Below are 55,872 nucleotides of genomic sequence, written 5' to 3'. Positions count from 1 at the left end.
AGCGTTCCGGGGCGAGTGCGTCCAGGGTAATCAGCCCCCAAGGCTGTTCATCAACGAACAGCGGACAGCCCATGCAGTCGTGTACTTCAAGGTGCTGGTGCAGACCTTCGACCAGGCCGTCATAAGGGTCGGGCAGGTCGCTGTCGCTGGCAAAGCGTGTGGGTTCGTGACGGCTTAGCAACACCTGAAAACGCGGGTGCTCGCTGATTTTGAAGCGCCGCCCCAGGGTGTCGGTACTCAAGCCGTCGACCGCCAATGGCACGAGCCATTCGCCCTCACGTTTCAGCAAGGCCGCAGCGTCGCATGGCAACAGGGTTCGCATGGCCTCCAGCAGGCGTCGATAGCGTTCGCGCTCCGGCAACTCGCGGGACAGGTCGCTAACCAGTGGCAGCAGGGCGGTGAGCAGGGGCTTTGCGGTCATAATGACTCCTGTTGGTCGAAATGACTATAAAACAGATGGGGTCATAATGACTCTATATTTTTAAGTTATTGATTTTATTGGATTTTAAACTTGGCACGGTTCCTGAATTACTCATGGCAGTTTTTACAGAAGCCATAGGCTCAGGAGTCCCCTCATGCTCAATGCCCAAGACCGTGCAATCATCAAAGCAACCGTGCCGCTGCTGGAAAGCGGTGGTGAAGCGCTGACCACGCACTTCTACAAGCTTATGCTCAGCGAGTACCCCGAGGTGCGTCCGCTGTTCAACCAGGCTCACCAAGCCAGCGGTGATCAGCCACGTGCTTTGGCCAATGGCGTACTGATGTATGCGCGGCACATCGACCAGCTCGAGCAACTGGGTGGCCTGGTCGGGCAGATTATCAATAAGCATGTGGCCTTGCAGATCCTGCCAGAGCACTACCCGATCGTCGGTAGCTGCCTGCTGCGCGCCATTGAAGAAGTGTTGGGCAGTGAAATTGCCACCCCTGAAGTCATTGCCGCCTGGGGTGCGGCCTATCAACAACTGGCCGACATCCTGATCGGCGCCGAAGCCCAGGTTTATGACCAGAAAGCCGAAGCCGTCGGTGGCTGGCGTGGTGCGCGGGTGTTCAAGCTGGCTGCGCGGGTGGAGGAGAGCAGCGAGATCGTTTCCTTCTACTTCGCGCCTGAAGATGGCGGTGCGATTCTGGCGGCAGAGCCTGGTCAGTACATCGGCCTGCAGCTGTTCATCGACGGCGAAGAGCATCGTCGCAACTACTCGCTGTCGGCATTGAGCAAGGGCGGCCAATACCGCATCAGTGTCAAGCGTGAGGAGGGCGGTAAAGTCTCCAACTACCTGCACGAGCAACTGCAGGTGGGCGATACCCTGAACCTGTTCCCGCCGTCGGGCGAGTTCACCTTGGCTGCCAGCGACAAGCCGCTGGTGCTGATCAGTGGTGGCGTAGGCATCACGCCGACGCTGGCGATGGTGGAGGCAGCGCTGTCCACGGGCCGCTTGATCCACTTTATCCACTGCGCCCGTAACGGTGCAGTGCATGCCTTCCGTGGCTGGATCGATGACCTGGCGGCGACGCATCCGCAGTTCAAGCGCTTCTACTGCTACGCCGAAGACGATGGCGCCAGCCCGGCTGCCGATGCCGTGGGGCTATTGACCCTCGACCAGTTGGATCAGTGGCTGCCGGCTGAGCGTGACCTGGATGCCTACTTCCTCGGGCCCAAGGGCTTCATGGCGACCGTCAAGCGTCACCTGAAAGGCTTGGGTGTGCCGGAGCAGCAGAGCCGTTATGAGTTCTTCGGGCCGGCGGCAGCGCTGGAATAACCCGCCACAGTCCCCAACAAGGTCGGCTCCTGCCTGGAGCCGGCCTTGTTGGCGGTTCGATACGCTGCGCCGCAGCGGAAAAAGCTCGATGTGTAAAAACCTTTAAAGGTTAATCTTGCATTAATCAGCTTATCCTTCACTGCCTGATGTCTATCACGCATGCCTCCTTTCCGATACGGTCCGTTGCCCCGAGGTAACGGTCGGCGATCGGCCGAGCCGCGATGGCCGGAGCGGGGCGCGAATTTTGCACATTCAAAGGCCAGAGCCAGCGTGTAGACTTTCGTGTGGCGGTGTGCCGCCAGCGGAGTCATTTATCTATTAAAGGGAACGGCAATGAATGAACACGTACAGCGCCTGAATCGAGAGCGGCGCTTTCTGGTTCTGCTGGGGATAATCTGCCTGGCGTTGATCGGAGGCGCACTGTATATGCAGATCGTCCTCGGTGAGGCACCGTGCCCGCTGTGTATCCTGCAGCGCTACGCGTTGCTGCTGATTGCCCTGTTTGCCTTCATCGGTGCGGCCATGCCCGGTAAGCGCAGCCTGACGGTCTTCGAGATACTGGTAGTACTGAGCGCCATAGGCGGCATCGCCGCAGCGGGCAACCATGTCTATATTCTGGCCAACCCGGCCGTCAGTTGTGGTATCGACACCCTGCAACCGATCGTCGACGGGTTGCCGCTGGCTTCGGTTCTGCCGCTGGTGTTTCAGGTCGATGGCTTTTGCTCCACGCCCTACCCGCCGGTGCTGGGTTTGTCGCTGGCGCAATGGGCGTTGCTGGCCTTTTCACTGACGGCTGTTCTGGTGCCGCTGGGCATCTATCGCAACCGCCGCCAGCCTTAGACAAAAGTCACGCCTCGGGCAAGCGTGCTGCGACATCCGGTACGCCTTGAATGTCGCAGCAGCATTGATCTGGATCAAGTCGCAGCCCTTGTAGTACGGGCCTTTCAGGCGTACCGGCAGGGGTGCGACAAACTGTCGCAAAATTGATTTTGAACGATTTATTGTTGCAGTTTCTGTAAAGGACTGTTGCGTAATAAGTCATAGTCAATGCCAAGTTACATATCTACAATCGCCCCCAATTTCCGTTCGGCACCGCTTGCGAGTCGCAGGATTAAAGGAGCTAAGGCTCTTTTCGCTGACTCTGTCGAGCATCGCCAGCGGCGATGCCGGGCTGACCCCCCTCCGTGATTTCCCGCACCAAATGGACTTGGTCTGAAGACAGGCCCGTTGCCTACGAAGTCAAAATAATAACCGTCGTTATATAAGGTTTTGCTGAGTCGCCACAGTGCTCCTCCATGCATGACCCTATTCGATCCCGTAAATGCTAACGCTTGGCAGGACGAAGTGTTGGCGACCAAAACACAAATTGCATTGAAGCAAGCTGCTCTAGAGGTCGTGAAATGAGTAAAAAGCGTTACCCCAGACTGTTTGGCATTCTGCCCTTTTTAGGCATGCTTTTTCTCAGTGGGTGCAATTGGACCCTGCTCGACCCTAAGGGTCAGGTCGGCATTGAGCAAAAGAACCTTATCCTGATCGCTACCGGCCTGATGCTGTTGGTGGTGATTCCGGTCATCCTGATGACCATCGCATTCGCCTGGAAGTACCGTGCTTCCAACAAGGCGGCCAACTACACGCCTGACTGGTCGCACTCGACCAAGATCGAAGTGGCGGTCTGGACCATCCCGGTACTGATCATCATTGCGCTGGGCTATGTCACCTACAAGACCACCCACTCGCTGGATCCGTATCGCCCTCTGGACTCCGAGGTCAAGCCGGTACAGATCGACGTGGTCGCGCTGGACTGGAAATGGCTGTTCATCTACCCGGAACAAGGCATTGCAACGGTCAACAAGATCGTCTTCCCGGCCAACACCCCGGTTAACTTCCGCGTGACCTCCGATGCGGTCATGAACTCGTTCTTCATCCCGGGCCTGGGCGGTCAGATCTACGCCATGGCCGGTATGACCACCAAGCTGCACCTGATCGCCAACGAGAAGGGTGAGTTCGACGGTATCTCCGCCAACTACAGCGGTGCGGGTTTCACCGGTATGAAGTTCAAGGCAATTGCCACCTCTCAGGCTGATTTCGACGCCTGGGTAAACGAAGTCAAGCAGTCGCCTAAGCAGCTGGAAGCAGCTGAGTACGAGGCTCTGGCCAAACCAAGCGAAAACAATCCGGTTGCGCTGTACGGCGCTGCACCGGCTGACTTCTTCCAGACCATCGTCGACAAGTACGAAGGCATGAAACGTGGCAAGCCTGTGCACCACGAGAAGGAAGCCAGCAAGGAAGTAGCCGCTGTGCAAGAGGTGGACACGAGTATGCATTCAGCTGCTGGGGCAGAGGAGTAAGAGATGTTCGGTAAACTAAGTCTGGATGCGATACCGTATCACGAGCCGATAGTCATGGTGACCATTGCCATGATCGCGCTCGGCGGTATCGCGCTGATCGGTGCTATCACCTATTTCCGCAAGTGGACCTACCTGTGGACTGAGTGGCTGACTTCGGTCGACCACAAGAAAATCGGGGTGATGTACATCATCGTCGCGATGGTCATGCTGCTGCGCGGCTTTGCCGACGCCATCATGATGCGTACCCAGTTGGCCATGGCCACTGGTGGCGGCGAGGGCTACCTGCCGCCCGAACACTATGACCAGATCTTCACCGCTCACGGTGTGATCATGATCATTTTCATGGCCATGCCATTCTTCACCGGCTTGATGAACATCGTTCTGCCGCTGCAGATCGGTGCGCGTGACGTGGCCTTCCCGTTCCTGAACTCCCTGAGCTTCTGGCTGCTGGTGTCCGGCGTTGCGCTGGTCAACATCTCCCTGGGCGTTGGTGAATTCGCCAAGACCGGCTGGGTTGCCTATCCGCCGCTGGCCGGGATTCAGTACAGCCCTGGCGTCGGTGTGGACTACTACATCTGGGCGCTACAGATATCCGGATTGGGGACAACGCTAACGGGCGTCAACTTCCTCGCCACCGTGCTGAAAATGCGCGCGCCTGGCATGAAGCTGATGGACATGCCGATCTTCACCTGGACCTGCACCTGGGCCAACATCCTGATCGTCGCATCGTTCCCGATCCTGACCGCTACACTCGCACTGCTGACTGTTGACCGTTATCTGGACTTCCACATTTTCACCAACGAGCTTGGTGGGAACCCGATGATGTACGTCAACCTGTTCTGGGCGTGGGGTCACCCTGAGGTGTACATCCTGATCCTGCCGGCGTTCGGCGTGTTCTCGGAAGTCATTTCGACCTTCACCGGCAAGCGTCTGTTCGGCCACAAGTCGATGATCTACGCCAGCGGCGCGATCTCGGTACTGGGCTTCGGCGTTTGGCTGCACCACTTCTTCACCATGGGTTCGGGCGCTAGCGTCAACACCTTCTTCGGTCTGGCGACGATGCTGATTTCGATCCCGACCGGTGTGAAACTGTTCAACTGGCTGTTTACCATCTACCAGGGCCGTCTGCGCTTCACCGCGCCAGTATGCTGGACCCTGGGCTTCATGATCACCTTCTCCATCGGTGGTATGACGGGCGTTCTGCTGGCGGTTCCAGGTGCTGACTTCGTTCTGCACAACAGCCTGTTCGTGATTGCTCACTTCCACAACGTGATCATCGGTGGCGCGGTATTCGGCTACATCGCCGGTTTCGCCTTCTGGTTCCCGAAAGCCTTCGGTTTCACCCTGAACGAGAAGTGGGGCAAAGCGGCCTTCTGGTTCTGGATCTCCGGCTTCTACGTGGCCTTCATGCCACTGTACGCGCTGGGCTTCATGGGTATGACCCGTCGTCTGAACAGCTCGACCAACCCTGCCTGGGAACCGTACCTGTACGTTGCCGTGGTCGGTGCGGTGCTGATCCTGTTCGGTATCGCCTGTCAGCTGATCCAGCTGTACGTTTCGATCCGTGATCGCAAGCAGAACATGGACGTCACCGGTGACCCGTGGAACGGCCACACCCTGGAATGGTCGACTTCGTCGCCACCACCGTTCTACAACTTCGCCACCCTGCCAGTTAATGCCGGCCTGGATGCATTCACCGAAGCCAAGCGTGATGGCTCTGCGTACAAGGCACCTGCCAAGTACAGCGCGATCCACATGCCGAACAACACCGCCACTGGCGTGTGGATGGGTGCACTGATCACTGTGTTCGGTTTCGCCATGATCTGGCACATCTGGTGGCTGGTTGTCGCCAGCCTGGTTGGCACCATTGCTGTCTTCGTTGCTCACGCTGCACGTGACGACCAGGGCTACATGGTTCCTGCAGAGGAAGTCGCCCGCATCGAGGGTGAGCGTTTGAAGGCCTTGGGCCTGGCAACCGGCTCCCCAGTGCATGGCGCACGTGTCGAATCGTTTGAACGGGTTTAATCAATGTCCAGTCATGTATTGAATGCTGATGCTGCTCATGGTCACGACCATGGGCACGAAGAACACCACGACTCGGGCCCGATGACCGTATTCGGTTTCTGGCTCTACCTGATGACCGACTGCATCCTGTTTGCGTCGATCTTCGCGGCCTTCGGGGTACTGTCGAATAACTTCGCCGGTGGCCCGTCGGGTCATGACATCTTTGAACTGAACTACGTACTGGGTGAAACAGCGCTGCTGCTGTTCTCCAGTATCACCTTCGGTTTCGCGATGCTGGCGATGTACAAGGGCAACAAGAATGGTGTGCTGGCCTGGTTGGCCATCACCTTCCTGTTGGGCCTTGGCTTCATCGTGATGGAAGTCAACGAGTTCCACCTGCTGATCTCTGAGGGCTTCGGTCCTCAGCGCAGTGGCTTCCTGTCGGGCTTCTTTGCACTGGTGGGTACTCACGGTCTGCACGTGACCGGCGGCCTGATCTGGATGGCTGTAATGATGTACCAGATCAACAAGAAGGGTATCACCGCGACCAACAAGACCCGCATGAGCTGCCTGAGCCTGTTCTGGCACTTCCTGGACGTGGTCTGGATCTGCGTGTTCACCGTTGTCTACCTGCTGGGGGTTCTGTAAATGGCTAACGCTCACCATAGTCACGACGCCAGCCACGGCAGCTACAAGTCGTACGCGATCGGTTTCATCCTGTCGGTCATCCTGACGGTCATTCCATTTGGTCTGGTGATGTACCCAAGCCTGCCAAAAGACATGACCATCCTGATCGTGGTGGCCTTCGCAGTGATCCAGGTAGTAGTCCATCTGTTCTACTTCCTGCATCTGGACAGCTCGCGTGAGCAGCGCTGGAACGTCAGTGCCTTCCTGTTCACAGGGCTGGTTATCGTGCTGCTGGTCGGTCTGTCCCTGTGGATCATGTTCAGCATCCACACCAGCATGATGGCGAAGTGAGGTAGACGGCATGTCCTTTAAGCACTTTATCCAAATCACCAAACCGGGGATCATTTTCGGTAACGTGCTTTCTGTGGCAGGCGGTTTCTTCCTTGCCGCGCAAGGGCATGTCGACTTCGCACTGTTCCTGGCGACGGTTATTGGTACTTCGTTGGTGGTGGCGTCCGGTTGCGTGTTCAACAACTGCATCGACCGTGACATCGACCTGAAGATGGAACGTACCAAGAACCGCGCCATGGTTCAGGGCCTGATCTCGCTGAAACTGGCGCTGGTCTACGCCACCCTGCTCGGGGTGGCCGGCTTTGGCCTGCTGTACGTCAAGGCCAACCCGCTGGCGGCGCTGTTTGCCCTGATCGGCTTCATCATCTACGTCGGCTTCTACAGCCTGTACCTGAAGCGTAAATCGGTGCACGGCACCCTGGTTGGCAGCCTGTCCGGTGCCATGCCTCCGGTGATCGGTTACTGCGCCGTGAGCAACAGCTTCGACCTGGCTGCGCTGACCCTGCTGGTGATGTTCAGCCTGTGGCAGATGCCGCATTCCTATGCGATTGCGATCTTCCGCTTCAACGACTACCTCGCAGCGTCGATTCCGGTATTGCCGGTAAAGCGCGGCATTGGGGTCGCCAAGAAGCACATCCTGCTGTACATCATCGCGTTCTTGCTTGCCACCCTGATGCTCACCATCGGCGGTTACGCCGGCATGAGCTACATGGCGGTAGCAGCGGCCATGGGCATGTACTGGTTGTACATGGCCTGGACCGGCTACAAGGCAGTAGATGATCGCCTCTGGGCACGCAAGCTGTTCGTGTTCTCGATCTTCACCATTACCGCCCTGAGCGTGATGATGTCGCTGGACACCAAAGTGCCGACCGAGTTGTTGCTGACTTACGCGCACTGACAGTCGCCTGCTTCATGAAAAGCCCCGGCTCAATGCCGGGGTTTTTTTTGGGCGCGTTTCCGTATGCCTGCGTTTTTTCGCTGCGTTTAGTCTGCTGCCATCTTCAATCAGATCGAGTTGGCAGCATGAGCATTTTGACAGTGTATTTTTGTGGTACCGGTTCCCATCGCTTTGACGACCTTCACCCCAATTTCTGGGATGGTGAGTTGGTGTCGACGCTGGCCTCTAACACGCAGGGCCGGGAGTTTGCTGATTGGATCATCATTGATGGCCCAGGAAGCGGCAACCTGCAGGCGGATGAAATGTTTGTCGAAAACAAGGCGTACGGCATGACCGGCACCTTGTTTGGCAGAGGTTGGGATGAAAACGTAGGTCATGCACTGCAGATCATCAAAGGCCGCTGCGATTGGCAGCGTCAGGATTTGACCGAGCAGGAGTACAACCAGCTGAAAGCCGCCGGTGTTCCGATCAAGGACCTTGAGGCTAGTGGTTCCTGGTTCTGGCGTCGCTATAGCTATGGTAAGCGTGACGTTACACCACAGCAGTTGCAGGAACAGATCATCAAGACCTTCCGCAAGAACGGCGTCATCCCTACCCAAGTGAACATGGTTGGCTGGAGCCGTGGTGGCATCAGTTGCCATATGCTGGCCAACGCCATGGCCAACGACGCAGCGCTCAAGCACATACCGGTGAATATCTTTGCAATCGACCCGGTACCTGGCTTGCTCAATTTCCAGGATAACCGGGTAAAACTGGCAGCGAACGTGAAGGAGTATGTAGCGTTCTACGCACGCGACGAGCGCTCCAAAGGCTTTGCTTGTGTCATTCCGCAGACCGCCAGCAGCACCCGTACATGCGTGTACCCGATGCCGGGCCGACACGCTACCCTGGTGGGCAATGCCGCTGCCGACGGTGCCTCGGGGGACAAGGCGTTGGCCGAGCCGGGGTTGATCGTGCGGCATTTCGCGGAAACCTGCCTGACCCGTTGGGGCACCTCGTTGAGCAAGCGTCTGCAGTTGAATGAAGGGCAGTTGAAGGTGCATCACAAGGTCTTGAACGACCACGACCCGCGCTATCAGGCCATGCGCAAGCACTCTTATACCCTCATCACCGAATCGGATAAAAACGAGCGAGCGGTGAGCCTGGGCAGTAACGGTGTGCCGTTTTCTTCGATTCAGGGTAGCCACCTGAGCCCCAAATCCGGCTTGGCCACGCCGCTGGAGTGGCATGACGGGGCGTACAAAGACATTTGTTAAGCCACACAATTTTCTTCGGTAGCTCTGGACAGCGGTGACCTTGGCGCTCTATTGTTTGCCTCGGCCACCGCAGTGGCCAACGTCGCTCGGACGGTTCCGGGCGCTTACGTCTTCGAGGAAGCCATGGCTGACCAAGGTTCGCCGCGCCGCTTTGCGCGCATTGATCGTCTCCCCCCTTACGTCTTCAACATCACCGCCGAACTCAAGATGGCTGCACGCCGTCGTGGCGAGGACATCATCGACCTGAGCATGGGCAACCCCGATGGGGCTACGCCACCGCACATCGTCGAGAAACTGGTGCAGGTTGCCCAGCGTGAAGACACCCACGGCTATTCGACATCCCGCGGCATTCCACGCCTGCGCCGCGCCATCTCGCGTTGGTACAAAGAACGCTACGAGGTCGACATCGACCCTGAGAGCGAAGCCATCGTGACCATTGGTTCCAAGGAAGGTCTGGCGCACTTGATGCTTGCCACCCTCGACCATGGCGACACGGTGTTGGTGCCCAACCCCAGTTACCCGATTCATATCTACGGTGCCGTGATCGCAGGCGCCCAGGTGCGTTCCGTGCCGTTGGTGCCGGGCGTGGACTTCTTCAATGAGCTGGAGCGGGCGATTCGCGAGTCGATCCCCAAGCCGAAGATGATGATTCTCGGCTTCCCGTCCAACCCGACCGCGCAGTGCGTAGAGCTGGACTTCTTCGAGCGCGTGGTGGCACTGGCCAAACAGTACGACGTGCTGGTGGTTCACGACCTGGCCTACGCCGACATCGTCTACGACGGCTGGAAAGCCCCGTCGATCATGCAGGTGCCGGGTGCCAAGGACATTGCAGTGGAGTTCTTCACCTTGTCCAAAAGCTACAACATGGCGGGCTGGCGGATTGGCTTCATGGTCGGTAACCCGGAGCTGGTCAATGCCCTGGCGCGGATCAAGAGCTACCACGACTATGGCACCTTCACACCGCTGCAGGTCGCGGCGATTGCCGCTCTGGAAGGCGATCAGCAGTGTGTGCGCGACATCGCCGAGCAATACCGGCAGCGGCGCAACGTGCTGGTCAAAGGCCTGCACGAGATTGGCTGGATGGTTGAAAACCCCAAGGCCTCGATGTACGTCTGGGCAAAAATCCCCGAGCCGTATGCGCACCTGGGGTCGCTGGAGTTCGCCAAGAAAATGCTGGCCGAGGCCAAGGTCTGCGTATCGCCAGGCATCGGGTTTGGTGATTACGGCGACGATCACGTGCGTTTCGCCCTGATCGAGAACCAGGACCGTATCCGTCAGGCACTGCGTGGTATTCGCCAGATGTTCCGCGCAGACGGCCTGGAACTGCCGAAAGCGACCAAGCCAGCCCGCGATTAAGATCGCAGGCAAGCCTGCACCCACAACGGTTGGGGCAGGCTTGCCTGTGATACTCAAGCCCTCTGCAGGCGCATCTGCACCAACGCCACCCGCTCACCGCGCTGATTGCTGCGCTCTTCGATCCCGTAGGGCACAAAGCCCAACTGTGGGTACAACAACAGGCCGGCGGTGTTCTGGTTGAAGCAGGACAATTCCACGTCCTTGGCCTGGTAATGCTCCCGTGCCATCGCGATCATTTGTTCGATCAGGTAACGGGCTACACCCTGGCCCCGGGCTGCCGGGTCGACAATCACATTTCCAATCGAACAGCGCCCGCCTCGTTCCCATTCATAGAAGTTGGCGAAGCCGACAACCCGCCCATTCAACTCGACCACCGTTGAGTTGGCGCGCTGATCAATGGAGGCTTGCAACTGTGCCTCGGTCAACGGAAACGAGGCTTTCGGGAACATGAAGTAGAGCTCTTCCGGGCCTTGTGGGAAGGAGCAGAGCAGTGCGAGATCAGCAGCGACAACAGGGCGGTGAGTCAACGACATCAAAGGCCTCCTTGGCCGGGCAATAGCAGTTTGTCGGGAACGCGAATTTAATGTTGGCGCCCACTGTTCAAATACTGGGCGAAGCATAGAATATTGCTCGGGTTTCTCCCTATAACGATATTCCTCCCCCCTGTTCCCCATCATGTCCGAAAACAATCCTTGTTTGAATTGCGGTGCCTGCTGCGCGTATTTCCGTGTGTCTTTTTTCTGGGGTGAATGCAGCTCGGCTGGCGGGCTGGTGCCCGACGAGTTGGTCGAGCAGATCAGCCCTAGCCGTGTTGCCATGCTGGGCACAGGGTGTAAGCCCAGCCGTTGCATCGGCCTTGAGGGTGAAGTGGGCAAGGCGGTCAGTTGCTCGCTGTATGAACAACGCTCAACGCCTTGCCGTGAGTTTGATGCGGCCTGGGTCAATGGCCAGCCCAATCCGTCCTGCGATAAGGCGCGGGCGGCCCATGGGTTGCCACCGCTGGAAGCCAACGAGCCGAGCTGGCCAGACGATGACGGCGCCTCTGCCGCCTGAGCCGTCTGGCTTTGTGCGTAACAGCTCGAAAATACAAGCGTCGAGCGGCGTGATCGCTTAGGGTGGCGCACTTTTGAAACGGTCAAATGGATATGACAGTGCGCCCAAGTTACCTCTCGATCAGCTTGATGCTGTTCCTTTGCAGCCTGTTTTTCGATGCCCTTGAGCTGAATACGGGCAGCGCGTTTTCGGCGATGCATTTGCTGATTGCCGGCTGGTGGGGCGTTATTTTCGAGCTCTATGGCTGGTTCGCCAACCCGTTGCTCGCTCTGGCCTTGTTGTGTCGACGGCGCTGGCCGAGGTTGGCGTTAGTCATAGCCCTGGCGGCCTGGGGGCTGGCGCTTTCCTGCCTGTGGATAAGCCGGGTGCCGGACAACCATAGCTATGATTTTGCCCGTGTGGCCGGGTTTGGTTGGGGCTACTACCTCTGGCTCGCCGCGTTTACAGTGTTTGCCGCAGGGCAGGGCTGGCATTGTTGGCAGCGACGAAAAGGTGTCGAAATACCCCGTTGGCGCCTGCTCGACTGGCTGCTTCTGATCGCACTGAGTGCCACAGTGTTCTGGGCCAGTGGCAACCTTGGGCCGCTGCATCAGGTAAAGGTCGAGCGCCAGACGGTATCTGCCGAGGACAGCATGGCGCCTCAACGGCTGGCTGAGGTGCCCCACTGAACCACCACTCTACCGACCACGATCAGGCACGGCTGTGTAGTCAGGCGTATCGCGCCATCAGCCGTTGCGCCTGCAAATAGGCCACCCAAGGGGGCAATGCTTCCCATTGTCTTGGCGCTGTCCGGCCTGCATGCTGCGTCTTTCTGTCGATCTGCTGACGTTCCCAAGGACCTAGAACATGAAAAAAACGACCCTTTGCGCCGCGCTATTGCTGTGTACAACGACGCAAGCGGTGCTGGCGAAAGACGGCTACTCGGCGGCGTACAGCCAGTGCATGGATGCCTCCGGCGGTGTCACCTCCACCATGAATGAATGCAGCGGCGCCGAGATCAAGCGCCAGGACGCTCGCTTGAACCAAGGCTATAAAACCGCCATGGCCGGCCTGGAACCTGCCCAGCAAGGCAAATTGCGTGATGCTCAGCGTGCATGGATCAAATACCGTGATGCCAACTGCGGTATGTACTACACCCTTACCGGCGGCACCATGGACATACTCAATGGTGCAGCGTGTACCCTGCGCATGACCAAGGAGCGGGCAGATGAGTTGGCCACGTTGCTTGGGCCATAATGGTGCTTGACCCTGGCAGATGAGCGGTGTTGCATGCATCAACTGATCTGCAAACAGTCATATATGTTCCGGGGTATAGTTGCAGGCCTTGGAACATACTCCGGCAACGCAGTAGTTATGCCTGTTTGAAACAGCACATACCATCTTTGATGAATCGTTTAATGGCTTTTATCAGGGTGAAGTTCACGGTGTGCCGTGCCCGTGCAGCGTGGCCCATGCAGCGCTTGAACGGCTGCTTGGCGTTGCTACTTATTGACTTTGATAAGGGGCAAAAGGATGATGGCAATATGATGGTGTTTTTGAGTTTGTTAGAATTCTGTACGCCACGGTTATCCCCATGGGTAGCGGCCGGGTCAAGTGTTTAGTTGCTCTATGGAAAGAAGGTCAGCCATGTCCCTGTTGTCGAGCGAACCCTTGCCCCCGACGTTGGAACATAAGGCGCTGCTGAGCATCCTTGATGACTCGTTGGCGATTGCCGAGTTTTCACCCGACGGCACCCTGCTGTCTGCCAACGGCCTCTACCTGAAACTCTTCGGCTATTCACCTGCGCAACTCTGCGGCCTTCACCATCGAATGCTATACGCCAGCAGCCTGAGCGATGTCTCGGCGTGTGATCGGCTATGGGGCAGCCTCAGGAACGGGCAGGCCATCAGCGGCCAGTACCCGTACACGAGTGCTGATGGTCGCCAGCTGTGGTTGGCCGCAACCTATAAAGCGGTCTTCGCGGCTGATGGGCGAGTGGCCAAAGTGGTCCAGTTCGCGGCCGATGTCACTGCCCGTGTCGAGCAGGAGCACCTTGAACACGAGCGTACACGGCTGATCTCGCTGTTTGCCGAGCATTCGCACAATGCGCTGGTGCTGGCGGATCACAAGGGCTGTGTGCTGTTTGCGAATGACGCGGTGCACAGGCTGTTTGGCTACACGCCGCAGGAGTTGCTCGGCAAGCCGCTCATGCAACTGTTCAACAGCCTGCAGGCCCAGATCACGCCCTTGAGCGAGGTGCTTGAACACCTGGACACCGGGAACTCCTACAGCAGTGAAGAACTGCTTTACAGCAAGCATAAACAGCCCCTGCTGTGCGCCTTGCGGGTCAACCCTATTGTTGATGGGCAGGGTGCGTTCAGTCACGTCGTCTGCGTGGTCAACGACCTCACCGATGCCAAGATCCATGAAGTGCTGCAGCGCAAGGCGCTGGAGTCGATGGCGGGTGAGGCACCGCTGGCCGAAGTGATGACGCTGATCTGCAACGAAGTCGAGCGCATTGCGCCCGAGGTGGTTGCCTCGATTCTGCGTGTCGATGAACACTGCATGCTGCGCCCGCTGGCCAGCCCAAGCCTGCCGCAGAGTTTCGCACGCGCGCTGGACGGTGTGGTGATTGGCCCCGATGTCGGCTCCTGTGGCACGGCTGCCTTTATCGGTTCGCCGGTACACGTGCGTGATATTGAAAACGACCCGCTCTGGGCTCCCTATAAACACCTGCCACTGCCTCTGGGATTGCGCGCCTGCTGGTCGACACCGATCAAAACCAGCGCAGGCCAGGTGATTGGTACCTTCGCCTTCTATTATCGGGAAGTGCGCGACCCCAGTGAGTTTCACAAGCGGCTGGTGCAGATCTGTACCCACCTGTGCGCCTTGGCCCTGGAGCGTGATAGCGCGCGCCTGAAGATCCGTCAGTTGGCGTTCTACGACAGCCTCACCGGGTTGCCCAACCGAAATCTGCTGCTGGCCAATGCTGACCAGGCGATTGCCAGCGCCGAGCGCAACCATCAGTCGCTGGCTGTCCTGTTCATCGACCTTGACCGCTTCAAGCAGGTCAATGACTCCTTCGGTCATCCGGCGGGCGATGACCTGCTGTGCCTGATCGCCGAGCGCTTGCGCAGCGATGCCTACAACAGCGAGATCATCGGGCGCTGGTCGGGCGATGAGTTCGTCATCGTCCTCAACCCCTGTACCGCCGCCCAGGCTGTCGATACCGTAGAGCGCCTGCAGGCATTGATTTCCATGCCCTGTGACATCGGTGGTATTACCCTGATGCCGTCCGCCAGCATTGGCATCAGCCAGTACCCGGATGACGGTCAGGATATGGAAACCCTGCTGCATTGTGCCGACCTTGCCATGTACCAGGCGAAAACCCACGGGCGTGGTCGCTTCAGTTTCTTCAGCAACGACATGAACCAGCTTGCTCAAGAACGCCTCACCCTCGAAATCGCGCTGCGCAATGCCTTGCAGGGGCAGCGCCTGCAACTGCACTACCAGCCATTGGTGAACCTGAAGACGGGCGCCCTGTTGGGGGTTGAGGCGCTGGCACGCTGGCATGACCCGGTCTTTGGCCATGTGTCGCCGACCCGCTTTATTCCACTGGCTGAAGAGTCCGGCTTGATTGGCGCGCTAAGCGATTGGGCGCTCACGCAAAGCTGTCGGCAACTGGCTCAATGGCGCCGCGAGGGCTTGGTGGTGCCGGGGGTATCGGTGAACCTGTCAGCGACCAACTTCCATAACCGCGACCTGCCACGGCAGATCATCGACACGCTCAAGCAATACGCACTACAGCCCCATGACCTGACCCTGGAAATTACCGAAAGCGTCATGCTCGATCCCAACCCGAGCATCATGCTCAACCTGCACGAATTGCATGCGCTGGGCATTGAGTTGGCGATGGACGATTTCGGCACCGGTTATTCCAGCTTGAGCTACTTGCGGCGCATTCCGTTGAGCACCCTCAAACTGGACAAGAGCTTCGTCCATGACATGGAGCACGACACGGCCGCACAGGCCCTGACCCGCGCAGTGATTCGCATTGGCGAGAGTCTGAACCTCACCGTGGTAGCCGAAGGTGTGGAGAACGAAGCGCAACGTGCGCTGCTTCAGATTCAAGGTTGCGAAGTGGGGCAGGGCTACCTGTTCACCCGCCCGTTGCCTCCCGAACAGTTGGCGGAATGGTTGGGGAGCAGCGCCGGGGGCCTGTGATGCGACCTGTTGTGCTCAGAAGCGGTAGCCGACGTTGATCATCATCGCCGCCGTGCCGAGCAGTACCACTTCCGCGCCCACCGGGCCCAAATGCGCACCAACTGAAGGGACGATTGCCGGGGCGATCCCCAGGTGGTTCAGCGGGATCTTGTCCTGATAGTCATCCTTGTAGCCGTAGATCAACCCACCGGTGAGCTTGGCGTACACTGGCCAGGTGTCGTTTTCCCAGGTTTTTCCCACGTAGCCGTAATACGAGCGTTGATAGAATGAGTTACGAAATGTCGTGATTCCCCAGAGGGTCGAATCCGCATAATTGCGTTCCAGGCCGATCAGCTCCTGGTTGTTGTTGTGTTCGGGGTCGTAGCTCCAGTGTTTGGTATAGGCACTGGTCTGCAGGTACCAGAAGTCTTTCTTTTCTGCCGCCATGCTGGTGCCGCACACGGCCAGCATCAGCAGCGGTACACCCAGCCGTCTGGCATAACGAGAGGCGGGTTTCAGGCGGCGAGGGCAAGGCAAGGCCGGCCTGAGGAGGGAGGCGGTAGCTGGAATCATCGCGGTTCCTTGCGCGTGAAGCCTGTCTGGGACAAGGCAGCGCGGTTGTTGATCGCCGAGCAGAGAGCGTCGCATTTCACTCTAGCGCGACCGCTTGATTACGCCACTTCAGTGCGTTTGGCGATCACTTGTGCCGTAGCAGTTCACAGCGCCGTTTTTCCAGGTTGAGGTTCTGTTTTGCCAGTTCTTCGGCCAGCTCCGCCAAGCGTCTTTCACCGTAAGCGATGACGGCCTCTTTCGAGGGGTACAAGTCCTCGATGTGGTAGTTGCGACCGGCTTCGGTGCAATCGTACGCACTGCCAATGTAGCCCCTGGCGACCAACTCTATCTCCAGGGGCTGAAAGCTGCGTGTCAGCAGCCAGGCTTTATAAGGGTAGGTTCTCTCGTTCATACCTGTGTTCTGGGTGTCAGGCCAGCAGGTCTTCGTAAAATGCCCCATAAGGCTTTTCGGGGTGGGCAATCTGGATTTCAAGGATCCACAGGCCGGCATTCGGGCAGCGCTCGAAATCCCCCAGGTCGCCTCCCCGGTAGATCGCATGCGGGAAATCGCTGACACGGTGGCCCTTGATGTTCAGGTTCAAGCGCCAGCCCATGGCCTCGGCTTGCTCCTCGGCGTAGCGATAGAGTTCCTGCCCCGCGACGCGCTCATTGGCCCAACGCTGTTGCACCGTGTCGAACAGCGTTTTGGCGGCAGCGGCGCAGGCCACCATTTGCGCATCCGTACCGGTGGTGAAGGTTGCCCCGGCGTCGCCCTCGTGCCCGTGCCATACCGCACCCATGTCGATGAAGAAAATATCGTCTTCACCCAGCACCGGGTCACCCTCGGAGCGCTCCTTGAACATCTTCAGGGTGTTGCTGCCAAAACGCACCAACAGCGGATGCCAGATGCGTTGCATCTCCAACTCGGCGAGCACCTGTTTGCCCAGTGCAATAGCCTCGGACTCGCGCATGCCGGGACGGATCAATGCCGACAGCGTGTCGATCGCACGCCAGGTCATGGCTTGCGCGTACTTCATGGCCTCGATGTCGTAGACCTCGCCCACGGCTTCCTTGGCTTGTGCGTTCATGCAGGGCTTCCTTTCCTGATAAGGGTGTTTCGCTATATTAATATCTATATAGCGCTGGGTGCGACGGCTTTTTTGGCCAGGTGCTCGAAGTGTCTATCTGCCTGATGCAAGTCAAGCGCAAGTGGGCACGTTGGCCTAGAGTGAAACAACGACCTCCACCCGTTAAGGTGTTTGAACATGAGCAGATCACTCCCCGTTGTTGGTTTGGCGTTGTTACTGGTCAGTTGTGGTGTCGGCGCGCAAACGCCGCCTGACGCAGACCAGCAGTGGCAGCAGCACATGACCGAAATGCGCACAATGCACGAACGCTGGATGGCCAGCAAAACCCCTGAAGAGCGTCAGGCAATGATGAAGGCTCACCAGCAGGCCATGGGTAACGGCATGTACGAAATGGGCGGCTGCATGGGCGGTGGCAAAATGATGGGGGGGATGAACCAGGGTTCGATGATGAACCAAGGCCCCATGATGAACCTCGACTCCGTGGAAAAAGTCGACAAGGCCATTGCACACATGGAGCAGATGATCGAGCAACTGCGCAAGCATCGGGAAATGCTTTCCAAGCCGTGAGCCTAGACCGTCGGCCAGTGTTCACATACCCTGACGCCGACGTTTACCGAGCCACCTGTTTCCTATGATTGCCCACCTCGCGATATTCCTTTGTACCCTGACGGCCATGGAAGGTGTCGGCTACCTGGCGCACAAGTACGTCATGCATGGCTGGGGCTGGTTTTTGCACCGGTCCCATCATGAAAAACACCTGGGCGCCCTGGAAACCAACGACGTTTACCTGCTGGCCCTCGCACTGGTGGCCGTCGGCCTGATCGCAGAGGGCAACGCCGGCCATGACCCGCTGCAGTGGATCGGTGCCGGCGTAGCAGCGTTTGGTGTGATCTATATCGTCATCCATGACGGCATCGTGCACCGCCACTGGCCGGTGCGACCCAGGCCGCGCCATCCATACCTGAAGCGGCTGTACCGCGCCCACCTGATGCACCACGCGATAAAAGGCCGGAAAAACAGCGTGTCGTTTGGGTTTCTCTATGCCCCGCCAGTGCGGCGGCTGAAACAGCAACTGCGCGAGCGACACCTGAATGGCAAAGCGTTGACCTGAGACCAGGTTTCGTTTGCTGGATACGTTACTGTCGGCCATGCAAAGTGGCGGGCCGAAAATGCGACCCACTACGAACAGCGTTATTCACGGGAGAAAACCTGAAGGGTTGCTCAGGGAGAGCAGCGTATCGACCTTATGGCGTATTACAGAGTTCAGACATGATAAAACAACAAGAATCAAAGAGCAGGGATGCCATCCTCAAGCGGCTGGCCCGCGTCGAGGGGCAGGTTCGCGGCATCCAGGCAATGATCACGCGCGGTGATGAGTGTGAAGCGGTTGCCCAGCAGTTTAGTGCGGCACGCAAGGCCCTCGACAAGGCCTATCAGGAAATGTTGGTGTGCCTGGTGGAAGACGCGATCCTCAGCCCTGAACAGAGCAATCAGGAAAAACTCGCCCAGGTTCGCGCCATCTTTACCAAGTACACCTAAGCCACGGCTTGAACACGGGCTTGCCAGAGGATGGCATAGCCCAGCCCCATCAGCAGCCATCCCAGCAGGGGATGGAAGACACTGCGCCACAGCCGGCTTTGCGGGTCAAAACCCACCCCATGAATGAAGCCGCTGGAGATACCCAGCATGCTCAGCATGATCAGCCGGTGACTGTAGTGGCCATCGGCGTCCAGCATCACCGCCGGGTGGATCAGGAAAATCAACGTCAACGGTGTCGCCAGCAGCAGCGACACAGCGCGGCTGTAACCGCGCTGTAGCCAAGGACGGGGCTTACTGGTCACCCGTCACCTCTTCATCAAGGTTCTGGTGGGTTTCCAGCCACAGGGCGTTGATGATGCCGAAGCTGCAGGCCAACAGTACGCCGAGTATCCAGGTGAAGTACCACATGATGTTCTCCTTGCCGCGTTGGGCGGCGGGTGTGCTGTTCGGCGCAAGGCAGACCTGCGCCGAACAGGCTCGGATCAATACAGCCCGTGAGGGTTGGCTTCGATGGTCTTGTTGGTCAGGCGTCCCCACATGCGGGTGTAGCACCACAGTGTGTAACCCAGGATCAGCGGCACGAAAATGCACGCCACGATGAACATGATGCCCAGGGTCTTCTGGCTGGAGACCGCGTCCCATACCGTCAGGCTGGAGGCGGCATCGAGGCTCGATGGAAACACGAACGGGAACAGCGCAAAGCCGGCGGTGCAGATGGTGCCGACAATCGTCAGGCTACTGCCGAGGAAGGCCACGCCCGCGCGGTTCAGTTGGGCACCGAGCAGGGCCAGCAACGCGCCGGCAAAGCCCAGCACCGGGGCGATGATCGTCAGCGGGTAGTGGCTGTAGTTGGCCAGCCAGCCGGCGTTACCCACCGCCACCTGTTTGCTCAGCGGGTTGATCGCACCACCGGTGTTGAGCCCATCGGCCAGGGTCAACCCAGGAATCGAGGCTACCAGCCAGGCGCCCGCACCGGCAAAGGCCGTCAGGTACACCAGGGCGCACAAGCGGGTGGCCACGCGGGACCGTGCATGCAGATCGGCATCGGTACGCAGCATCAGCCAAGCCCCGCCGTGCATACTCAGCATGCTCAAACTGACCACGCCAGCGAGCAGGGCGAACGGGTGCAGCAAACCGAAGAACGAGCCTTCGTAGCTGGAGCGCATCAACTCGTCGAGGCGGAACGGCAGGCCCAGAAACAGGTTGCCGAAGGCCACGCCAAACAGCAGGGCCGGTACGGCGCCACCGGTGAACAGGGCCCAGTCCCAGGCGTTGCGCCACTTCTGGTTTTCCAGCTTGCTGCGGTAGTCAAAGCCTACCGGCCGGCAGAACAGGGCAAACAGCACCAGCAGCATGGCCCAGTACAGCCCGGAAAACGCCACCGCATAGACCATCGGCCAGGCGGCGAACAGTGCGCCGCCGGCGGTGATAAACCACACCTGGTTGCCATCCCAGTGCGGCGCGATGGTGTTGATCGCCACCCGCCGCTCATTGTCGGTTTTACCGACGAAGGGCATCAGTGCCATGGCGCCCATGTCGAAGCCGTCGGTCAGGGCGAAGCCGATCAGCAGCACGCCAACCAGCACCCACCAGATCAGCTTGAGGCTTTCATAGTCGAACATGGTTGTCTCCTCAGGCGGCGGCCGGCTGCTGTTGTTCGAAGTGGTAACGCCCGGTGTGCAGGCTGGACGGGCCGAGGCGGGCGAACTTGATCATCAGGTACATCTCCACCACCAGCAGCAGGCTGTAGAAGGCGATCAGCGCGGTCAGCGAACCCCACACGTCGCCGGCCGACAGGCTGGAAGCGGACAGGTGGGTGGGCAGCACCTCGCCGATGGACCAGGGCTGGCGGCCATGCTCGGCCACGTACCAGCCGGTCTGCGCGGCGATCCATGGCAGCGGCAGGCTGAGCAGCGCCCACTTCAGCAGCCAGGGCTTGCGCTCCTCGTTCTTGTGCGCCGAGGCCCAGAAGGCGCAGGCGAACAGCGCCAGCATGAGGAAGCCGCAGGCGACCATGATGCGGAAGGTCCAGAACAGGCTGAACACGTTGGGGATGGTGTCCAGCGCGGCTTGCTTGATCTGCGCCTCGCTGGCGTCCACCACCTTGGCGGTGTACTTCTTCAGCAGCAGGCCGTAGCCAAGGTCCTGCTTGACCGCCTCGAACGCGGCAATGGTCGCGGCGCTCTTGTCGCCGCCACGCAGCTGCTCCAGCAGCGCGTAGGCCTGCATGCCGTAGCGGATGCGCAGCTCATGCTCGGCCACCAGCTGCTTGATGCCCTTGACCTCGGTATCCAGCGAACGGGTGGCGATCAAGCCCAGCGCGTAGGGAATCTTCACCGCGTAGTCGGTACGCATTTCCTCCTGGTTGGGCAGGCCGAACAGGGTGAAACCGGCCGGCGCGGGGTGGGTTTCCCACTCGGCCTCGATGGCCGCCAGCTTGGTCTTCTGTACGTCGCCGATCTCGTAGCCGGACTCGTCGCCCAGCACGATGACCGAGAGGATCGAGGCCAGGCCGAAGGCAGAGGCGATGGCGAAGGAGCGGCGGGCGAAGCCCAGGTCACGCTTCTTCAGCAGGTAGTAGCTGGAAATCGCCAGGACGAAGATCGCCCCGGTGACATAGCCGGCCGCCACGGTGTGGACGAACTTGACCTGCGCCACCGGGTTGAACAGCAGGGCGCCGAAGTCGGTCAGCTCCATGCGCATGGTTTCGTAGTTGAACTCCGCGCCGACCGGATTCTGCATCCAGCCGTTGGCGATCAGAATCCACAGCGCCGACATGTTCGAGCCAATCGCTACCAGCCAGGTCACGGCCAAATGCTGCACCTTGGACAGGCGGTCCCAGCCAAAGAAGAACAGGCCGATGAAGGTCGATTCGAGGAAGAACGCCATCAGCCCCTCGATGGCCAGCGGCGCACCAAAGATGTCCCCCACATAGTGGCTGTAGTAAGCCCAGTTGGTGCCGAACTGGAATTCCATCGTCAGCCCGGTGGTTACCCCCAGAGCAAAGTTGATCCCGAACAGCTTGCCCCAGAACTTGACCATGTCCTTGTACACCTGCTTGCCGGTCATGACATAGACCGACTCCATGATGGCTAGCAGAAACGCCAGCCCCAGGGTCAAGGGCACAAACAAAAAGTGGTACATCGCGGTGACTGCAAATTGCAGGCGCGACAGATCGACTACGGATTCCGAGATCATCTCGGTTTCTCCTCGGTGAGTTGCGAAGGGGGTGGCGTGCCGAATAGGTGGGCGTCGAAGCGCGCACTGCCGTTGACCGGCACCGTTGGTTCACTGAACCAGATGGCTTTTATGCTGAAGAGGATGACCAGCTTGACCACGAGGATGATGCCAATTTCCCGCACCAGCGGGATTCGCCATGGGGACTTGGGGGCATCGTTGGGCACGCTGTGACTCCGAGGTCGATCAGGCGGGCATTGCGACGACGTTCGAGGGGTAAACCTGGCGCCATCCAGCAATGTCTGCTGAGGAGTTTGGCGAGTGTTCCGGGGCTCAGAACACTCATGGCGCAATGCTACGTTATACCCGCGGGGGTATGTAAGGCGCGACCATTGACGCAAGTCAAGGCCACGCCAAGTAGTGCCCAAACAGGGCAAAAAAACACGGATTGCTCGGCCACTACTGCGCGCGTAAGCCTGCCAGCGGTTTGCGCCCGCCATGGATCAGCAGATGAACCACCAGGCCCGCGACCAGCCCCCAGAACGCCCCACCGACACCCAGCAAGGTGACATTGGCTGCGGTGGCCAAAAAGGTAATGAGGGCGGTCTCGCGGGTTCGGGCATCCACCATGGCATTGGCCAGGCTGCCGCCAATTGCGCCCAGCAAGGCCAAGCCCGCCAGGGTGGTGACGAAGGTGCGCGGCAACACCATGAACAGCGTTGCCAGGGTGACGCCGAAAATACCGACCATCACATACAGCGCGCCACACACCAGCCCGGCGATGTAGCGCTTGGACGGGTCCTCGTGGGCATCCTTGCCCGTGCAGATGGCTGCGGTAATCGCCGCCACATTGAACGCGTGCGCGCCGAACGGGGCCATCAGCAACGAACCCAGGCCGGTGACGGTGAGGATCGGGTTGGCGCTGGTCTTGAAACCGTCATTGCGCAACACCAGCATGCCCGGCATGTACTGCCCGGTCAGGGTGATGACAAACAGCGGCAGCGCCACACCCAGCAGCGAACCCAGCGAGAACTGCGGCACTTCAAACACCGGTGCGGCCAGGCTCAACTGCAGTTGCTGCACGTCGATTCTGTCCTGGGCCAAGAGCAGGGCCAGGCCGATCAGCAGAATGCCGACCACGGCAAAGCGCGAGGTGAAGCGGCGCAGCACCGCATAGGCCAGCACCAGCACAATCACCAACAGCGGGTCGGCGCTGGCGCCGCCAAACGCATTCACGCCAAACTGCAGCAGAATGCCCGCGAGCAGGCCTGCGGCAATACCGCTCGGAATCCAGCGCACCAGTCGCTCAAACGCACCGGACAGGCCCAGCACGATAAAGCCGATTGCCGACAGCATGTAGGCACCGATTACCTCGCCATACGGCGTGAACGGCATCACCGTCGCCAGAAAGGCCACACCCGGCGTAGACCAGGCGGTAATGATCGGCTCACGGTAGCGGTAGCTCAGCCAGGCGCCGGTCACGCCGACGCCGATACTCACCGACCACACCCAGGACGCCGTTTGCGCCGCGCTGAGTTGGGCCAGTTGCGCCGCCTGAAACACCAGCACGAACGTGCCGCCATAGTTCACGATGACTGAAATCAGTGCCGCAATGCTGGGGGATACAAGGTCGCTTGCGCGCAGGCCGGTTGTTGATCGAATCACGCGGGGGTTCCTTCCTGATGGGCTGACAACAGCAGGGAAGCACGTGCCGCATTCCCCGCCGAGTGAGGGAGGAGCGTAGCGCCTGGCTGGTGGGCCCGATCAGTCCAGTTAGCCCACGGCAACCAGACCACATCGGGCCAGCAGCAGGGCGGTAAACGGCTAGGTGATGGCCTTGACCAACCGTTGTATCGCCGTCTCGATTTCATGCGGGGTCAGCGCGGCAAACCCCAGCAACCAGCCGCCGACCGCTGGCGGCGTGGCGTACAGCCGGCTCAGCCCGGGCAACAAAATACCGGCCCTGGCCGCTTGCCGGATGGTCTCCGGCTCCGACCAGCCCTCGGCCAGCACACACGGCATGTTCAAGCCGCCCGGTGGCAGGCGCGCCGTGACGATAGGCGAGAGGTGGCGCTCCACCGCATCGGCCATCGCTTCACGGCGTACCGCATAGATTTTGCGCATGGCGCGAATGTGCGCGCCAAAGTGCCCGTCCTCGATAAAGCGCGCCAAGGTCAACTGCGCCAGTTGCGGGGTGTGGCCGTCGAGGATGCTGCGGGCGTAGCTCATGGGTTTCACCAGTTCCTGCGGCAGCACCATGTAGCCCATGCGCAAACCGGGGAACAGCGACTTGCTGAACGTGCCCAGGTAGATCGTCCGGTTGTACTTATCCACACCCTGCACGCAGGCCGTTGGCAAGCCCTCGTAATGGAACTGGCTGTCGTAATCGTCTTCGATGATCCAGCCCTGGCGCTCGGCCGCCCAGGCGGTCAGTTCCAGGCGCCGCTCCAGCGCCAGCGTGGCGCCGGTGGGGTACTGGTGCGATGGCGTCACATACAGGGTGCTGGCGCCGCTGGTGTCGGCGTACAGCCTGTCAGTGCGCAAGCCTTTCTCATCCACCGGCACCGGCACAATCTTCAACTGCGCCAACTCAAAGGCCTTGCGTGCGCCGAAGTAACCGGGGTCTTCCATGAGGATGGGTTTACCAGCATCGACCAACACCTGTGCACACAAGAACAGCGCTTGCCGGGTGCTGCTCAACACCAGCACCTGGTCTGCCGTCACCTTGGCCCCGCGCTCCAGGTTCAAGTAACCGGCGATGGCCTGGCGCAGCGGCTCGGCCCCTTGTGGGTCGCCATGTAACAAGGCGCTGGGGCGATAGTCCTTCAAGGCCTGGCGCTGCAGGCGCTCCCAGATGTTCATCGGGAAGGTACGGGTTTCCGGCAGCCCGGTTGCGAACGCCTTGACCTCCTGCTGATCGGCGACGCCGCCACTGGCCAGAATATCTGCACCCCGCGCACTGAGCGCCACGGCGCCATCCGCACGGGGCGGCAACCCGGCAAGGTTCGCCTTGCGCGTGCGGGTGCCACGCAAACTGGGCCCGATCTTCTCGGAGACGAAACTGCCAGAGCCTTCACGGCGAACGATATAGCCGTCCAACTGCAACTGAACGTAGGCCATCTCGACCGTGTCACGCGAGACACCCAACGACTGTGCGAGCGTGCGCGTGGCCGGCAGGCGCGAACCGGGTGCCAGCACACCGTCCAGAATCAACTGGCGCAGCGCACGCTGCACGCGTACACGCAGTTCCAGGGGCGCCAACTTCGGGTCGGCAATGCGGATCTTGAGCGTATCCAGCTCGAAATTGTGGGGCATGTGGTCCGTCAACCGCGCAACGCTATTCCTTGATAAGCCGGCCATCTTGGTGCGAGCGCACGGCGATGTCCATGACGAACACCACCGTGCCGTGCTGGCCCTGAGCGTTACAGCGCCATGCGGTACTCAATAAAGCCGGAGTTCTCAGCCACCCAGTTGTACAGCTTCTGCGCCCGCTTGTTGGTGTTGTGAGTGTGCCAATACAACCGCGCACACTGCTGTTGCCGGGCAAAGCGCTGCACCCACTCGATCAACAACTTACCGGTACCGCCACCCCGAATCGTCGGGGCTACGTACAAGTCTTCGAGGTAGCAGAAGTTATCCACCGACCAGGTTGAACGGTGCAACACCGCATTCACAAAACCGACCAGTTCATCACCCTGCACCGCAACGGCCGAATACACCGGCTCGTTCGGGTCGAGCATGCGCTGGAAGGCCATGCGCGTGGTTTCCTCGCTCAACGCCACCTCATAGAAATCCTGATAGGCCAGCCACAGCGGTAACCACTGTTCATAGTCGCTGCTTTGCACTGCACGTACCGTTACTGCGGTTTGCTCATTAGCCATTGCACTCACCTGCTACACATCAAGGTTGAATCGGGAAGACGTGCAGGGTAGAGCCATCAACCGCTGCCAAACCGACCACTTTACAGCGCCTGGGCAGGCCAATTACCCCCTATGGGCAACGCCTGCCCGAAGCCCACCTCAATCCACCCCATGCTCCGCCAGCGCCTGGCTTACATCGTCGGTTAGCGCCTTGGCCATCTCCCCCAAGTACCACGCCGACCACGCTGCCTGCGCGGAACCCTCGCCCATGGCGATATCCAGCGCCAGCGTGTTGGCGCACTTAAGCAGGTTCGAGGCGTATTCAAGGGCGAGGGCAATGGGGATATCAGGATTGACGCGGAAGAGGTGGTCATCCTGGCCGTAACGGCCGAAGGTGGTGGTGCCGGTGGTTTTCAGGTTTTTGAGGTTGGGCATGAGCGGCTTTCCATGTAATGCGGTATCACGGACACATCAGAGCGCCCGCAACCGGATAGTGGGTTACGCCTATTTTTCTCAAGCCGCCAAGCTTGGGTCGCTGATATGCAGCGATGTGGGGCAGGGTAGCGTGGTGTTGTAGATGGGACAAGTGAGAGGCTTGGTGAGTCGGGGGATGGAGTGAATAGCGATTCGATTTGCGGGGTATGGGGGACCTGTTTCTGCTGTCGGTAGTAGATTTTTTGATGTTCTATTTGGGGTAGAAGCCCTGCGTGGCGGACTGCTTTCGGCCATAAGCTGCCCGTCGAAATCCATGAAACGGGGTAGGCCAGCGAACACTTGGGAACGACGCAAGCTCGCTTTGGCGAGCAGCTGCTAGTCAGCCCCATGCGTTTTTCTACGCCACGGCCCTTTGTGCAAAAAGCGTTTCGACCATAAAGTCGATGAACACGCGAAGCTTCGGAGCAAGATGCTTGCTCGACGGCCACAGTAGACGGAACGTGCCTTGGTGTTCGACATGCGCGTCCAGCACCGAAACCAGCTCGCCCCGTTCGATGGCCTGTCGCACCATAAAGTCCGGTAGGCACGCGATGCCCAAGCCCGCGATGGCCACGTCCATCAACGCCCCAGTGGTGTTGCACACCATTGAGGCCGGCAGCGTCCATTCCGGCGCGTCTTCGCCGCGCGCCAACGGCCAAGCCTCGAACTTTCCCGTGGAGGGAAACTTGTGCTGTAAGCAGACATGGTGCCCCAAGTCAGCGGGAACCTCGGGCGATCCTTGGCTCGCCAGGTAGCTGGGCGATGCGACTAATTGCAGGCGGTAGCTTCCGAGCGGCCGCGACATGAGGCGCGAATCGGTCGGTTCGCCGGTACGCATCACCACGTCGAAGCCTTCATCAATCACGTCCACCAGCCGATCTGAGAAATCCACGTCCAGCTCAATAGCTGGATAGCGATGCATGAAGGCCGTCAGCGCGGGCATGACCAGCATTCCGACCAAGGGCAGGCTGATGCGCAGCCGACCCTTGGGCGCTTGCTGGGTTTGGGACAGCTCAAGCTCGGCCGCCTCGGCTTCACAGAGAATGCGCCGGCAGCGTTCCACGAACAGGCCACCTTCGGCGGTCAGCGTGATGCTGCGCGTACTTCGGTGGAACAGGCGCACGCCCAGCCGTTCCTCCAGCCGGGACACGCTTTTTCCCACGGCTGACGATGATATCCCTATGTTGCGCCCAGCCTCGGAGAAACTGCGGGTATCCGCTGCCTGCATGAAAATCGCGATGCCGCTCAGCCACTCCATCGTCGCGCCTATCTAGGAAAATTAGTCCGATATGTTCTGAATATAAGCATTATGGTTTTATAACGGAAATAACAACAAGATGACTGCCCACATTCACTTCGTGCCGGTTCCGTGCCATTGAGTCCGCAATCGACACCCGAAAAGGCAGTCCTATGGTTCGTTCAACAACAACTCTTGGCTGTGGCGCGCCAAGCGCACACCTTCCCGTCACATCACTGCTGGCCCTAGCGCTGGCCGGCTTCGTCACGATCCTAACGGAAGCCTTGCCGGCGGGTTTATTACCTCAGATCAGCGCCGGCTTGGGAGTCTCCGAGGCACTAGCCGGGCAGCTCGTAACCATCTATGCCATCGGTTCGCTGTTAGCGGCGATTCCTTTGACCGCCGTCACGCAGGGCGTGCGCCGCCGCCCGCTGCTGCTGGCGGCAGTCGCGGGCTTCGTGGTCGCTAATACCGTGACCACGTTTTCCGACAGTTATGTGCTGACGATAGTTGCACGCTTCCTGGCGGGTGTATCGGCCGGACTGCTTTGGGCGCTGCTGGCCGGCTATGCGGCGCGCATGGTGCCCGAACATCAAAAAGGCAGAGCCATCGCCATTGCGATGGTTGGCACGCCATTGGCACTGTCGCTTGGCGTGCCGGCTGGAACCTTCCTTGGGAATTTGGTGGGCTGGCGGACTTGCTTTGGCATCATGAGCGGGCTGGCACTGGTGCTCATGGTATGGGTGCGCGTCAAGGTGCCGGACTTCGCCGGGCAGGCAGCGGGCAAGCGGTTGTCGCTGGGTCATGTGTTTACTGTGGCTGGTGTGCTTCCGGTGCTTTTCGTGGTGTTGGCCTTTGTGCTGGCGCACAACATCCTCTACACCTACATCGCGCCGTTCCTGACGGCAGCGGGTATGGCCGAACGGACGGACTTGGCGCTGCTGGTGTTCGGCGTCGCCTCCCTGCTGGGAATCTGGATCGTCGGCGTGCTGATAGACTGCCATCTGCGTACGTTGACACTCACCAGTACGGCCTTGTTCGGCCTGGCGGCGATGGCACTCGGCGTAGCTGCTGATGCACCGACAGTGATTTATGTTGCGGTGGCCACCTGGGGCCTGGCCTTTGGCGGCGCGGCAACTCTGTTCCAGACTGCCATTGCTAAGACTGCTGGCGACGCGGCCGACGTTGCGCAGTCAATGCTGGTCACTGTCTGGAACATGGCAATCGCGGGCGGCGGCATAATCGGTGGCGTCCTGCTGGATCGCCTTGGCGTGGCCGCATTCGCGCCTGCGCTGCTGGTGCTGCTGGCGGCCACACTGGTTGTTGTATGGGCAGCAAAAGATCATGGTTTTCCTGCGTCTCCGAGATAAGCTGCGACCTACGATCCAGCAGAAAAGACGGAGCGCTTGTTGGCCTGTTCTGTCCGGCATCACCGGCAGCTCTTGGCCGATTGCTTCCCTTCACGAGAGACCGCTTTGGGTCTGTTGCTGTCCTTCACGATAGGCAGCTTCTGGCCGACAGATGCCCACCGTGAAAAGCAACTGTGGGGCAATTCAATACGCCGCATGAGCAAGTCCTTGCTGCAAACCGGCAATGGTAAATCACCCGTTTGATTGGCGAGTCGCTATCAGGCTCGCTAGCCTTGGCCAGGGGCGTTGTGATTTAGCTGCGATTGTGTGTATCGCCACGACTTCGTCTTTTCGTGGTGGTGCCACGCGCAGTTGGGGCTACTCAGTAAGCTCACGCTCAGAAACCCGTTGATCAGATGAGGTGGCGCTATGAACAAGGCAGTCTTTGCCGCGCTGGCCATTACGGTACTTGCGCAATCACCGGCTTATGCCATCAGCGAAAAGTATCGTAAGCAGTTGGAGCAGTCGGGTTGCACCCAGATGAGCGAGCTTCAGGGGTGCGATATCACCAAGAGCAAGGCTGAAAATGCCAAGGCGGGGTTTGGTGAGCCCGCAGCACCGGCAGCAGACAGCACCAAAAGCCAGACCCCATATGCCGGGCAGTGGGTTGCTAAAAGTGCTTCAGGTGCGACGGTTGCCACCATTCGTATCGATGAAAAAGAGCATGTTTGGGTGAACGGCAAACCGGTCAAAGCCAAACGCACCGATGGCGGGCTGCAATTTCGGGCTGGCACGATCCTATTCATGATTCAGGGGGATCGGCGGCTGAAGGATGAGGATTACTGGACGGATAGTGATGCCGGGACCAAAGGCCTTATTCAGGCCGAATGATGGCGGGGTTTGCAGCCCTCTGTGCGCACTGGCCACTTCTCACTGATCAGAAACGTTCGTCAAGAATCGCTGGCAGTGCCCAAGCGCACGAGCTGTACGACGTCGAGCACCGGGATCAGGTGGCCCAGGCGCAAAAGGTCACCTCTGGCCGCCCGCTTTTGCTCGACGCGCGTCTTCGTCGTCCTGGAGGGGATTAAGTCAATTTTCGCGGTAGATACCTTCATTCAGGCGTTGATCGCTTGGGGTTGCCCGATTGCAGATCAGGATGCCTGTGATGATCAGGGCGCCTCCTATCAACATCGGACTCGTCAGTTGCTCACCGAGCAACAGTGCGCCCAGCAGAACGGCGGTTAGCGGGTTAAGAGCAATGAACACCCCGGAGCGTGTGACGCCGATTGTCTGGATGCCCTGGTAGTACCAGATGTAGGCCAATGCGGAACCTATTGCACCCAGGTACAGCAGGCTAAAAAAGTCGCCTGTGGATAGCGCACTCACTGAAGCAAAATTGAATTGCCCTGTAGCGGTGGCTGTCGCCGTCAGCATCGCTGCGCCAGCCCAGATGGAGTAGGTCACTGTATGTAAGGAGCCAATTTCGTTGACTATGGTTTTGCAGAACACGCTATAGACCACCCAGCTCAATACGCACCCGAAAATTAAGGCATCACCGCGCCAGTCGCTGTTCTCCGCAAGAAAGGTGTTTGGTGATTTACTGAAAATCACCGCTGCCGCACCCATAAGGCAGAGGCCTATTCCGGAGGTCTTCGTAATCGTGAGTTTTTCCCGGTAAAAGAGGAAGGAAAAAAAGGCCATTACTGCTGGGTTGAGGGCGACGATCAGTGAGGCCCGGGATGCGGTGGTGTAATGGAGCCCATAAAAGAAGAAAAGGTTGTAGGTGTATATGCCGCAGAATCCAAGGCCAAGTATTTTCACCAGTTGAGATCGGTTGATCTTGATAAACATTGTTCTGGAGAAAATCAGGAATAAGGTAAGCGTAGCGCCAGCAAGCATGAACCTCAGGCTTGCCGACAGCATTGGTGGGGTGTCGGAAGAAATGTAGCGACCCGCAACAAACGTTCCGCCCCAAATGATCGCCACCAAGGATAGCTTGAGGTACGTGAGGCTGTCGGACGCAGGTGTTCTTGCTTTTGATTGAAGGCGCATGATGTAAGCCTGACGTCAGAGTATGGAGGTGGACTTGAATGTGTATGAGTTATCTAGAGCCTGAAGTCTCGGGTTGACCTCGTTAACGTAGTTGCCGGTAATGGCCTCAAACACCGATAGTGTTTGTTTGGATGGTTCTTTAATTTCATTCCTGAGTGCGTATTGGCCAGCCATTCCATACGAAGCCAAGAGTGGTCCATTGATCTCTGGCCATAGCGCCGATACGCCTTCAGTTTTCCATTGAGCGCCCATAAAAATCTCCTTGATTACTGCGATGTCAAAAGGCGCCTAGGCCTATCTCGTTATGCTTCAGTGTTCTATCCTTATGCTGAATTGGGCTCATATGGAAATGAGTGATTACTCATGGTTGTGCGATGACGCTGACTCAGCTCGAAATTTTTATCGTCGTCGCCGGGCGACGTGGGTTCACGCTGGCGGCTGCCCAACTGGGGATCTCCCAGTCAGCGGTGTCTCATGCCATCAGGGCGCTTGAGCAGGAGCTGGGCGTTGAGTTGCTTTTTCGGCACCAGGGCCAGGTCGAATTGACGGACATTGGGGCAAGGTTGCTCCAGCGCGCTCAATCGATGCTCGGGCTGGCTGATGCAATTCGACAAGAAGCCTCTGATGCGCGGAGCATGAAGCTGGGCACACTGCGCATCGGTTCATTTGGCCCCACGTCATCACAACGATTGCTGCCGCGAATCCTTGCCGACTACCGCAGGATCTATCCTGGTATCGAGGTACATGTGGACGAGGGGCCCGACCGCCAGGTCGTTCAGTGGCTATTGGATAGGCGAGTGGACGTTGGGTTCGTTGCCCTGCCGGAGGCCCAGTTCGATACCTGCCCGTTGATCGAGGACCAAATGGTTGCCTTGCTACCTTGTGGGCACCGTTTGGCGGCCAAGGAGGCGGTGACGTTGAATGACTTGTGTTCAGATCCGTTCGTACTGACAGAAGCCGGTTCGTCTGAGTTGGTTTCGCGACTCTTTGTGGCCGCGAGATTGAACCCCAGAATCCGCTATAGAACCTCTCAGCTAATGAGCACCTTGGCTGCAGTGGCGCGGGGCGATGCTGTGACGGTAGTAGCCGAATCCGCCTTGCCTGAGCGTGATGCCTCTCAGTACCTCACGAAAGTGCTCGACCCGGCAGTCAGGCGACATGTTGGGATTGCCGTGTTGGACAAGAGCCAATCGTCGCCGGCAGCCCGGGCTTTCATTGCCTTGTCTGTGAAGATCTTTCGCAATCAAGTGGTTTGACCTCATGGGCACGCAAGAACCATGGAATCTCCCACAGAACATGCAGTGTTTTGCATGGATCCCTGTGGGAGTTGGCTTGCCAACGATGCAGGCGCCGTGGACGGGTTGACACCCCGCTGACGCTATCGCAGGCAAGCCTGCATCCCACGCGTTGCGCTTACACCTTCGCGGTCACGCCTTGCAGGGCTGTGCGCTTGTTCATCAGCCAGTAGTAACTGAGTGCCGGGAACACCAGGCCGACGGCCCATGCCAGGTCAACGCCTTGCAACGCGGCGGCAATCGGCCCGGCGTAAAGCGAGGTATTCATGAACGGTACTTCAAGCAGGATGGTGCTCAGAAACACGCCGATGGCGATCCAGTTCACCCGGCCATAGATACCCTTTGGCTCGAAGATGTCGGCAATCTGGTAAACGCCTTTGCGCAGCGCGTAGTAGTCCACCAGGTTGATGGCCGTCCAGGGGATGAGGAAGTAGCTCATGAAGAAGATGAAGTTCAGGAAGAACTGGATGAAGTCATCTTGAGCCAGTGTGCATAAGCCGGTGGCGGCGGCGCAGATGATGAACATGAACCCGGCCCGTGCGCGGGGCGTGACTTTCAGCGGGGCGAACGGTTCGATCACCGTGACGGTCGACATGAACGCGCCATAAAGGTTGAACACGTTGATGGCGACCTGGCCGTACAGAATGAACGCGAACATCAGCAGCGTTCCACCGCCGAGCAGCCCCACCAGGTTCAAGCCCACATTGTCTGCAAAGCCGGCCATGGCCTTGGCCAGTACGGCACCGAGCAGCATCATCCAGCTGCCGCCGATGACAGTGCCCAGGTAGCTGTACCAGAACACGTGCCGGGTCGGGGTGCTGGTGGGCAAGTAGCGGGAGTAGTCCGCCACATACGGCGCATAGGACAGCTGCCAGGTGACTGCAATGCTGACCGAGGCCAGGAAGCTTGCCAGGTGGAAGCCCTGTGGTGACCATTGCTCAGGCGCCACCGGAAGCGCAAGCGCCAGCAGCGTAGCCGTACCAAACACGCCGATGGAGATAAACGAGAGGGCCTTCTGCAGGCGATGGATCAGTTGGTAGCCGAACAGGGCGACCAAAAAGCACAGTACGCCGAGCAGGACGATGTTGCCCTCGTTGCTGAGCGGGCTCGTGGTGGCGACGGCCTGGGCGGCGAGCAAGGTGTTGCTGACGAAGAACCCCAGGTAGATGAGCATGACGAACAGCAACGGCACTATTGCGCCGAATACGCCGAACTGGGCTCGGCTTTGGATCATCTGTGGAATGCCCAGCCTCGGCCCCTGGGCGGAATGCGAGGCCATGAAAATCGCGCCGATCATGGAGCCCAGCAGGATGGACAGTGCGCTCCAGAACAGGTTGAGCCCCAGGCTGATCGGCAGCACACCCGCAGCAACGGTGGTGATGTTGGCGTTGGCGCCGAACCAGACAAAGAACAGTGAGCGGGGCTGGCCGTAGCGCTCATGTTCTGGAATGAAATCAATGCTTCTGTTTTCTATTTTCATGGCAGTCTCCGCGTTCAGCAGTCACGGGCAAGGCGGTTTTCGAAGCTGTGGATCGCTTCGACGAACGCTTCGGGGTGGAAGGCGAGGTGATCAGGTTCGAGTGTTCGCACCGAAGACGCCGGTTGGTTTTGCCAATGGCGAAGGAGATGCGCGGTGGAATAGATTTCCAGCCCGTAAATCCAGTTGGAGAGGATCAGCAGCGATGAGTAATGCGCTGCCAGCGTCGTTGCCGTGCAGGCATCTGAAACGAGGCTGAGCTGGAAGTCATGTTGGTAGGCATCGAACAGGCTGGTCATCACGCACACATCGGTCAGCACGCCAAACACCACCAGGTGGCGGATCCCCCGGCTGTGTAACATCTGGGCCAGCCGGGTGCCATGAAAGGCGCTGTAGCGGTGCTTGTCGATCACCACATCGCCGGCCTGTGGGGCCAACGCGTCGATGATCTCAATAGCAGGCGTACCTGCCAGGTAACTGGTCGGCTTGCCGTGCTCGTCCACGGGCTCTCCGGGGGCCAAGTCCCGGCCTTGCGCATCGTTGACGTGGCGGGTGTAGAACAGCGGGATACCCAAGCCACGGGCGGCGTCGATCAGCGAGGCCGCGTTGGCGACTACGTGGTCAAATCGTTCTAGTGCAAAGCCATCTTCTTTCTGCAAGTCGATAACAAGCACTGCGGTTGTGTTGGTCATCAAGGTCTTCCGGGTGCAGGTCTCCAGGAACGGGCGATTGAAGCCGTTTCCAGGGAACCATCGGATGAAGGGCCGCAGCACACCGGCAGGGCGGGCGCTACGGTAATGATCGAGAAGAACTCTCGTCGGGAAGACCGATCAGACTATCTGCCAGAAACCATTCTGTTTGGCCGCAACGCAGGCCGGTAGGCGTTTGAGCATGACCCGCAATGGCGCTGCTGCGCGGCGGAGAAAACCTCTCATGGCACCGGTTGGCAACGCACGCTCACGCCCACAGGCCTTCTGCCAATGACAGGCATGGGTTTTGCCAGTGGGTAATGAGCGATTGGCCATTTGAGGTGTGTCTCGGATGGATTGCCAGAAGGTTCAGCAATATCCGGGCCAGGGATGATGGAACTCTGTAAGGCGCGTTCTTGAGCGGTTGCGTTTTCAGGTGTTACTAGTGGTATGTGGGATACCATAATACTGTGCTACCAGGCGTAGCATCCGTTCGGTATCCCGCTTCTTTCTGAAGCAGCTGCTTCGCCCTCTTTAAATACCCCATAGGCGCCTCGCGCGGCCTGATAGCCGCGCGAGGGCAATGCCCCTTTTGAACCTAAGCCTCCCAGCCCGAGCCACTGAGCGCCGCCTGCACCAAGGGGTGCAAGTCCGCGCCTTTGTGCGCCGTCTGCCAGGCCAGCAATTCCTTGCGCATGGCGGGCGTCCAGAACATCTGCAAGTGATTACGCACGCCGAGCACGGCCTGTTGCGGGTCGGGTTCGCTGGCGAAGTACTGCGCTATCTGGTTGGCCATCTTGATCAGGTTGGCAGTGCTCATCGGCGTCCCTCGGTGTGTGTGCCGGCGGTGCGAGCCTGGCGGCGTTCTTCGAGCAAGCGCTGTTGTTCGTCACTGAATTCCTGATAACGCTTCTGCCACTCGGAAGGGTGGTAGACGCGGCTGACTTCCACGGCGGTGACCTTGTACTCCGGGCAGTTGGTGGCCCAGTCGGAGTTGTCGGTGGTGATGACGTTGGCCCCCGACTCTGGGAAGTGGAAGGTGGTGTACACCACGCCTGGCGCTACCCGTTCAGTCACCCGTGCACGCAGTACGGTCTGGCCGGCGCGGCTGCCGATGCCTACCCAGTCACCTTCGTTGATGCCACGGCTTTCGGCGTCGGTCGGGTGGATTTCCAGGCGGTCTTCTTCGTGCCAGGCGACGTTGTCGGTACGCCGGGTTTGGGCGCCGACGTTGTATTGGCTGAGGATGCGCCCGGTGGTCAGCAGCAGCGGGTAGCGGTTGTTGACCTTTTCCTCGGTAGGCACGTAGCCGGTGAGCATGAAGCGCCCCTTGCCGCGCACGAATTCCGTGATGTGCATGGTGGGCGTGCCGTCCGGTGCCTCGGCGTTGCACGGCCATTGCAGGCTGCCGTGGCGGTCCAGGGCGGCGTAGCTGACGTTGCTGAAGGTCGGCGTCAGGCTGGCGATTTCATCCATGATTTCTGACGGGTGCTGGTAGTGCATCGGGTAGCCCAGGGCGTTGGCCAGGGCCATTGTGCCTTCCCAGTCAGCCTTGCCACCCAAAGGTTCCATGACCTTGCGCACCCGGGAGATGCGCCGCTCGGCGTTGGTGAAGGTGCCGTCCTTTTCCAGGAACGAGCTGCCCGGCAGGAACACGTGGGCGAACTTGGCGGTTTCGTTGAGGAAAATGTCCTGCACCACCACGCACTCCATGGCTGACAGCGCTGCGGTGACGTGCTGGGTATTGGGGTCGCTCTGGGCGATGTCTTCGCCTTGGCAGTACAGGCCCTTGAAGCTGCCACCCAAGGCGGCCTCGAACATGTTGGGGATGCGCAGGCCGGGGTCCGGTTGCAGGGTGACGTGCCAGGCCTGTTCGAACTGCGCCCGTATCACCTCGTTGGAGATATGCCGGTAGCCGGGCAACTCGTGGGGGAAGGAGCCCATGTCGCAGGAGCCCTGAACGTTGTTCTGCCCACGCAGCGGGTTCACGCCCACGCCTTCGCGGCCGATGTTGCCGGTGGCCATGGCCAGGTTGGCGATGCCCATGACCGCCGTGCTGCCCTGGCTGTGTTCGGTGACGCCCAGGCCATAGTAGATCGCCGCATTGCCGCCCGTGGCGTACACGCGGGCAGCCGCACGGATGTCGGCAGCCGCTACGCCGCAGACGGGGCCAAGGGCTTCCGGCGAGTTTTCCGGGCGGCTGACAAACTCGCGCCAGCGGGCAAAATCGCTGCCCTCGCAACGGGCGTCGATAAAGGCCTGGTTGAGCAGCCCCTCGGTGACGATGACATGGGCCAGGGCGTTGAGCATGGCCACGTTGGTGCCCGGGCGCAGGGCCAGGTGCAGTTCGGCGCGGGCATGCACCGAGTCCACCAGGTCAATGCGTCGTGGGTCGATGACGATCAGCCGTGCGCCTTCACGCAGGCGGCGCTTGAGCTGGGAGGCGAACACCGGGTGGGCGTCGCTGGGGTTGGCGCCGATCACCAGGATCACGTCGGCTTGCATCACCGAGTCGAAACTCTGGGTGCCGGCGGATTCGCCAAGGGTTTGTTTCAGGCCGTAGCCGGTCGGCGAGTGGCAGACCCGCGCACAGGTGTCGACGTTGTTGTTGCCGAAGGCGGCGCGCACCAGTTTCTGCACCAGGTAGGTTTCTTCATTGGTGCAGCGGCTGGAGGTAATGCCACCAATGGCGTCGCGGCCGTATGTTTGCTGCAGCCGGCGGAATTCGCTGGCGGCGTAGGTCACTGCCTCATCCCAGCTGACTTCCTGCCAGGGGTCGTTGATGTGCTTGCGGATCATCGGCGTGGTGATGCGATCCGGGTGGGTGGCGTAGCCCCAGGCAAAGCGCCCTTTGACGCAGGAGTGGCCGTGGTTGGCCTGGCCGTTCTTGTCTGGAACCATGCGCACCAGTTGGTCGCCTTTCATCTCGGCGCGGAACGAGCAGCCCACACCGCAATAGGCGCAGGTGGTGATCACACTGTGTTCGGGTTGACCCTGTTCGATCACGCTTTTTTCCATCAGGGTCGCGGTGGGGCAGGCTTGCACACAGGCGCCGCAGGACACGCATTCCGAGTCGAGGAAGTTCTCGCCACCGGCTGCGGCAACCCGGGACTCGAAGCCGCGCCCGGTAATGGTCAGGGCAAAGGTGCCCTGGGTTTCTTCACAGGCGCGTACGCAGCGGTTGCAGACGATGCACTTGCTCGGGTCGTAGTCGAAGTAGGGGTTGGAGGTGTCTTTCTGGTCGGCCAGATGGTTGGCGCCCTCATAGCCGTAACGCACCTCGCGCAGGCCGACCTGGCCGGCCACGGTTTGCAGCTCGCAGTTGCCGTTGGCCGAGCAGGTCAGGCAGTCCAGCGGGTGATCGGAGATGTACAGTTCCATGACGTTGCGGCGCAGGGTCGCGAGCTTCGGCGTCTGGGTGTGCACGCTCATGCCTTCACTGACCGGCGTGGTGCAGGACGCCGGGTAGCCGCGCATACCGTCGATTTCCACCAGGCACATGCGGCAGGAGCCGAAGGCTTCCAGGCTGTCGGTGGCACACAGTTTGGGAATGGTGGTGCCCATCAGTGCTGCGGCGCGCATTACCGAGGTGCCTTCGGGCACGCTGATGCTGCGGCCGTCGATCTTCAGGGTGACCTGCACCTGGCTGTCGCGGGCCGGGGTGCCGAGGTCGATATCGGTGTTCGGGTCGAAGAGCGTGATCATTGGTCGGCCTCCGAGGGCTGCAGACCGAAGTCGGCGGGGAAGTGCTTGAGGGCGCTGGCCACGGGGTAGGAGGTCATGCCGCCCAGCGCGCACAGGGAACCGTACTGCAGGGTGTCGCACAGGTCCTTGAGGATGATCACCTGCTCATCGCGACCGCGCTGGTCGGGTGCGGCCAGCAGGCGGTCGATCACCTCCACGCCCCGGGTCGAGCCGATGCGGCAGGGGGTGCATTTGCCACAGGATTCCTCGGCGCAGAACTGCAGGGCGAAGCGCGCCATGTGGGCCATGTCCAGGCTGTCATCAGCCACCACCACACCCCCATGGCCGAGCATGGCGCCAATGGCAGCGAAGGCTTCGTAATCCAGCGGCGTGTCGAACTGCCCGGGTGGCACCCAGGCGCCGAGCGGGCCGCCGACCTGGGCGGCCTTTAGTGGTCGGCCACTGGCGGTACCACCACCGTAGTCTTCCACCAGCTCCCTGAGGGTCAGGCCAAAGGCCCGTTCCACCAGGCCGCCGTGACGAACATTGCCCGCCAGTTGGAAGGGCATGGTGCCCAGGGAGCGGCCCATGCCGTAATCGCGATAGAACTGCGCACCCTTGGCCAGAATCAGCGGCACCGAGGCCAGGGTCAGCACGTTGTGCACCAGGGTCGGCAGGCCGAACAGGCCCTGCAAGGCGGGAATGGGGGGCTTGGCACGGACGATACCGCGCTTGCCTTCGAGCGAGTCCAGCAGCGCGGTTTCTTCACCACAAATGTAGGCGCCGGCACCGACGCGCACCTCCAGATCGAAGGCCAGGCCGCTGCCGCCGACATTGGCGCCGAGGTAACCGGCAGCCCGGGCGATATCCAGTGCCTCGCGCAGTGTGGCCACGGCCTGTGGGTACTCCGAGCGCACATATATGTAGCCGTAGCTTGCCCCGACGGTGAGACCGGCAATGGCCATGCCTTCGATCAGCAGGAAGGGGTCGCCTTCCATCAGCATGCGATCAGCGAAGGTGCCGGAGTCGCCTTCGTCGGCGTTGCACACCACATACTTCTGCGCCGCCTGAGTGCCGCGCACCGTGCGCCACTTGATGCCGGCCGGGAAGGCTGCGCCGCCACGGCCGCGCAGCCCCGAATCGAACACCACGGTCGCGGTCTGCTCGCCACCCAGGGCAATGGCCTGGGTCAGGCCTTCAAAGCCACCATGAGCCCGGTAATCGTCCAGGGACAGCGGCCGGGTAATACCGGCGCGGGCGAACAGCAGGCGCTGTTGGCTTTTCAGATAGGGCAACTGCTCCACCAGGCCCACGGCCAGCGGGTGGGTGGACGGATCGCCGTGCAGCGCATCGAGCAGGGAGGGCACATCGGCAGCGGTCAGCGGGCCGAAGCCTATTCGGCCTTGCGGGGTGTCCATTTCCAGCAGCGGTTCCAGCCAGTACAGGCCACGAGCGCTGGTGCGTTGCAGGTCCAGCGGCAGGTTGCGCTCCCGGGCCTGCGTGGCAAGGGCGGTGGCTACCGCATCGGCACCCACGGCACGGGCAAGCGAATCACAGGGCAGGTAGAGGCGCGGCATCATGCGTCCTCCTGGCAAGCATCGAGCAGAGTATCCAAGCGCTCGGCATTGAGCCGCGCATGCACCTGGCCATCCAGCTCCAGGGCTGGCGAGCAGGCGCAGGCGCCAAGGCAATACACCGGGCGCAGGCTGATGTTGCCGTCAGCGCTGCTGCCGTGGTCGTCCAGTTGCAGGCGTTCGCGCAATTGCGCGGCGAGCTGCTCGGCGCCGCGACTCTGGCAGGACTCGGCCCGGCACAGGCGCAGGATATGCCGGGCCGGCGGCGCGGTGCGAAAGTCATGGTAGAAGCTGATGACCCCACGAACCTCGGCCTGGCTCTGGTTGAGGGCATGGGCAATCTCGGGGACAGCGGCATCGGGGATGTAACCGATGCTTTCCTGAATCTCATGAAGAATCGGTAACAGTGCACCGGGGACGCCTTTGTGGCGCTCCAGCAGACGGGTGACCAAAGGCAGGTGCAACATCTCATCAGGCATACAACATTCCTCACGGTCACGAGCAAACCAGACGGTTGTCGATTGTCCGAGAGTGTCGGCTGCGGCACTCACACCACGTCACGGCAGCGTGGCATGTTCAGGCCGTTGGCCAGGCACCCTGAGCGGGCATCTTGTTGGGCCCCGTGCGGTCTTTGCCGCACCTGTTCAGGGCATAACGGGCAGCTTGCCACGCCGCTGTTGATTCATCTGCACCAAAGCGACGTGCTCTGTTCTTTCTGCGACTACCTATTGAGTCTAGAAGAGCACGGCCCGGTGTGTCGTTGCTGGAGGGCGGTGGGTGGAAGGTGGGCCAGCGGCCGCCTAGGTGGGCCCCATTACTCCGTCGATAAAAGGCGCCTTCTTTGCCAGGTATTCACCGATGCCGCCGGTGTTGCTGGCTTCCAGCTCAAGTTTCAAGTCTTGATACTGCTGGCGAAGAACGGGGTCGCGCCTGAGGCGATCCCGGAAGTGAAGCATGCGTTCGATTTGACGATGGCCAGTGAGGCAAACGTGGGCCTTATGGGTTCGTATGCCATCAACATCGCGGCGATAAAAATGGTGGCCTGCGGACAGATCACTTCCCCGTGCGTAGCCGAGCTCACGCATGACGGTGTCTCGGCGGGCTTCGTTCAGGTGCGCCGAAACTTCAATGAGAAGGTCAATCTCGGGCTTGGCCGCAAGCCCTGGAACAGCGGTGCTTCCGACATGGTGAATGGCAACAAGCTCAGTGCCGAACGCCGCCTCGATTTGCTCTTTGGCGCAGAGAAAGAGGGCAGGCCATCGGCTGTCATAGAGGGATATCGTGCTGGTCAGCCCCATGGTGGTTCTTCCTTGAGTCCGCAGGCAGGCATCGGCGTAGCGCAGGCACAAAAAAACCGGCTCAATTGGCCGGTTTTTCTGGATCTGAAGGTTGGTAGAACCGTTCAGTTACTGCTGTTTGGTGCCCGAGGGAGACTCGAACTTTGCCTTACAAGCTACGTAATTTATAGGGTGTCCTCAGAGTTGAGGATACCTCTACTCACAATCCTACTCACATTTGAGTCTGTGGCGCGGATCTGCACTCCGCATTACAGGTTGGGCAATTACACTCTTGGTTGTCATTGATCCTTCGTCGAGCTCTCGTCGAACCTTCGGCGGTCCAGCTCTGGCCCGCCCTCAGATCGAGGTTGGAAGCTTTCGCCATTAACCGGCGTCCATCCACCAGTGGTGTGTGCACGACGCGCTCGGTTGGGGAATGTCCACACCTGAAGGTCGGCTGGTTGCTTAGTTTTTCTGTTCAACCCCTTGTGGAGCGGGGATTCGGTCGCTTTGACAAAACAACAACCAACCCCCTGTAAAATTTTCGTATGTAGCTGGCTACCGCGAGTTCCGGTACCCGTGCCCTCCAAATACCGCCAGGGTCCCCAGCGCTTCCAGGGCGTCAGGCCAGCGCCTAGGCGCGAATGATCGTACACAAATGGAAGCCGCCAGGAGTTGCCTCCGTGGCGGCTGCTATGCCTTGTGCTTGCGCTAATCGGGTGAGGCGCTGTACTTCTTCCCCAGCTCTAACGCGAACACATCATCCATTGCAGCGCTCTCGAATACCTCCATCTGTGCAGTGCTCACATCACTCTGCGAGACTTCCCGGATCAGCGCGTAATGTCTGTCAGGGTAGTGGGCTGTAAGCACTCCCTCAGCCCACTCTGCTCGTTGCTGGGTAGAGAACGGTCGGATAACGGCCCGTTCGCCCTGGGCCTTCACTGCATCCCAGCAGATGACAGACCAAAAAACAGGCTTCTGCCCCAGCATTTCAAAGCTATTACTCAACAGCCGCCCAGTTGTAGTGGCCACCTTCGCTCGATAGCGGGTCAGCCTCTTGTGATCCCGGCTCACCCTTCCAGCACCGAAGGATCGTCGAGCAGATCTCTGTAGCTAATGGAGCGATCAAGGCTAGATAGGCTGGGTATTTTGAGGTCGCGGAACTTATCAGCGCTGCCCAGCTTGACCAGTTGCTTGCCCACCCCTATCAGCTCCTGAACTTTACAATCCCATTCGTCCTCAAGCTTGGCGACCTGGGCTGCGAGGATCTGTTTCCGAGCTGTCTCGCGACCCTGGTTCGCCTGATTGAGCTGGGCTTTAATTGCCTCGACTTCCGCTGACAAGGCCGAGAGCAAAGGAGCATCTGCCTCTTTCGCCTGTCGGGCGTTCTGATTGGCGGTCGTGGCCTCCTGTATCGCCTTAGCGGCTTCACTACCGGCTTTGCTGTCACCTGCCGCGGTTGCCTTGGCTCGGGCTCGCGCAGCTTGTTCTAAGGCATCGGCAGCGGCGCTGGCTGCGGCTTCGTGGCTGGCTTGGATATCGGTAATCGAGCTGCGCACGCGCTCCGCGCTGTCCTGCAACCGCTCGATCTCTTCAGTCAGCTCTTGTTCGCGCTTGCCGCTTGCCACGATCTGCTTGTCAGCGCCGAGCAGTGCGGTCAGGCGATTGATGCTCCATTGAAGGCCCGTAATTTTGGCGTCGCGCCTGCCTTCCTCGCGCTCTAAGCTGGAGAGCTGATCGAGTACCTGGTTGCGTTGCTCCCACTGCTCGGCGGAACAATCGCGACCAACTGGAAAGCCGTCCAGCTCGATCTTTAGAGGCTCCCGCTGCGCGGTTATCGTTTCAGCCTGGCGTTCAAGTTCCGCCTTTTCATTTTGAAGTTGCTTTAGGGTCTTCTCGTTATCTGTTTTGCGGGCTTGGCTAATGGTCATGCGGTGTTTTCCAGTGATTAAAAGGTGGGTTTCTGCGGCTTGCTATGCCGAGTGAGCGGGTTCGCTCCCATCAAGCCGTTGCAGGCGTCGGTGGTAATTTTTCAATCGTGGTTCCTCCCTTGGGATGGACATTCGTTCGCGCTGTCAGGCACGTCGTTCAAGGGCTGGAGCGAATTGGTGGTGTTTTCCTGTCTCGGCGGTGTCTCGGTGTGCAGCGTGCTGAAGCCTTGCGTGTCGAGGTGCTGATGCCATAGTTCAAGCGCTCGGCGTTTCAGGCCCTCGGCGGTGGTGTGGATGTAAGTGGCATCGAGGTCTTTCATGGCGTGGTTCAACAGCATCTCGCCCACCATGTAATCCACACCCAGATCCGCCCAGGCGGTGCGCGCCACCTTGCGCAGGTCATGGCTCGACCATTCGCCCTTGGTCATCCCCTTGAATAGCGTGCTGGCCATGGCCGCACTAATGGCCCCACCAGCGCGCCCAGGGAACAGGAATGGCCCTTGATACCCGCTGGCCTGCTGAAGGCTCCGATAACGCTCGATCAGGGCGCAGGCTTGCGCGGTCAGTGGCAGCACGTGCTCGGCCTTGGTCTTGGTGTCCGGTGCGGGGATGAACCATTGACCTGTGCCGAGGTTTAGATTCTTCCAGCGCGCCTGCCGGGTTTCCCCTAAGCGCGTGCCGTGACAGAGCATCATCAGCGCCAGCATCGACTCCAGCGGCGCACGCTCGATCCGTTCTGCAAGGTCCTGCAGCAGTGCTGGCAGGTCATCACCGCGCAGTTGGGCGGGCTTTGGCTTGATCCGGGTTTGCACAAAGTCGGTGTATTTGAGGGTGGCCATAGGGTTGACGCCCAGCAGTGCCAGGCGCGTGGCTTGCCGGAACGCCACGGCCAGCACGCCATACACCGAGCGCACAAACGACAGTTCGTACTGCTCTTGCATCGGCCACATCAGCAGGCGGTCGAGGCTGGCGCGGTTGAGGCTGGCCAACTCCAGCGCTTGCAGCCGTGGCATCAGGTGACAACGCAGCGCAGACTGGGCGCTTGCTTTGCGCTTGGCGGACAATCCACGGTCGCGACTCATGCGGTCGGCGTACCAGGTCAGCACGTCACCCACTGTGGTCCAGCTGGTCGTGGTTGATGTGGCGTCGGGATCAATAGAGCGGCGGGCGAGAATCGCGGGCAAAGTGGCCTGCATCAGCTTGGCATTGATGCTTGGATAATTACCGGCCTTGCCCCACTTTCCGCGCACCACGACGTGCCAGGCGCCCTTGGTACGGTCGGTGGTTGAGTAGCGAAACCGCAACTCAGGAAAGCGTGGGTCGCGCAACTGGCGCACAGAGCCAGCGGCTTGCTTGCGTATCTCGGCATCGGTGATGGTGACGTGCAGCGTGTTCATGATTCCAGTCTCTGAGATCCAACCGCCATTGGCGGGAGTTGATGCGCGCAAAACTGCTCGCATCGCTGATAACGGTCAGGTAACGGTGCGAGCGTTAGCTGTCTTCCCCCGATAGGGGTTGTTGGCGAGGACTCCGCAAGAACGACACCCCTCGATGCCACCACTGGCGGGAACCTATGCAAGGTCGGCGTCTGGCCAGCGCCACCGAACGACCTCCAAGGCTTCCGCTCGCGTCATGGGCTCGCCGATCATCGTGCAGAGCACTTTGTCGCCCCTCATGACCTGCCAGTGACAGCGGCGCTCTACACCGTCATTCGCCGCCAACTCTGCCAGCAGTTCAAGTCGGTGTGCCCGGATGTACTTCTGTAGGTCATCCGTGACCATTGCCCTGGGCGATACGACTACCCGGTTTCCCTTCTTGCGAGCCGACAGCCCATGTTGCGCCAGGTAGTCGATGGCGGTGCTCATATGGCCACCTCGTCCTCGCCCACCTCCGGTTCTTCCATTGGTGCCGTTTCATCCATTCGTGCCCTTTTTTCCCATTCGTGCCCTTGTTCTTTCTCCGGCACGAATGGGGCACCAATGGGCACGAATGGCGGAAATGCCGAAAACGCACCTTCGGCCTGGGGTAGCGACCAGAGGGTTTTAATCTCCTTCCCGAAGCCCTCGCGCACTGTCACAACCGATAGTTTTTCGCGTGCGGTGCGGGTCTGCTTGGCGCTGTAGCCGTTCTCTGTCATCAGGCTTTTTGCCTGCTTTCCGATCATCGGGCCGTCTTTGAGAATTCGCCGTAATGCTTCTGACGGATCATCGTCATCCGGGCGGGTGTCGTCATCGGCCCCCTCAACGTCGCCGAGAATCTCCCTGGCTGACCCTTCGATCAGATCGCCCCAGGCAACGTGTGTCGTCGTGATGTCACCATCGATGGTGCAAGTCTCGATGGTGTAGGAGACGCCACCCTCATCGGTGCCGATGTTCGACTTTGCCCGCGCCAGCACGCGCAGGTCGGAGTCTTCCTGTTTGGCTGCCACTAGCACCGTTCGCGCCAGCGCAGAGAAAGCCTGTGAGCCGATCACCCGATCGGTCGGTGATGAGCCAGCGCCGCCCTTGGCGAAGTGAGAAATTCCCACGATGGCGCATAGGTTCTGCTCCGCAAAATCCACCACGCCCTGCAGCGCCCGGCGCACGTCGTTGGCCTTGTGCATGTCGCCCTTCACAGCGCTGACGATTGGGTCGAGCATCAGCAGCGACACGCCGCCAATCTCGTTTGCCGTCTCTCGCAGCAGGGCAATGTCGTTGGCCGGGTCAAAGGGGTCAGCGTCACCCTGGGCGTTGGTGCGTCCTTGGATGATGTAGACGCGGCTCATGTCGGCGCCAGCAGCGGTCAATCGGGGAATCAACGTATCGGCAGGGTCATCCTCGCTCGACCAGATCAGTGCATTGCCCGGCTCGCTGCAACGGCTGCCGTCAGGCCAGCGCCCGCCCGTGGTGATGGTGGCGATCAGGCCGATCAACAGCGTGGTTTTCCCGGTACCGCCAGCGCCAGCGAGGATGTGTAGCTTCCCCTTGGCCAGCCAGCCGGGCCACAGCCATCGGATGGCAACGGGCTTGATCGACGCAGCACTGGCCACCTTCACTTTCCATACTGCTGGCGCTGCCTCTCGGGTGATCGCGCTGAGTGGTTCTGTCCATTCTTCGGCAAATCGATCAGTCGTCATTTGACCCCCAGGCGCTGCTTGGCGAGGTTGAAGCGCACCAGGTCGTCACCTGCCAGACTCCCTCGCTGCTGGAGTGATTGGCCGATCCGATAAATCATGCGCTCATGTTCAATCGCGGCCTTACTTGGCCCGCGCCGTAGTTGTTTTTCGCCGGGGAACAAGTCACGCAACTCCAGACCAATTGCCGAGACAATCTCGTTTGTTGTGCAACCGGCCCAGCACTTGAGTAAAACAACACCCTCCGAAGTTTCGCTAATGGCCAAACTTGGGTTCTTGTCATCGTGTGCAGGGCAGCAGGCTTTCCACTTGTTGGCGCCAGCAGACTTAACTTTGTCTAGGCGATTAAGTACTTTATCCAGGCAAGCCGATCCCATCGGCGCAAGTGCGCCGTTTTGAATTTTCATAGTTAGCCCCTTACGTCTAGAGCGTCGAGCTGCTCATCGAGGCTCTTAACTTCACAAGAAAGAATATTCCGGTAGTCGTCTGCCAGGTACTGAATAACGCCTGCCAGTCGCTCGGCGTGGATCGTATGGCCTGATTTAAGTGCGCTGCTGGTTGCCCAGCTCAAAGAGTCAAACCAGACCATATATTCGAGGTCTACTTGAAGTCTATCTACGGCTTCGTTGGCGATGGCGGTGATGGTCGCTTGCTTGCTCATTGCACACCCCCTTGGGCTTCCAGGGCGCGGGCTTGGTCCATGTGGTGGTTGTAGCGCTTCAAGCGGACGGACAGGGACGAGCTGGCGCGAAGGGCGCTGAGGGCCATCTTGCGGTGGGCAAGGGCGCGGATTTTGGACGGAATGAGGGCGGTCATGGTTGTAGCTCCTAACGTTGAGGAACTGCCACGGATCGTCGCCAAACGATTTAGGGTGGCAGCTGTGCGCAGGTTGGCGAACCGGGACGTTAGGCACCCGGCAGACCCGGAGGTCTCCCGCGCACAGCCACCATAAACAGGATGTGCGGGCACAAAAAAAGCGCCTGCAGTCATCAAGGGGGCGCTTGTGCGCCTAACAGTAATCGGGTCGCCAAACCCGGTCGCTGAATTTGCAGCGACAGGCGAACGATAGCCGCGAAGCGCATCGCAAGCAACCGATTTCTTCATTCGTGCCCATTCGTGCCCCATTCGTGCCGGGGAAGAAACAAGGGCACGAATGGGAAAAAAGGGCACGAATGGGCGAAAGGGCATGAATGGAGCGGCGAGAGTCATCACGCCACCTCCCCACGGCTGGCTGCGATCTGCTCATCACACCAGGCATGAATCTCGGCCTCGATCCACACGACCGATTTCGGGCCAAGGGTGACTTGCTTGGGGAACGCGCCAGCGGCGATACGGCGGTAAATCTCGGTGCAGGACAGGCCGGTGATTGACTCAACGTCCTGGCGCTTGATGAAGCGGCGAGCGGGTTGGGTGGTGTTGGTAGGGTTAGCCATCGTCTGCGCCTCCTTGGGCGGTTTCGGTAATCGACGATGGCAATGCTGGCGGGTGGTGATCGGAGAGTCATTGCAACTGCAAAAATCAGTTTTGCAGTTGCAATTGCAGTCAGGCTTTCGTCGCCCTCGCCTCGGTGAGCTTGCGGTTGGCCTGAGAGAACATTTTCTCCAGGTTGCTCTTGCTCAAGCCGCGAAGTTCGTACTTGTCGAGTATCTCGTCTATCAGAGATGACTGGTTGCGTTTCTTGGTTTCGCCGTTAGTTGCTATTTCGACCAGTGCTGCGACAGCGAGAGAAAATGACGGAGCTTCTTGCGTTTGCGGCATCATAATGGCTGGCGCTTGTTTTACAGGGCGGTCATCGCCAGGTGGAAAGTTGTATAGCTCTACGTTGGATAAGCAGCTGTAATTTTTCTTTATTCTTGTACTTGGTGGTTCGAGCGGTTCATCTGAATTAGCAAGTTCTGCTAGCTCGTATATCTCTCGGGGAGAAATTCTAGCATCTTCAAAGTAGGGCAAGTTGTCATGCATTTCGTTGAGATACTCGCCAGTCGAATTGTCCCGAAGGGCGTAGTAATTTCCTTCTTCGTCCCGCAGTACGTATGATCGGCCAGTATCGCCAACTTCTACTTGATCCAGTGGCAGATCGAATCCAACACAGAGGCCGCAGTCTAGTTCTGCCTCCATGAAGTGCCTGCCAATTGCAACTTGCTGCGCGTGTAGTTCAGGGTCAAGTAGTGGCTTTAGTTTTACCAGTGTTGCCGTGCAGTTATAGGACGCGATTAACCAGCCATTGGTATACATGAGGTTAATATCGTCAGTTGTAACATCTTCGCCGATTAGCCTGGAAAGCAGCTGTGCGGCTTCGGATGGAGAAATACCATATTTGAACTTGCTCAGTTTGCTCATCAAGAAGCGCTCCGAATAGAAACCACATTCGCGCCAGCGCAAAGGGCGTCAATCTCATCTGCCCAGTTCTGCATCATTTCCCTTCGTTGCTCCAGGTAGTGCGCATGGTTGTACGTGTCGCGGATCGAGTCTTGATCGCCGTGGGCCAGTTGCCGCTCGATCCAGTCACGGTTGTAGCCTCGGGTGTTCAGGCTGGTGCTCAGCAGATGGCGGAAGCCGTGGCCGGTCTGGCGTCCCTCGTAACCCATTGAGGAAAGCGCCTTGTTCACCGTGTTCTCGCTCATTGGCCTGGCCCGGTCGTTGCGCCCAGGGAAGGCGAGGGGATAAGTGCCAGTCAGTTCGTGCAGGGAGCGCAGCAGGACCACGGCCTGGCGTGGGAGTGGGACGATGTGAGGGCGCCGTGCTTTCATCCGTGCCGCAGGGATCGTCCAGGTAGCTGACTCCAGGTCGAACTCTTCCCAGGGCGCCAGCCGCAGCTCGCCGGGACGCACGGCTGTCAGTAGCAGCAGGCGAATGGCGATCTTGCTGGTGAAGTCGCACTGGGCTGTCTCCAGCTTCTCCAGCAGCGCGGGAAGCTCGGCCTCTGATACGTGCGGGTGGTGGCGAGTGCGCGGGGCGTGCGCGGCTACCACGTCCAGATCGGTGGCGGGGTTGCCGTGCACCACACCCTTGGCCAGGCCGAAGCGGAATATCTGGCTCAGCCACTGACGAACCTTGCGGGCGACGTTGAACGCCTCTCGCTGCTCGATCTTGCGCACCAGGTCTACCAGTTCAGGGCGCTGGACCTCGGCGGCAGGGCGCTTGCCAATCACCGGGAAAATGTCTGACTCCAGGTACTGTAGGGCCTTCGACGCGGTGGCCGTTGCCCAGCGTGGCTGGTTGTAGTCGTACCATTCCCGCGCCAGCGATTCGAGCGTCAGGGCCTGGGTCGCGGCGGCTGCCTTCTCCTGCTGTTTATGGGCGCTTGGGTCAATGCCCTGCGCCAGCAACTTGCGTGCGGTATCCCGGCGCTCGCGTGCTTGGGCGAGGGTGACAGCGGGGTAGGTGCCCAGGCCCAGCATCTTGGCCTTGCCCTCGAATCGGTAGCGAAGGCGCCACAGCTTTCCGCCAGCGGTTGTCACCTCAAGGCAAAGTCCCTGGGCGTCAGCTAGGCGATAAAGCTTGTCGCGGGGTTTGGCGGTGCGGATTGCGGAATCAGTGAGGGCCACAACGACTCCCCTGTAGCTGCATGGCCGCGTGGGGTTGCGGCCAAAATGTGAGTAGGATTTAGGACCGAACTCATCCTACTCACAATCCTACTCACACATTGTTGGGCTTACAAGGGAACCACTGGGAACGCTGGGCACAAAAAAACCGGCCAAGTGGCCGGTTTCTCTGGTGTTCCGGGTCTGGTAGGGACCGCTTGGAACTATGTGATGGTGCCCCGAGGGAGACTCGAACTCCCACTCCTTTCGAAAACGGATTTTGAATCCGCCGCGTCTACCAATTCCGCCATCAGGGCTTGTGGACGCGGAGTATAAAGAGGTGCCTACCGTTGGTCAATCAGCTTTCATGGTGAATTTTTGTCGATTCCGCTAAACTTTCCGGCCCTGTCAAACCGAACACCATCATGCGCGTCGCCGATTTTTCTTTTGAGCTCCCAGATTCCCTGATCGCCCGCCATCCTTTGGCCGAGCGCCGCAGTAGCCGGCTGTTGACCCTCGACGGGCCAACAGGGGCATTGGCGCACCGGCAATTCACCGATTTGCTCGAGCACCTGCGCCCGGGCGATCTGATGGTGTTCAACAATACCCGGGTGATCCCGGCGCGGCTGTTCGGCCAGAAGGCCTCTGGCGGCAAGCTGGAGATTCTGGTCGAGCGTGTGCTGGACAGCCACCGCGTGCTGGCCCATGTGCGCTCCAGCAAGTCGCCCAAGCCCGGTTCGCAGATTGTGATCGACGGCGGCGGTGAGGCCGAGATGGTCGCGCGCCACGATACGTTGTTCGAGCTGCGTTTCGCCGAAGAGGTGTTGCCGCTGCTCGACCGCGTCGGGCATATGCCGCTGCCGCCGTATATCGACCGCCCGGATGAAGGCGCCGACCGCGAGCGTTATCAAACCGTGTACGCCGAGCGTGCCGGTGCGGTGGCCGCGCCAACCGCTGGCCTGCATTTCGATGAAGACCTGCTGGCGAAGATCGCCGCCAAGGGCGTCGACACGGCATTCGTTACCTTGCACGTAGGGGCGGGCACCTTCCAGCCGGTGCGGGTAGAGCGCATCGAAGACCACCATATGCATAAAGAGTGGCTGGAGGTCAGCCAGGACGTGGTCGACGCCGTTGCCGCCTGCCGTGCGCGTGGCGGTCGGGTGGTGGCGGTGGGCACCACCAGTGTGCGTTCGCTGGAAAGTGCCGCGCGCGATGGCGTGCTCAAGCCGTTCAGCGGCGACACCGACATCTTTATCTTCCCGGGCCGGCCGTTTCATGTGGTCGATGCCCTGGTCACCAACTTCCATCTGCCCGAGTCCACGCTGCTGATGCTGGTTTCGGCCTTCGCCGGTTACCCGGAAACCATGGCTGCCTATAAGGCCGCGGTGGAAAACGGTTACCGCTTCTTCAGTTACGGTGATGCCATGTTCATCACCCGCAATCCGGCGCCACGTGGGCCCGAGGATCAAGCATGAGTCGCACCTGTCGTATGTCCTTTGAGTTGCTGGCCACCGACGGCAAGGCCCGTCGGGGTCGGTTGACCTTCCCCCGTGGCGTGGTGGATACCCCGGCGTTCATGCCGGTGGGCACCTATGGCACGGTCAAGGGCATGCTGCCGCGGGATATCGAGGCGATTGGTGCGCAGATCATCCTCGGCAACACCTTCCACCTGTGGCTGCGCCCGGGTACCGAGGTCATCAAGGCCCATGGCGACCTGCACGACTTCATGCAGTGGAAAGGCCCGATCCTCACCGACTCCGGTGGTTTCCAGGTGTTCAGCCTGGGCGCCATGCGCAAGATCAAGGAAGAGGGCGTGACCTTCGCCTCGCCGGTAGACGGCTCCAAGGTGTTCATGGGCCCGGAAGAGTCGATGCAGGTTCAGCGCGACCTGGGCTCGGACATCGTGATGATCTTCGACGAGTGCACCCCGTACCCGGCCGATGAAGACGTGGCACGGGTATCGATGGAGCTGTCGTTGCGTTGGGCACAGCGCTCGAAGAACGCCCATGGCGACAGCACTGCGGCGTTGTTCGGTATCGTTCAGGGCGGCATGCACCAGGACCTGCGCATGCGGTCGCTGGAAGGCCTGGACAAGATCGGCTTCGATGGCCTGGCCATCGGTGGCTTGTCGGTGGGCGAGCCGAAGCATGAAATGATCAAGGTGCTGGATTACCTGCCAGGGCAGATGCCTGCTGACAAACCTCGTTACCTTATGGGGGTAGGCAAGCCGGAAGATCTCGTTGAGGGTGTGCGCCGCGGCGTCGACATGTTCGATTGCGTGATGCCTACGCGCAACGCGCGCAACGGTCATCTGTTTGTCGATACAGGCGTGCTTAAAATCCGCAATGCGTTCCATCGCCATGATGATTCGCCGCTGGACCCAACCTGTGATTGCTACACCTGCCAGAACTTCTCCCGCGCTTATTTGCATCATCTGGATAAATGCGGCGAAATGCTGGGTAGCATGTTGAATACCATCCATAACTTGCGACATTACCAGCGCTTGATGGCTGGTTTGCGCGAGGCTATTCAACAAGGTACATTGGCCGCTTTCGTTGATGCCTTCTACGCCAAGCGCGGGCTTCCTGTGCCGCCTTTGGATTGATGTTTTGCCGACCCTTACAAGTACTATTTCGCAACTGGAGTGCTAAATGAGCTTTCTGATTCCTGCCGCATACGCGGACGCTGCTGCCCCTGCCGCTGCTGGCCCTGCCGGTACCGGTTTTGAGTGGATTTTCCTGGTAGGTTTCCTGGTCATCTTCTACCTGATGATCTGGCGCCCACAGGCCAAGCGTGCCAAAGAGCAGAAGAACCTGCTGAGCAATTTGCAGAAGGGTGACGAAGTTGTTACCAACGGCGGTATCGCCGGCAAGATCGTCAAAGTTGCCGATGACTTCGTAGTGCTCGAAGTGTCCGACTCGGTTGAGTTGAAGTTCCAGAAGGGCGCCGTTGCTGCGACCCTGCCAAAAGGCACGCTCAAGGCGATCTAAGTTTAAGTCTTTTACCAATCGACGGGGCGCGCAAGGCGCCCCGTCTCTTGAACGGGCGGCGTGATGCTGAACAAATACCCTTTATGGAAATACGCGCTGATCGTGCTGGTTCTGGCGGTCGGTTTCATTTATTCCGCTCCCAACCTCTACCCTGACGATCCGGCTGTTCAAATCAGCGGTGCAAGTACTGCGCTGCAGGTTGGCCAGGCCGATCTGGATCGTGCCAGCAAAGCGTTGAGCGATGCCGGTATTCAGGTCAAGGGTGCGAGCCTGGGTGAGAAGGGCAAGGGTGGCCTGCTGCGTTTGACCAAGCAGGAAGACCAGTTGCCTGCCAAGGACGTGGTGCGCAAGGCGCTGGGTGACGATTACGTCGTGGCGCTGAACCTGGCTCAAACCACTCCGCAATGGTTGCGCAAGTTGGGTGCAAGCCCAATGAAACTGGGCCTGGACTTGTCCGGTGGTGTGCACTTCCTGCTGGAAGTGGACATGGACAAAGCCATTACCGCACGCCTGAAAGTGTATGAAGGTGAAGTCAAAACCCTGCTGCGTAAAGAGCGTGTGCGCTACCGCAGCCTGCCGCAACAAGACGGCAGCATTCAGTTGGGCTTCGCTGACGATGCAACCCGCGAGCAGGCACGTGCCCTGATCCGCAAGAATTTCAACGATTTCGAGCTTACGCCAAGCGAGCGTAACGACATGGCCGTATTGGGCCTGTCGATTTCGCCGGCCAAGCTGATCGAGATTCGTGAGTACTCCATCAAGCAGAACTTGACCACGGTACGTAACCGCGTCAACGAGCTGGGTGTTGCCGAGCCACTGGTTCAGCGCCAGGGTGCCAACCGCATCGTGGTGGAGCTGCCGGGCGTGCAGGACACCGCTGAAGCCAAGCGTATTCTCGGCAAGACCGCCAACCTCGAGTTCCGCCTGGGTGCAGAGCCGGGTGCCTCGAAAGCCACCACCGAATCCTTCGAGTTCCGTGAAGGCGGTCGTCCGCCAGCTGCGGTTGAGCGTGGCCTGATCATCACCGGTGACCAGGTAACCGACGCCCAGGCAAGCTTCGACGAGCATGGCCGCCCGCAGGTGAACATCCGTCTGGATGGTCACGGCGGCGAGCTGATGAGCCGCGCTACCCGTAGCAACGTCGGTCGCAGCATGGCGGTGATCTTCATCGAGCAGAAGCCGACCACTCGCTACGAGAAGCAGGTCGTCAATGGTGTCGAGAAAGACGTTGCCATCCAGACCTTCAAGGAAGAGAAGCGCATCATCAGCCTGGCGACCATTCAGTCGCCGCTGGGTAGCCAATTCCGCATTACCGGCCTGAACGGCCAGGGCGAATCTTCGGAACTGGCCCTGCTGCTGCGTGCCGGTGGCCTGGCTGCGCCGATGTACTTTGCTGAGGAACGTACCATTGGCCCAAGCCTGGGTGCGGACAACATCACCAAGGGTATCGATGCGTCGCTGTGGGGCATGCTGTTCGTCTCGCTGTTCATCATCGCCATTTACCGCTTCTTCGGTGTGATCGCTACCGTGGCACTGGCAGGCAACATGGTGCTGCTGTTGGCCCTGATGTCGGTGCTGGGTGCTACCCTGACCCTGCCGGGTATCGCTGGTATCGTACTGACCATGGGTATGGCGGTTGACGCCAACGTGCTGATCTTCTCGCGGATTCGCGAAGAGCTGGCTAACGGCATGTCGGTTCAGCGTGCGATCCATGAAGGTTTCGACCGTGCCTACACCGCGATTCTCGACGCCAACCTGACCACCCTGTTGGTCGGCGGCATCCTGTTCGCCATGGGTACCGGGCCAGTCAAAGGCTTTGCGGTGACCATGTCCCTCGGGATTTTTACCTCGATGTTCACAGCCATCATGGTGACCCGTGCAATGGTCAACCTGATCTTTGGTGGGCGTGACTTCAAGAAGTTGTGGGTTTAAGGGGCTGCCATGTTACGTACCATTAACTTCATGGGCGTGCGCAACGTTGCGTTCGCCGTCACCATGCTCCTTACCGTACTGGCCTTTTTCAGCTGGTTCCACAAGGGCTTGAACTTTGGTCTGGATTTCACCGGCGGTACGCTCATCGAGCTGACCTACGAAAAGCCGGCTGATCTGGGCAAGGTGCGCGAGGAGCTGGTCAAGGCTGGCTTCGGCGATGCCGTGGTGCAGAGCTTTGGCGCTACCACCGATTTGCTGGTGCGTATGCCGGGCGATGACCCGCAACTGGGCAACCGCGTTGCCGAGGCGCTGCGCAAGGTCAGTGGCGACAACCCGGCCGTGGTCAAGCGTGTCGAGTTCGTCGGCCCGCAGGTAGGTGAAGAGCTGCGTGACCAGGGCGGCCTCGGCATGCTGCTGGCACTGGGTGGCATCATGATCTACCTGGCCTTCCGTTTTCAGTGGAAGTTCGCGGTCGGTGCAATTGTGTCGCTGATCCACGACGTGGTTGTGACCCTGGGTATCCTGTCGTTCTTCCAGATCACCTTCGACCTGACGGTGCTGGCGGCAGTTCTGGCGATCATTGGTTACTCGCTCAACGACACCATCGTGGTCTTTGACCGGGTACGTGAGAACTTCCGCGTACTGCGCAAGGCTTCGCTGATCGAGAACATCAACATCTCCACCACCCAGACCCTGCTGCGTACCGTGGCCACCTCGGTTTCGACCTTGCTGGCGATTGCGGCGTTGCTGTTCTTCGGTGGTGACAACCTGTTCGGCTTCTCCATTGCACTGTTCATCGGTGTTCTGGCGGGTACTTACTCCTCGATCTACATCGCCAACGTGGTGTTGATCTGGTTGAACCTGAGCAGCGAAGACCTGATTCCACCGGTGAAAGCCGAGGAAGTGGACGAGCGTCCGTAAATACGCCGTTTACCCGGTCAGTGGTCCCCAAAAGGCGCGAGTGTTGAACTCGCGCCTTTTTTTATGCTCCAAGGCTAGGAGAAGCACGGGCGATAACCCGTCTGTACGGTCTGGAGGTTTCACGTGAACAAGTCGATGCTGGTGGGTGCGGTACTGGGTGCTGTCGGTGTGACTGCCGGGGGTGCCATAGCAACCTACAAATTGGTGAACCATGGGCCTGAGTATGCTCAGGTACTTGGGGTTCAGCCGGTCAAGCAAACCATCAAGACGCCACGGGAAGTCTGTAAGGATGTCGCGGTAACCCGC

General features: G+C 59.6%; 58 protein-coding genes, 1 tRNA gene and 1 pseudogene (1 of these 60 only partly in view). 25 read left to right on the top strand and 35 right to left on the bottom strand.

Annotated features, from left to right (window positions below):
- Window positions 1-421, bottom strand: the 5' portion of a protein-coding gene (gene norR, locus EKA13_RS08200) for a nitric oxide reductase transcriptional regulator NorR (protein ID WP_065758892.1). It extends 1,133 nt beyond the left edge of the window; the window shows 421 of its 1,554 coding nt (coding positions 1-421); it begins with the start codon at window positions 419-421; its stop codon lies off the left edge, out of view.
- A 154-nt stretch (window positions 422-575) separates the two neighbouring features.
- Between norR and hmpA the strand changes: the two genes are divergently transcribed.
- The 9 genes from hmpA (at window position 576) to alaC (ending at window position 10,597) form a co-directional block, all read left to right on the top strand.
- A complete protein-coding gene (hmpA, locus tag EKA13_RS08195) occupies window positions 576-1,757 on the top strand; it encodes an NO-inducible flavohemoprotein (protein ID WP_065758891.1) in 1,182 nt (393 codons plus the stop codon).
- A gap of 333 nt (window positions 1,758-2,090) precedes the next feature.
- On the top strand, window positions 2,091-2,597 hold the full coding sequence (locus EKA13_RS08190; protein WP_065758890.1) for a disulfide bond formation protein B: 507 nt from the start codon (window positions 2,091-2,093) through the stop codon (window positions 2,595-2,597).
- A gap of 560 nt (window positions 2,598-3,157) precedes the next feature.
- Entirely contained in the window at window positions 3,158-4,105 is a 948-nt protein-coding gene (gene cyoA / locus EKA13_RS08180; protein ID WP_065758889.1) for a ubiquinol oxidase subunit II, read from the top strand.
- 3 nt (window positions 4,106-4,108) lie between these two features.
- Window positions 4,109-6,130: a cytochrome o ubiquinol oxidase subunit I gene (gene cyoB, locus EKA13_RS08175; protein WP_065758888.1), complete on the top strand. Its 2,022-nt coding sequence runs from the start codon at window positions 4,109-4,111 to the stop codon at window positions 6,128-6,130.
- Between the two features lie 3 nt (window positions 6,131-6,133).
- Window positions 6,134-6,757 carry a cytochrome o ubiquinol oxidase subunit III gene (gene cyoC, locus EKA13_RS08170; RefSeq protein WP_065758887.1) on the top strand — a complete coding sequence of 208 codons (624 nt, stop codon included), beginning with the start codon at window positions 6,134-6,136 and terminating at the stop codon, window positions 6,755-6,757.
- Complete coding sequence (cyoD, locus tag EKA13_RS08165; RefSeq protein ID WP_065758886.1) at window positions 6,758-7,087, top strand: cytochrome o ubiquinol oxidase subunit IV; 330 nt, start codon at window positions 6,758-6,760, stop codon at window positions 7,085-7,087.
- Between the two features lie 10 nt (window positions 7,088-7,097).
- A complete protein-coding gene (gene cyoE, locus EKA13_RS08160; protein ID WP_065758885.1) occupies window positions 7,098-7,985 on the top strand; it encodes a heme o synthase in 888 nt (295 codons plus the stop codon).
- 125 nt (window positions 7,986-8,110) lie between these two features.
- Entirely contained in the window at window positions 8,111-9,241 is a 1,131-nt protein-coding gene (locus EKA13_RS08155) for a hypothetical protein (protein WP_065758884.1), read from the top strand.
- Window positions 9,242-9,364: 123 nt separating this feature from the next.
- Window positions 9,365-10,597 (top strand): alanine transaminase, encoded by a 1,233-nt coding sequence (gene alaC / locus EKA13_RS08150; protein ID WP_065758900.1) that lies wholly within the window; start codon window positions 9,365-9,367, stop codon window positions 10,595-10,597.
- Window positions 10,598-10,650: 53 nt separating this feature from the next.
- Here the strand turns inward: alaC and EKA13_RS08145 are convergent, their stop codons facing one another.
- Window positions 10,651-11,130 carry a GNAT family N-acetyltransferase gene (locus EKA13_RS08145; RefSeq protein WP_065758883.1) on the bottom strand — a complete coding sequence of 160 codons (480 nt, stop codon included), beginning with the start codon at window positions 11,128-11,130 and terminating at the stop codon, window positions 10,651-10,653.
- Between the two features lie 142 nt (window positions 11,131-11,272).
- Between EKA13_RS08145 and EKA13_RS08140 the strand changes: the two genes are divergently transcribed.
- From EKA13_RS08140 to EKA13_RS08125, 4 genes are all read left to right on the top strand, one after another.
- Window positions 11,273-11,650: a YkgJ family cysteine cluster protein gene (locus tag EKA13_RS08140; RefSeq protein WP_065758882.1), complete on the top strand. Its 378-nt coding sequence runs from the start codon at window positions 11,273-11,275 to the stop codon at window positions 11,648-11,650.
- Between the two features lie 86 nt (window positions 11,651-11,736).
- Entirely contained in the window at window positions 11,737-12,318 is a 582-nt protein-coding gene (locus EKA13_RS08135) for a hypothetical protein (protein ID WP_065758881.1), read from the top strand.
- A gap of 178 nt (window positions 12,319-12,496) precedes the next feature.
- Entirely contained in the window at window positions 12,497-12,886 is a 390-nt protein-coding gene (locus tag EKA13_RS08130) for a lysozyme inhibitor LprI family protein (protein WP_065758880.1), read from the top strand.
- 390 nt (window positions 12,887-13,276) lie between these two features.
- Entirely contained in the window at window positions 13,277-15,853 is a 2,577-nt protein-coding gene (locus EKA13_RS08125; protein ID WP_065758878.1) for a sensor domain-containing protein, read from the top strand.
- A gap of 15 nt (window positions 15,854-15,868) precedes the next feature.
- Here EKA13_RS08125 and EKA13_RS08120 read toward each other — a convergent pair whose 3' ends face one another.
- From EKA13_RS08120 to EKA13_RS08110, 3 genes are all read right to left on the bottom strand, one after another.
- Window positions 15,869-16,405, bottom strand: coding sequence for a sn-glycerol-3-phosphate transporter (locus tag EKA13_RS08120; protein WP_371917184.1), 537 nt, complete (start codon window positions 16,403-16,405; stop codon window positions 15,869-15,871).
- A 124-nt stretch (window positions 16,406-16,529) separates the two neighbouring features.
- Window positions 16,530-16,796, bottom strand: coding sequence for a hypothetical protein (locus tag EKA13_RS08115; protein WP_065758877.1), 267 nt, complete (start codon window positions 16,794-16,796; stop codon window positions 16,530-16,532).
- 16 nt (window positions 16,797-16,812) lie between these two features.
- On the bottom strand, window positions 16,813-17,472 hold the full coding sequence (locus EKA13_RS08110; protein WP_065758876.1) for a M24 family metallopeptidase: 660 nt from the start codon (window positions 17,470-17,472) through the stop codon (window positions 16,813-16,815).
- Between the two features lie 177 nt (window positions 17,473-17,649).
- Between EKA13_RS08110 and EKA13_RS08105 the strand changes: the two genes are divergently transcribed.
- From EKA13_RS08105 to EKA13_RS08095, 3 genes are all read left to right on the top strand, one after another.
- Complete coding sequence (locus EKA13_RS08105) at window positions 17,650-18,039, top strand: hypothetical protein (protein WP_065758875.1); 390 nt, start codon at window positions 17,650-17,652, stop codon at window positions 18,037-18,039.
- Window positions 18,040-18,103: 64 nt separating this feature from the next.
- A complete protein-coding gene (locus EKA13_RS08100; protein WP_065758874.1) occupies window positions 18,104-18,583 on the top strand; it encodes a sterol desaturase family protein in 480 nt (159 codons plus the stop codon).
- Between the two features lie 158 nt (window positions 18,584-18,741).
- The gene (locus tag EKA13_RS08095; RefSeq protein WP_065758873.1) at window positions 18,742-19,011 is read left to right on the top strand and encodes a metal-sensing transcriptional repressor; all 270 of its coding nucleotides are present in this window, start codon (window positions 18,742-18,744) and stop codon (window positions 19,009-19,011) included.
- On the opposite strand, the gene EKA13_RS08090 is transcribed toward EKA13_RS08095, so the two are convergent.
- The 10 genes from EKA13_RS08090 to EKA13_RS08045 form a co-directional block, all read right to left on the bottom strand.
- Complete coding sequence (locus EKA13_RS08090) at window positions 19,008-19,313, bottom strand: cyd operon YbgE family protein (RefSeq protein WP_065758872.1); 306 nt, start codon at window positions 19,311-19,313, stop codon at window positions 19,008-19,010. The two genes, EKA13_RS08095 and EKA13_RS08090, sit on opposite strands and share 4 nt — an antisense overlap.
- Window positions 19,303-19,419, bottom strand: coding sequence for a cytochrome bd-I oxidase subunit CydX (gene cydX / locus EKA13_RS08085; protein ID WP_065758871.1), 117 nt, complete (start codon window positions 19,417-19,419; stop codon window positions 19,303-19,305). Before cydX ends, EKA13_RS08090 begins: the two co-directional genes overlap by 11 nt.
- Before the next feature lie 74 nt (window positions 19,420-19,493).
- On the bottom strand, window positions 19,494-20,633 hold the full coding sequence (cydB, locus tag EKA13_RS08080) for a cytochrome d ubiquinol oxidase subunit II (RefSeq protein ID WP_065758870.1): 1,140 nt from the start codon (window positions 20,631-20,633) through the stop codon (window positions 19,494-19,496).
- 10 nt (window positions 20,634-20,643) lie between these two features.
- Window positions 20,644-22,209, bottom strand: a complete 1,566-nt coding sequence (locus EKA13_RS08075; RefSeq protein WP_065758869.1) for a cytochrome ubiquinol oxidase subunit I — start codon at window positions 22,207-22,209, stop codon at window positions 20,644-20,646.
- The gene (gene cydP, locus EKA13_RS08070) at window positions 22,206-22,415 is read right to left on the bottom strand and encodes a cytochrome oxidase putative small subunit CydP (RefSeq protein ID WP_065758868.1); all 210 of its coding nucleotides are present in this window, start codon (window positions 22,413-22,415) and stop codon (window positions 22,206-22,208) included. The genes EKA13_RS08075 and cydP overlap by 4 nt, the downstream gene beginning before the upstream one ends.
- Window positions 22,416-22,647: 232 nt before the next feature.
- Window positions 22,648-23,853, bottom strand: coding sequence for a benzoate/H(+) symporter BenE family transporter (locus tag EKA13_RS08065; protein WP_065758867.1), 1,206 nt, complete (start codon window positions 23,851-23,853; stop codon window positions 22,648-22,650).
- Between the two features lie 159 nt (window positions 23,854-24,012).
- Window positions 24,013-25,503 (bottom strand): MocR-like pyridoxine biosynthesis transcription factor PdxR, encoded by a 1,491-nt coding sequence (pdxR, locus tag EKA13_RS08060; protein ID WP_065758866.1) that lies wholly within the window; start codon window positions 25,501-25,503, stop codon window positions 24,013-24,015.
- A 107-nt stretch (window positions 25,504-25,610) separates the two neighbouring features.
- Window positions 25,611-26,069 (bottom strand): GNAT family N-acetyltransferase, encoded by a 459-nt coding sequence (locus EKA13_RS08055; RefSeq protein ID WP_065758865.1) that lies wholly within the window; start codon window positions 26,067-26,069, stop codon window positions 25,611-25,613.
- 138 nt (window positions 26,070-26,207) lie between these two features.
- Window positions 26,208-26,483, bottom strand: coding sequence for a DUF3077 domain-containing protein (locus EKA13_RS08050; protein ID WP_065758864.1), 276 nt, complete (start codon window positions 26,481-26,483; stop codon window positions 26,208-26,210).
- Window positions 26,484-26,880: 397 nt separating this feature from the next.
- A complete protein-coding gene (locus EKA13_RS08045; protein ID WP_065758863.1) occupies window positions 26,881-27,780 on the bottom strand; it encodes a LysR family transcriptional regulator in 900 nt (299 codons plus the stop codon).
- A 152-nt stretch (window positions 27,781-27,932) separates the two neighbouring features.
- Between EKA13_RS08045 and EKA13_RS08040 the strand changes: the two genes are divergently transcribed.
- Window positions 27,933-29,129: an MFS transporter gene (locus EKA13_RS08040; RefSeq protein ID WP_065758862.1), complete on the top strand. Its 1,197-nt coding sequence runs from the start codon at window positions 27,933-27,935 to the stop codon at window positions 29,127-29,129.
- Between the two features lie 408 nt (window positions 29,130-29,537).
- On the top strand, window positions 29,538-29,999 hold the full coding sequence (locus tag EKA13_RS08035) for a hypothetical protein (protein ID WP_065758861.1): 462 nt from the start codon (window positions 29,538-29,540) through the stop codon (window positions 29,997-29,999).
- Between the two features lie 198 nt (window positions 30,000-30,197).
- Here EKA13_RS08035 and EKA13_RS08030 read toward each other — a convergent pair whose 3' ends face one another.
- A complete protein-coding gene (locus tag EKA13_RS08030; RefSeq protein WP_065758859.1) occupies window positions 30,198-31,160 on the bottom strand; it encodes a DMT family transporter in 963 nt (320 codons plus the stop codon).
- 15 nt (window positions 31,161-31,175) lie between these two features.
- The gene (locus tag EKA13_RS08025; RefSeq protein WP_065758858.1) at window positions 31,176-31,412 is read right to left on the bottom strand and encodes a hypothetical protein; all 237 of its coding nucleotides are present in this window, start codon (window positions 31,410-31,412) and stop codon (window positions 31,176-31,178) included.
- 122 nt (window positions 31,413-31,534) lie between these two features.
- Between EKA13_RS08025 and EKA13_RS08020 the strand changes: the two genes are divergently transcribed.
- Window positions 31,535-32,416 carry a LysR family transcriptional regulator gene (locus tag EKA13_RS08020; protein ID WP_065758857.1) on the top strand — a complete coding sequence of 294 codons (882 nt, stop codon included), beginning with the start codon at window positions 31,535-31,537 and terminating at the stop codon, window positions 32,414-32,416.
- 157 nt (window positions 32,417-32,573) lie between these two features.
- On the opposite strand, the gene EKA13_RS08015 is transcribed toward EKA13_RS08020, so the two are convergent.
- From EKA13_RS08015 to EKA13_RS07930, 18 genes are all read right to left on the bottom strand, one after another.
- Window positions 32,574-33,935, bottom strand: a complete 1,362-nt coding sequence (locus EKA13_RS08015; protein WP_065758856.1) for a purine-cytosine permease family protein — start codon at window positions 33,933-33,935, stop codon at window positions 32,574-32,576.
- Window positions 33,936-33,949: 14 nt separating this feature from the next.
- Entirely contained in the window at window positions 33,950-34,624 is a 675-nt protein-coding gene (locus EKA13_RS08010) for a cysteine hydrolase family protein (RefSeq protein WP_065758855.1), read from the bottom strand.
- Between the two features lie 595 nt (window positions 34,625-35,219).
- Window positions 35,220-35,441 (bottom strand): formate dehydrogenase subunit delta, encoded by a 222-nt coding sequence (locus tag EKA13_RS08000; RefSeq protein ID WP_065758854.1) that lies wholly within the window; start codon window positions 35,439-35,441, stop codon window positions 35,220-35,222.
- On the bottom strand, window positions 35,438-38,326 hold the full coding sequence (gene fdhF / locus EKA13_RS07995) for a formate dehydrogenase subunit alpha (protein WP_065758853.1): 2,889 nt from the start codon (window positions 38,324-38,326) through the stop codon (window positions 35,438-35,440). The genes EKA13_RS08000 and fdhF overlap by 4 nt, the downstream gene beginning before the upstream one ends.
- Window positions 38,323-39,885, bottom strand: coding sequence for a formate dehydrogenase beta subunit (locus EKA13_RS07990; protein WP_176717407.1), 1,563 nt, complete (start codon window positions 39,883-39,885; stop codon window positions 38,323-38,325). Before EKA13_RS07990 ends, fdhF begins: the two co-directional genes overlap by 4 nt.
- Window positions 39,882-40,358: a formate dehydrogenase subunit gamma gene (locus EKA13_RS07985; protein ID WP_065758852.1), complete on the bottom strand. Its 477-nt coding sequence runs from the start codon at window positions 40,356-40,358 to the stop codon at window positions 39,882-39,884. The genes EKA13_RS07990 and EKA13_RS07985 overlap by 4 nt, the downstream gene beginning before the upstream one ends.
- A 321-nt stretch (window positions 40,359-40,679) precedes the next feature.
- On the bottom strand, window positions 40,680-41,177 hold the full coding sequence (locus EKA13_RS07980) for a GrpB family protein (RefSeq protein ID WP_065758851.1): 498 nt from the start codon (window positions 41,175-41,177) through the stop codon (window positions 40,680-40,682).
- A 1,049-nt stretch (window positions 41,178-42,226) separates the two neighbouring features.
- Window positions 42,227-43,087, bottom strand: a complete 861-nt coding sequence (locus EKA13_RS07975) for a coiled-coil domain-containing protein (RefSeq protein WP_065758849.1) — start codon at window positions 43,085-43,087, stop codon at window positions 42,227-42,229.
- A gap of 101 nt (window positions 43,088-43,188) precedes the next feature.
- A complete protein-coding gene (locus EKA13_RS07970) occupies window positions 43,189-44,484 on the bottom strand; it encodes a tyrosine-type recombinase/integrase (RefSeq protein ID WP_065758848.1) in 1,296 nt (431 codons plus the stop codon).
- A 174-nt stretch (window positions 44,485-44,658) separates the two neighbouring features.
- Window positions 44,659-44,952 carry a hypothetical protein gene (locus EKA13_RS07965; protein ID WP_065758847.1) on the bottom strand — a complete coding sequence of 98 codons (294 nt, stop codon included), beginning with the start codon at window positions 44,950-44,952 and terminating at the stop codon, window positions 44,659-44,661.
- The gene (locus tag EKA13_RS07960) at window positions 44,949-46,121 is read right to left on the bottom strand and encodes an AAA family ATPase (RefSeq protein ID WP_245704313.1); all 1,173 of its coding nucleotides are present in this window, start codon (window positions 46,119-46,121) and stop codon (window positions 44,949-44,951) included. Before EKA13_RS07960 ends, EKA13_RS07965 begins: the two co-directional genes overlap by 4 nt.
- 77 nt (window positions 46,122-46,198) lie before the next feature.
- Window positions 46,199-46,606, bottom strand: a complete 408-nt coding sequence (locus tag EKA13_RS07955) for a virulence-associated protein E (protein ID WP_065758846.1) — start codon at window positions 46,604-46,606, stop codon at window positions 46,199-46,201.
- 2 nt (window positions 46,607-46,608) lie between these two features.
- Window positions 46,609-46,860 carry a hypothetical protein gene (locus EKA13_RS07950; protein ID WP_065758845.1) on the bottom strand — a complete coding sequence of 84 codons (252 nt, stop codon included), beginning with the start codon at window positions 46,858-46,860 and terminating at the stop codon, window positions 46,609-46,611.
- Window positions 46,857-47,015: a hypothetical protein gene (locus EKA13_RS27820; protein WP_176717406.1), complete on the bottom strand. Its 159-nt coding sequence runs from the start codon at window positions 47,013-47,015 to the stop codon at window positions 46,857-46,859. The genes EKA13_RS07950 and EKA13_RS27820 overlap by 4 nt, the downstream gene beginning before the upstream one ends.
- 392 nt (window positions 47,016-47,407) lie before the next feature.
- The gene (locus tag EKA13_RS07945) at window positions 47,408-47,632 is read right to left on the bottom strand and encodes a helix-turn-helix transcriptional regulator (protein WP_065758844.1); all 225 of its coding nucleotides are present in this window, start codon (window positions 47,630-47,632) and stop codon (window positions 47,408-47,410) included.
- A gap of 109 nt (window positions 47,633-47,741) precedes the next feature.
- Window positions 47,742-48,539 (bottom strand): hypothetical protein, encoded by a 798-nt coding sequence (locus EKA13_RS07940; RefSeq protein ID WP_065758843.1) that lies wholly within the window; start codon window positions 48,537-48,539, stop codon window positions 47,742-47,744.
- Window positions 48,539-49,747 (bottom strand): tyrosine-type recombinase/integrase, encoded by a 1,209-nt coding sequence (locus EKA13_RS07935; RefSeq protein WP_065758842.1) that lies wholly within the window; start codon window positions 49,745-49,747, stop codon window positions 48,539-48,541. Before EKA13_RS07935 ends, EKA13_RS07940 begins: the two co-directional genes overlap by 1 nt.
- A gap of 208 nt (window positions 49,748-49,955) precedes the next feature.
- Window positions 49,956-50,040 (bottom strand) — tRNA-Leu (locus tag EKA13_RS07930).
- Window positions 50,041-50,148: 108 nt separating this feature from the next.
- Between EKA13_RS07930 and queA the strand changes: the two genes are divergently transcribed.
- The 6 genes and pseudogenes from queA to EKA13_RS07900 all read left to right on the top strand — a co-directional run.
- Complete coding sequence (queA, locus tag EKA13_RS07925; protein ID WP_065758841.1) at window positions 50,149-51,198, top strand: tRNA preQ1(34) S-adenosylmethionine ribosyltransferase-isomerase QueA; 1,050 nt, start codon at window positions 50,149-50,151, stop codon at window positions 51,196-51,198.
- Window positions 51,199-51,212: 14 nt separating this feature from the next.
- A complete protein-coding gene (gene tgt, locus EKA13_RS07920; protein ID WP_176717408.1) occupies window positions 51,213-52,328 on the top strand; it encodes a tRNA guanosine(34) transglycosylase Tgt in 1,116 nt (371 codons plus the stop codon).
- Between the two features lie 46 nt (window positions 52,329-52,374).
- Window positions 52,375-52,713, top strand: a complete 339-nt coding sequence (yajC, locus tag EKA13_RS07915; protein WP_065758839.1) for a preprotein translocase subunit YajC — start codon at window positions 52,375-52,377, stop codon at window positions 52,711-52,713.
- 63 nt (window positions 52,714-52,776) lie between these two features.
- Window positions 52,777-54,645 (top strand): protein translocase subunit SecD, encoded by a 1,869-nt coding sequence (gene secD, locus EKA13_RS07910; protein WP_065758838.1) that lies wholly within the window; start codon window positions 52,777-52,779, stop codon window positions 54,643-54,645.
- A 9-nt stretch (window positions 54,646-54,654) separates the two neighbouring features.
- The gene (secF, locus tag EKA13_RS07905) at window positions 54,655-55,566 is read left to right on the top strand and encodes a protein translocase subunit SecF (protein ID WP_065758837.1); all 912 of its coding nucleotides are present in this window, start codon (window positions 54,655-54,657) and stop codon (window positions 55,564-55,566) included.
- A gap of 123 nt (window positions 55,567-55,689) precedes the next feature.
- Window positions 55,690-55,872 (top strand): annotated as a pseudogene (locus EKA13_RS07900) (glycine zipper 2TM domain-containing protein); the annotation flags it as partial.

The organism is Pseudomonas defluvii, from assembly GCF_001695625.1.
GTDB lineage: Bacteria > Pseudomonadota > Gammaproteobacteria > Pseudomonadales > Pseudomonadaceae > Aquipseudomonas > Aquipseudomonas defluvii.
This window is presented reverse-complemented; position numbering and strand designations above follow the sequence as displayed.

Excerpts from the sequence above, each read along its gene's own strand:
- hmpA (WP_065758891.1), top strand. The coding sequence starts at position 576 with ATGCTCAATGCCCAAGACCGTGCAATCATCAAAGCAACCGTGCCGCTG.
- EKA13_RS08190 (WP_065758890.1), top strand. The coding sequence starts at position 2,091 with ATGAATGAACACGTACAGCGCCTGAATCGAGAGCGGCGCTTTCTGGTT.
- cyoA (WP_065758889.1), top strand. The coding sequence starts at position 3,158 with ATGAGTAAAAAGCGTTACCCCAGACTGTTTGGCATTCTGCCCTTTTTA.
- cyoB (WP_065758888.1), top strand. The coding sequence starts at position 4,109 with ATGTTCGGTAAACTAAGTCTGGATGCGATACCGTATCACGAGCCGATA.
- cyoC (WP_065758887.1), top strand. The coding sequence starts at position 6,134 with ATGTCCAGTCATGTATTGAATGCTGATGCTGCTCATGGTCACGACCAT.
- cyoD (WP_065758886.1), top strand. The coding sequence starts at position 6,758 with ATGGCTAACGCTCACCATAGTCACGACGCCAGCCACGGCAGCTACAAG.
- cyoE (WP_065758885.1), top strand. The coding sequence starts at position 7,098 with ATGTCCTTTAAGCACTTTATCCAAATCACCAAACCGGGGATCATTTTC.
- EKA13_RS08155 (WP_065758884.1), top strand. The coding sequence starts at position 8,111 with ATGAGCATTTTGACAGTGTATTTTTGTGGTACCGGTTCCCATCGCTTT.
- alaC (WP_065758900.1), top strand. The coding sequence starts at position 9,365 with ATGGCTGACCAAGGTTCGCCGCGCCGCTTTGCGCGCATTGATCGTCTC.
- EKA13_RS08145 (WP_065758883.1), bottom strand. The coding sequence starts at position 11,130 with ATGTCGTTGACTCACCGCCCTGTTGTCGCTGCTGATCTCGCACTGCTC.
- EKA13_RS08140 (WP_065758882.1), top strand. The coding sequence starts at position 11,273 with ATGTCCGAAAACAATCCTTGTTTGAATTGCGGTGCCTGCTGCGCGTAT.
- EKA13_RS08135 (WP_065758881.1), top strand. The coding sequence starts at position 11,737 with ATGGATATGACAGTGCGCCCAAGTTACCTCTCGATCAGCTTGATGCTG.
- EKA13_RS08130 (WP_065758880.1), top strand. The coding sequence starts at position 12,497 with ATGAAAAAAACGACCCTTTGCGCCGCGCTATTGCTGTGTACAACGACG.
- EKA13_RS08125 (WP_065758878.1), top strand. The coding sequence starts at position 13,277 with ATGTCCCTGTTGTCGAGCGAACCCTTGCCCCCGACGTTGGAACATAAG.
- EKA13_RS08120 (WP_371917184.1), bottom strand. The coding sequence starts at position 16,405 with ATGATTCCAGCTACCGCCTCCCTCCTCAGGCCGGCCTTGCCTTGCCCT.
- EKA13_RS08115 (WP_065758877.1), bottom strand. The coding sequence starts at position 16,796 with ATGAACGAGAGAACCTACCCTTATAAAGCCTGGCTGCTGACACGCAGC.
- EKA13_RS08110 (WP_065758876.1), bottom strand. The coding sequence starts at position 17,472 with ATGAACGCACAAGCCAAGGAAGCCGTGGGCGAGGTCTACGACATCGAG.
- EKA13_RS08105 (WP_065758875.1), top strand. The coding sequence starts at position 17,650 with ATGAGCAGATCACTCCCCGTTGTTGGTTTGGCGTTGTTACTGGTCAGT.
- EKA13_RS08100 (WP_065758874.1), top strand. The coding sequence starts at position 18,104 with ATGATTGCCCACCTCGCGATATTCCTTTGTACCCTGACGGCCATGGAA.
- EKA13_RS08095 (WP_065758873.1), top strand. The coding sequence starts at position 18,742 with ATGATAAAACAACAAGAATCAAAGAGCAGGGATGCCATCCTCAAGCGG.
- cydX (WP_065758871.1), bottom strand. The coding sequence starts at position 19,419 with ATGTGGTACTTCACCTGGATACTCGGCGTACTGTTGGCCTGCAGCTTC.
- cydB (WP_065758870.1), bottom strand. The coding sequence starts at position 20,633 with ATGTTCGACTATGAAAGCCTCAAGCTGATCTGGTGGGTGCTGGTTGGC.
- EKA13_RS08075 (WP_065758869.1), bottom strand. The coding sequence starts at position 22,209 with ATGATCTCGGAATCCGTAGTCGATCTGTCGCGCCTGCAATTTGCAGTC.
- pdxR (WP_065758866.1), bottom strand. The coding sequence starts at position 25,503 with ATGCCCCACAATTTCGAGCTGGATACGCTCAAGATCCGCATTGCCGAC.
- EKA13_RS08055 (WP_065758865.1), bottom strand. The coding sequence starts at position 26,069 with ATGGCTAATGAGCAAACCGCAGTAACGGTACGTGCAGTGCAAAGCAGC.
- EKA13_RS08050 (WP_065758864.1), bottom strand. The coding sequence starts at position 26,483 with ATGCCCAACCTCAAAAACCTGAAAACCACCGGCACCACCACCTTCGGC.
- EKA13_RS08045 (WP_065758863.1), bottom strand. The coding sequence starts at position 27,780 with ATGGAGTGGCTGAGCGGCATCGCGATTTTCATGCAGGCAGCGGATACC.
- EKA13_RS08040 (WP_065758862.1), top strand. The coding sequence starts at position 27,933 with ATGGTTCGTTCAACAACAACTCTTGGCTGTGGCGCGCCAAGCGCACAC.
- EKA13_RS08035 (WP_065758861.1), top strand. The coding sequence starts at position 29,538 with ATGAACAAGGCAGTCTTTGCCGCGCTGGCCATTACGGTACTTGCGCAA.
- EKA13_RS08030 (WP_065758859.1), bottom strand. The coding sequence starts at position 31,160 with ATGCGCCTTCAATCAAAAGCAAGAACACCTGCGTCCGACAGCCTCACG.
- EKA13_RS08025 (WP_065758858.1), bottom strand. The coding sequence starts at position 31,412 with ATGGGCGCTCAATGGAAAACTGAAGGCGTATCGGCGCTATGGCCAGAG.
- EKA13_RS08020 (WP_065758857.1), top strand. The coding sequence starts at position 31,535 with ATGACGCTGACTCAGCTCGAAATTTTTATCGTCGTCGCCGGGCGACGT.
- EKA13_RS08015 (WP_065758856.1), bottom strand. The coding sequence starts at position 33,935 with ATGAAAATAGAAAACAGAAGCATTGATTTCATTCCAGAACATGAGCGC.
- EKA13_RS08010 (WP_065758855.1), bottom strand. The coding sequence starts at position 34,624 with ATGACCAACACAACCGCAGTGCTTGTTATCGACTTGCAGAAAGAAGAT.
- EKA13_RS08000 (WP_065758854.1), bottom strand. The coding sequence starts at position 35,441 with ATGAGCACTGCCAACCTGATCAAGATGGCCAACCAGATAGCGCAGTAC.
- fdhF (WP_065758853.1), bottom strand. The coding sequence starts at position 38,326 with ATGATCACGCTCTTCGACCCGAACACCGATATCGACCTCGGCACCCCG.
- EKA13_RS07990 (WP_176717407.1), bottom strand. The coding sequence starts at position 39,885 with ATGATGCCGCGCCTCTACCTGCCCTGTGATTCGCTTGCCCGTGCCGTG.
- EKA13_RS07985 (WP_065758852.1), bottom strand. The coding sequence starts at position 40,358 with ATGCCTGATGAGATGTTGCACCTGCCTTTGGTCACCCGTCTGCTGGAG.
- EKA13_RS07980 (WP_065758851.1), bottom strand. The coding sequence starts at position 41,177 with ATGGGGCTGACCAGCACGATATCCCTCTATGACAGCCGATGGCCTGCC.
- EKA13_RS07975 (WP_065758849.1), bottom strand. The coding sequence starts at position 43,087 with ATGACCATTAGCCAAGCCCGCAAAACAGATAACGAGAAGACCCTAAAG.
- EKA13_RS07970 (WP_065758848.1), bottom strand. The coding sequence starts at position 44,484 with ATGAACACGCTGCACGTCACCATCACCGATGCCGAGATACGCAAGCAA.
- EKA13_RS07965 (WP_065758847.1), bottom strand. The coding sequence starts at position 44,952 with ATGAGCACCGCCATCGACTACCTGGCGCAACATGGGCTGTCGGCTCGC.
- EKA13_RS07955 (WP_065758846.1), bottom strand. The coding sequence starts at position 46,606 with ATGAAAATTCAAAACGGCGCACTTGCGCCGATGGGATCGGCTTGCCTG.
- EKA13_RS07950 (WP_065758845.1), bottom strand. The coding sequence starts at position 46,860 with ATGAGCAAGCAAGCGACCATCACCGCCATCGCCAACGAAGCCGTAGAT.
- EKA13_RS27820 (WP_176717406.1), bottom strand. The coding sequence starts at position 47,015 with ATGACCGCCCTCATTCCGTCCAAAATCCGCGCCCTTGCCCACCGCAAG.
- EKA13_RS07945 (WP_065758844.1), bottom strand. The coding sequence starts at position 47,632 with ATGGCTAACCCTACCAACACCACCCAACCCGCTCGCCGCTTCATCAAG.
- EKA13_RS07940 (WP_065758843.1), bottom strand. The coding sequence starts at position 48,539 with ATGAGCAAACTGAGCAAGTTCAAATATGGTATTTCTCCATCCGAAGCC.
- queA (WP_065758841.1), top strand. The coding sequence starts at position 50,149 with ATGCGCGTCGCCGATTTTTCTTTTGAGCTCCCAGATTCCCTGATCGCC.
- tgt (WP_176717408.1), top strand. The coding sequence starts at position 51,213 with ATGTCCTTTGAGTTGCTGGCCACCGACGGCAAGGCCCGTCGGGGTCGG.
- yajC (WP_065758839.1), top strand. The coding sequence starts at position 52,375 with ATGAGCTTTCTGATTCCTGCCGCATACGCGGACGCTGCTGCCCCTGCC.
- secD (WP_065758838.1), top strand. The coding sequence starts at position 52,777 with ATGCTGAACAAATACCCTTTATGGAAATACGCGCTGATCGTGCTGGTT.
- secF (WP_065758837.1), top strand. The coding sequence starts at position 54,655 with ATGTTACGTACCATTAACTTCATGGGCGTGCGCAACGTTGCGTTCGCC.